Annotated in this window: 53 protein-coding genes (1 of these 53 running past the window's edge); 15 read left to right on the forward strand and 38 right to left on the reverse strand. The window is 51.1% G+C overall.

What is annotated here, in order from left to right:
- Together serC and KOO62_06545 are read left to right on the forward strand one after the other, a co-directional pair.
- Window positions 1-350 carry the end of a 3-phosphoserine/phosphohydroxythreonine transaminase gene (gene serC, locus KOO62_06540; protein MBU8933648.1) on the forward strand. It extends 736 nt beyond the left edge of the window, so the window shows 350 of its 1,086 coding nt (coding positions 737-1,086); the start codon falls outside the window, past its left edge; its stop codon occupies window positions 348-350.
- A gap of 120 nt (window positions 351-470) precedes the next feature.
- Window positions 471-1,316, forward strand: coding sequence for a DUF4846 domain-containing protein (locus KOO62_06545; GenBank protein ID MBU8933649.1), 846 nt, complete (start codon window positions 471-473; stop codon window positions 1,314-1,316).
- A gap of 51 nt (window positions 1,317-1,367) precedes the next feature.
- On the opposite strand, the gene KOO62_06550 is transcribed toward KOO62_06545, so the two are convergent.
- The 9 genes from KOO62_06550 to KOO62_06590 all read right to left on the reverse strand — a co-directional run bounded on the left by KOO62_06550 (window position 1,368) and on the right by KOO62_06590 (window position 9,341).
- Window positions 1,368-2,495, reverse strand: a complete 1,128-nt coding sequence (locus tag KOO62_06550) for an N-acetyltransferase (protein ID MBU8933650.1) — start codon at window positions 2,493-2,495, stop codon at window positions 1,368-1,370.
- 11 nt (window positions 2,496-2,506) lie between these two features.
- Entirely contained in the window at window positions 2,507-3,700 is a 1,194-nt protein-coding gene (locus KOO62_06555; protein MBU8933651.1) for a pyridoxal phosphate-dependent aminotransferase family protein, read from the reverse strand.
- A 129-nt stretch (window positions 3,701-3,829) separates the two neighbouring features.
- On the reverse strand, window positions 3,830-5,023 hold the full coding sequence (locus KOO62_06560) for a hypothetical protein (protein MBU8933652.1): 1,194 nt from the start codon (window positions 5,021-5,023) through the stop codon (window positions 3,830-3,832).
- Window positions 5,024-5,220: 197 nt separating this feature from the next.
- Entirely contained in the window at window positions 5,221-5,811 is a 591-nt protein-coding gene (locus KOO62_06565) for a DUF1442 domain-containing protein (GenBank protein MBU8933653.1), read from the reverse strand.
- 2 nt (window positions 5,812-5,813) lie between these two features.
- Window positions 5,814-6,323, reverse strand: a complete 510-nt coding sequence (locus tag KOO62_06570; protein ID MBU8933654.1) for a macro domain-containing protein — start codon at window positions 6,321-6,323, stop codon at window positions 5,814-5,816.
- A gap of 3 nt (window positions 6,324-6,326) precedes the next feature.
- Window positions 6,327-6,914 carry a phosphatase PAP2 family protein gene (locus tag KOO62_06575; GenBank protein ID MBU8933655.1) on the reverse strand — a complete coding sequence of 196 codons (588 nt, stop codon included), beginning with the start codon at window positions 6,912-6,914 and terminating at the stop codon, window positions 6,327-6,329.
- Window positions 6,907-7,833 (reverse strand): hypothetical protein, encoded by a 927-nt coding sequence (locus tag KOO62_06580; GenBank protein MBU8933656.1) that lies wholly within the window; start codon window positions 7,831-7,833, stop codon window positions 6,907-6,909. Before KOO62_06580 ends, KOO62_06575 begins: the two co-directional genes overlap by 8 nt.
- Window positions 7,814-8,428 carry a YigZ family protein gene (locus KOO62_06585; GenBank protein ID MBU8933657.1) on the reverse strand — a complete coding sequence of 205 codons (615 nt, stop codon included), beginning with the start codon at window positions 8,426-8,428 and terminating at the stop codon, window positions 7,814-7,816. The genes KOO62_06580 and KOO62_06585 overlap by 20 nt, the downstream gene beginning before the upstream one ends.
- A gap of 7 nt (window positions 8,429-8,435) precedes the next feature.
- Window positions 8,436-9,341, reverse strand: a complete 906-nt coding sequence (locus KOO62_06590; protein MBU8933658.1) for a DNA-protecting protein DprA — start codon at window positions 9,339-9,341, stop codon at window positions 8,436-8,438.
- Between the two features lie 144 nt (window positions 9,342-9,485).
- On the opposite strand from KOO62_06590, the gene KOO62_06595 reads away from it, so the two are divergent.
- Window positions 9,486-10,328, forward strand: coding sequence for a hypothetical protein (locus KOO62_06595; GenBank protein ID MBU8933659.1), 843 nt, complete (start codon window positions 9,486-9,488; stop codon window positions 10,326-10,328).
- 65 nt (window positions 10,329-10,393) lie between these two features.
- On the opposite strand, the gene rnc is transcribed toward KOO62_06595, so the two are convergent.
- From rnc to KOO62_06695, 20 genes are all read right to left on the reverse strand, one after another.
- Window positions 10,394-11,134: a ribonuclease III gene (gene rnc, locus KOO62_06600; protein ID MBU8933660.1), complete on the reverse strand. Its 741-nt coding sequence runs from the start codon at window positions 11,132-11,134 to the stop codon at window positions 10,394-10,396.
- A gap of 2 nt (window positions 11,135-11,136) precedes the next feature.
- Window positions 11,137-12,384 (reverse strand): beta-ketoacyl-ACP synthase II, encoded by a 1,248-nt coding sequence (gene fabF, locus KOO62_06605; protein MBU8933661.1) that lies wholly within the window; start codon window positions 12,382-12,384, stop codon window positions 11,137-11,139.
- Window positions 12,385-12,417: 33 nt separating this feature from the next.
- Complete coding sequence (acpP, locus tag KOO62_06610; protein MBU8933662.1) at window positions 12,418-12,657, reverse strand: acyl carrier protein; 240 nt, start codon at window positions 12,655-12,657, stop codon at window positions 12,418-12,420.
- 36 nt (window positions 12,658-12,693) lie between these two features.
- A complete protein-coding gene (fabG, locus tag KOO62_06615) occupies window positions 12,694-13,428 on the reverse strand; it encodes a 3-oxoacyl-[acyl-carrier-protein] reductase (protein ID MBU8933663.1) in 735 nt (244 codons plus the stop codon).
- A 13-nt stretch (window positions 13,429-13,441) separates the two neighbouring features.
- Window positions 13,442-14,374 carry an ACP S-malonyltransferase gene (gene fabD / locus KOO62_06620; protein MBU8933664.1) on the reverse strand — a complete coding sequence of 311 codons (933 nt, stop codon included), beginning with the start codon at window positions 14,372-14,374 and terminating at the stop codon, window positions 13,442-13,444.
- 5 nt (window positions 14,375-14,379) lie between these two features.
- On the reverse strand, window positions 14,380-15,369 hold the full coding sequence (locus KOO62_06625; protein MBU8933665.1) for a ketoacyl-ACP synthase III: 990 nt from the start codon (window positions 15,367-15,369) through the stop codon (window positions 14,380-14,382).
- Entirely contained in the window at window positions 15,296-16,396 is a 1,101-nt protein-coding gene (gene plsX, locus KOO62_06630) for a phosphate acyltransferase PlsX (GenBank protein MBU8933666.1), read from the reverse strand. The genes KOO62_06625 and plsX overlap by 74 nt, the downstream gene beginning before the upstream one ends.
- Window positions 16,397-16,436: 40 nt before the next feature.
- Window positions 16,437-16,619: a 50S ribosomal protein L32 gene (gene rpmF / locus KOO62_06635; protein MBU8933667.1), complete on the reverse strand. Its 183-nt coding sequence runs from the start codon at window positions 16,617-16,619 to the stop codon at window positions 16,437-16,439.
- A 24-nt stretch (window positions 16,620-16,643) separates the two neighbouring features.
- Window positions 16,644-17,162 (reverse strand): DUF177 domain-containing protein, encoded by a 519-nt coding sequence (locus KOO62_06640; GenBank protein MBU8933668.1) that lies wholly within the window; start codon window positions 17,160-17,162, stop codon window positions 16,644-16,646.
- Window positions 17,163-17,365: 203 nt separating this feature from the next.
- Window positions 17,366-17,782, reverse strand: a complete 417-nt coding sequence (gene atpC, locus KOO62_06645) for an ATP synthase F1 subunit epsilon (protein MBU8933669.1) — start codon at window positions 17,780-17,782, stop codon at window positions 17,366-17,368.
- A gap of 10 nt (window positions 17,783-17,792) precedes the next feature.
- A complete protein-coding gene (gene atpD, locus KOO62_06650) occupies window positions 17,793-19,199 on the reverse strand; it encodes a F0F1 ATP synthase subunit beta (protein ID MBU8933670.1) in 1,407 nt (468 codons plus the stop codon).
- A 53-nt stretch (window positions 19,200-19,252) separates the two neighbouring features.
- The gene (gene atpG, locus KOO62_06655) at window positions 19,253-20,122 is read right to left on the reverse strand and encodes an ATP synthase F1 subunit gamma (GenBank protein ID MBU8933671.1); all 870 of its coding nucleotides are present in this window, start codon (window positions 20,120-20,122) and stop codon (window positions 19,253-19,255) included.
- 51 nt (window positions 20,123-20,173) lie between these two features.
- Window positions 20,174-21,691, reverse strand: coding sequence for a F0F1 ATP synthase subunit alpha (gene atpA, locus KOO62_06660; GenBank protein MBU8933672.1), 1,518 nt, complete (start codon window positions 21,689-21,691; stop codon window positions 20,174-20,176).
- 188 nt (window positions 21,692-21,879) lie between these two features.
- Entirely contained in the window at window positions 21,880-22,428 is a 549-nt protein-coding gene (atpH, locus tag KOO62_06665; protein MBU8933673.1) for an ATP synthase F1 subunit delta, read from the reverse strand.
- Between the two features lie 9 nt (window positions 22,429-22,437).
- Window positions 22,438-22,920, reverse strand: coding sequence for a F0F1 ATP synthase subunit B (gene atpF / locus KOO62_06670; protein MBU8933674.1), 483 nt, complete (start codon window positions 22,918-22,920; stop codon window positions 22,438-22,440).
- A 66-nt stretch (window positions 22,921-22,986) separates the two neighbouring features.
- Window positions 22,987-23,220 carry an ATP synthase F0 subunit C gene (gene atpE, locus KOO62_06675; protein MBU8933675.1) on the reverse strand — a complete coding sequence of 78 codons (234 nt, stop codon included), beginning with the start codon at window positions 23,218-23,220 and terminating at the stop codon, window positions 22,987-22,989.
- 62 nt (window positions 23,221-23,282) lie between these two features.
- Entirely contained in the window at window positions 23,283-24,128 is an 846-nt protein-coding gene (gene atpB, locus KOO62_06680) for a F0F1 ATP synthase subunit A (GenBank protein ID MBU8933676.1), read from the reverse strand.
- Window positions 24,128-24,544, reverse strand: coding sequence for a hypothetical protein (locus KOO62_06685; GenBank protein ID MBU8933677.1), 417 nt, complete (start codon window positions 24,542-24,544; stop codon window positions 24,128-24,130). Before KOO62_06685 ends, atpB begins: the two co-directional genes overlap by 1 nt.
- On the reverse strand, window positions 24,522-24,797 hold the full coding sequence (locus KOO62_06690; protein ID MBU8933678.1) for an AtpZ/AtpI family protein: 276 nt from the start codon (window positions 24,795-24,797) through the stop codon (window positions 24,522-24,524). Before KOO62_06690 ends, KOO62_06685 begins: the two co-directional genes overlap by 23 nt.
- Before the next feature lie 210 nt (window positions 24,798-25,007).
- Window positions 25,008-27,239 (reverse strand): Ig domain-containing protein, encoded by a 2,232-nt coding sequence (locus KOO62_06695; protein MBU8933679.1) that lies wholly within the window; start codon window positions 27,237-27,239, stop codon window positions 25,008-25,010.
- 231 nt (window positions 27,240-27,470) lie between these two features.
- On the opposite strand from KOO62_06695, the gene KOO62_06700 reads away from it, so the two are divergent.
- From KOO62_06700 to KOO62_06715, 4 genes are all read left to right on the forward strand, one after another.
- Entirely contained in the window at window positions 27,471-28,019 is a 549-nt protein-coding gene (locus KOO62_06700) for a hypothetical protein (protein MBU8933680.1), read from the forward strand.
- Window positions 28,020-28,083: 64 nt separating this feature from the next.
- On the forward strand, window positions 28,084-28,632 hold the full coding sequence (locus tag KOO62_06705) for a transposase (GenBank protein MBU8933681.1): 549 nt from the start codon (window positions 28,084-28,086) through the stop codon (window positions 28,630-28,632).
- Between the two features lie 197 nt (window positions 28,633-28,829).
- Window positions 28,830-29,426: a penicillin-binding protein activator LpoB gene (locus tag KOO62_06710; GenBank protein MBU8933682.1), complete on the forward strand. Its 597-nt coding sequence runs from the start codon at window positions 28,830-28,832 to the stop codon at window positions 29,424-29,426.
- Window positions 29,420-30,835 (forward strand): hypothetical protein, encoded by a 1,416-nt coding sequence (locus tag KOO62_06715; protein MBU8933683.1) that lies wholly within the window; start codon window positions 29,420-29,422, stop codon window positions 30,833-30,835. The genes KOO62_06710 and KOO62_06715 overlap by 7 nt, the downstream gene beginning before the upstream one ends.
- 63 nt (window positions 30,836-30,898) lie before the next feature.
- Here the strand turns inward: KOO62_06715 and KOO62_06720 are convergent, their stop codons facing one another.
- The 7 genes from KOO62_06720 to KOO62_06750 are packed head-to-tail and all read right to left on the reverse strand — an operon-like array spanning window position 30,899 to window position 37,577.
- Window positions 30,899-31,993, reverse strand: coding sequence for an ABC transporter permease (locus KOO62_06720; protein ID MBU8933684.1), 1,095 nt, complete (start codon window positions 31,991-31,993; stop codon window positions 30,899-30,901).
- Window positions 31,993-33,099 carry an ABC transporter permease gene (locus KOO62_06725; protein ID MBU8933685.1) on the reverse strand — a complete coding sequence of 369 codons (1,107 nt, stop codon included), beginning with the start codon at window positions 33,097-33,099 and terminating at the stop codon, window positions 31,993-31,995. The genes KOO62_06720 and KOO62_06725 overlap by 1 nt, the downstream gene beginning before the upstream one ends.
- A complete protein-coding gene (locus KOO62_06730) occupies window positions 33,092-33,835 on the reverse strand; it encodes an ATP-binding cassette domain-containing protein (protein MBU8933686.1) in 744 nt (247 codons plus the stop codon). Before KOO62_06730 ends, KOO62_06725 begins: the two co-directional genes overlap by 8 nt.
- The gene (locus tag KOO62_06735; protein ID MBU8933687.1) at window positions 33,832-34,749 is read right to left on the reverse strand and encodes an ABC transporter ATP-binding protein; all 918 of its coding nucleotides are present in this window, start codon (window positions 34,747-34,749) and stop codon (window positions 33,832-33,834) included. The genes KOO62_06730 and KOO62_06735 overlap by 4 nt, the downstream gene beginning before the upstream one ends.
- Window positions 34,746-35,621 (reverse strand): efflux RND transporter periplasmic adaptor subunit, encoded by an 876-nt coding sequence (locus tag KOO62_06740; protein ID MBU8933688.1) that lies wholly within the window; start codon window positions 35,619-35,621, stop codon window positions 34,746-34,748. Before KOO62_06740 ends, KOO62_06735 begins: the two co-directional genes overlap by 4 nt.
- A gap of 1 nt (window position 35,622) precedes the next feature.
- The gene (locus KOO62_06745; protein MBU8933689.1) at window positions 35,623-36,936 is read right to left on the reverse strand and encodes a TolC family protein; all 1,314 of its coding nucleotides are present in this window, start codon (window positions 36,934-36,936) and stop codon (window positions 35,623-35,625) included.
- Window positions 36,933-37,577 carry a TetR/AcrR family transcriptional regulator gene (locus KOO62_06750; protein ID MBU8933690.1) on the reverse strand — a complete coding sequence of 215 codons (645 nt, stop codon included), beginning with the start codon at window positions 37,575-37,577 and terminating at the stop codon, window positions 36,933-36,935. The genes KOO62_06745 and KOO62_06750 overlap by 4 nt, the downstream gene beginning before the upstream one ends.
- A 171-nt stretch (window positions 37,578-37,748) precedes the next feature.
- On the opposite strand from KOO62_06750, the gene KOO62_06755 reads away from it, so the two are divergent.
- From KOO62_06755 to KOO62_06790, 8 genes are all read left to right on the forward strand, one after another.
- Complete coding sequence (locus tag KOO62_06755; GenBank protein MBU8933691.1) at window positions 37,749-38,546, forward strand: excisionase family DNA-binding protein; 798 nt, start codon at window positions 37,749-37,751, stop codon at window positions 38,544-38,546.
- Between the two features lie 8 nt (window positions 38,547-38,554).
- Window positions 38,555-39,088 (forward strand): macro domain-containing protein, encoded by a 534-nt coding sequence (locus tag KOO62_06760; GenBank protein MBU8933692.1) that lies wholly within the window; start codon window positions 38,555-38,557, stop codon window positions 39,086-39,088.
- Between the two features lie 13 nt (window positions 39,089-39,101).
- On the forward strand, window positions 39,102-39,773 hold the full coding sequence (locus KOO62_06765) for a hypothetical protein (GenBank protein MBU8933693.1): 672 nt from the start codon (window positions 39,102-39,104) through the stop codon (window positions 39,771-39,773).
- 47 nt (window positions 39,774-39,820) lie between these two features.
- Window positions 39,821-41,578: a response regulator gene (locus KOO62_06770; protein ID MBU8933694.1), complete on the forward strand. Its 1,758-nt coding sequence runs from the start codon at window positions 39,821-39,823 to the stop codon at window positions 41,576-41,578.
- A 36-nt stretch (window positions 41,579-41,614) separates the two neighbouring features.
- Complete coding sequence (locus KOO62_06775) at window positions 41,615-43,057, forward strand: PAS domain-containing sensor histidine kinase (GenBank protein MBU8933695.1); 1,443 nt, start codon at window positions 41,615-41,617, stop codon at window positions 43,055-43,057.
- A 20-nt stretch (window positions 43,058-43,077) separates the two neighbouring features.
- Window positions 43,078-43,458, forward strand: a complete 381-nt coding sequence (locus KOO62_06780; protein ID MBU8933696.1) for a response regulator — start codon at window positions 43,078-43,080, stop codon at window positions 43,456-43,458.
- A 218-nt stretch (window positions 43,459-43,676) separates the two neighbouring features.
- Window positions 43,677-45,935 (forward strand): hypothetical protein, encoded by a 2,259-nt coding sequence (locus tag KOO62_06785; protein MBU8933697.1) that lies wholly within the window; start codon window positions 43,677-43,679, stop codon window positions 45,933-45,935.
- 143 nt (window positions 45,936-46,078) lie between these two features.
- The gene (locus KOO62_06790) at window positions 46,079-46,987 is read left to right on the forward strand and encodes a YihY/virulence factor BrkB family protein (GenBank protein ID MBU8933698.1); all 909 of its coding nucleotides are present in this window, start codon (window positions 46,079-46,081) and stop codon (window positions 46,985-46,987) included.
- 34 nt (window positions 46,988-47,021) lie between these two features.
- Here KOO62_06790 and KOO62_06795 read toward each other — a convergent pair whose 3' ends face one another.
- Window positions 47,022-47,372: a response regulator gene (locus KOO62_06795; GenBank protein ID MBU8933699.1), complete on the reverse strand. Its 351-nt coding sequence runs from the start codon at window positions 47,370-47,372 to the stop codon at window positions 47,022-47,024.
- Between the two features lie 62 nt (window positions 47,373-47,434).
- Window positions 47,435-48,187, reverse strand: a 753-nt coding sequence (hflX, locus tag KOO62_06800) for a GTPase HflX (protein MBU8933700.1), incomplete at its 5' end; no start/stop codon positions are given.

Below are 48,187 nucleotides of genomic sequence, written 5' to 3' on the forward strand. Positions count from 1 at the left end.
ACGTTGTCAAATTGATCCTCGAGTGGATCAAGCGACAGGGTGGATTGCACGGTGTTGAGAAGATCAATGAGAGGAAAAAAGACTTGATCTACGGCGTAATTGATAATAACACTGACTACTTCAAAGGCGCGGTTGAGAAGGACAGTCGGTCCTGGATGAACATCACGCTGCGACTTCCTTCAGAGGACCTTGAGAAGAAATTCATTGCCGACGCTAAGGCGGCTGGTTTCATAGGTCTGAAGGGTCATCGCTCGGTAGGCGGTGTACGCGCTTCGGTATACAATGCTATGCCCCTGGAAGGAGCAGAGAAGCTGGCCCAGTTCATGGAAGACTTCAAGAAGAAGAACTAGCATAGCTAGACTCTTTCACCGCGTCTGGGTGATTGGAGATATGGTGCGGGCGGCTTCACACGGGCCGCCCGCTTTCTAACGACAGACCCTATGTCATTGTTCTGTGTATAAGAGGAACTAATGATGATTCCACGCTTTATAATTTACTCCGCCCTATTTGTCGCGATGACAGCATTAGCTCAAGATAATAACTATACCTGGAAGAATGGCGAAGTTATTGAACGCACTATTGCCTCAGAAATACTAACTCCGCCGGGATTCGTGAGAGTAACTGTCGATGACAGTTCGTTTGCTGAGTGGCTACGGTATCTCCCTTTGAAAAAAGCTGGCACTCCCGTCTTTCTGCACAATGGACAACGAAAGGGGAATCAGGAGGCGCACTTTGCGGTGATCGACATTGATCCCGGAACCAGAAACCTTCAGCAGTGCGCCGATGCAGTTATGCGGCTACGCGCTGAGTATCTGTATTCGAGAGGGGATTACGAGGTTATACATTTTAAGTTTACCAGCGGTGACGAAGCGTCCTTTCGACGATGGATTACTGGTTACCGTCCTATAGTTAACGGTAACAATGTGACGTGGGAGAAACGGGCACAGCCTGATTCATCCTATCAGTGTTTCAGAGAGTACCTGGAAATCGTCTTCACTTATGCCGGTAGCTATTCGTTAAGCCAGGAACTGAAGTCGCGTCGGCAGCCGGGAGCAATCCAAATCGGCGATCTGTTCATCAAGGGCGGCTTCCCTGGTCATGCAGTTATTGTGATCGATATGGCCTACGATTCGCTGTTGGGCGAGAAATTGTTTCTTCTGGCGCAGAGCTACATGCCGGCCCAGGATATACACATTCTTAAGAACCCAAACGATGCTAATCTGTCCTCCTGGTACAAGCTACCGTCTGGGCCGACCCTTGTGACGCCGGAGTGGGTTTTCAAGGTTGACGAATTGAAATGCTTCGATTCTGAGTGATACGAGTACAGGAGCATTGGCGCTTTGCCGTGAGCGTACGGGAACCTACAGCTACAGCGGCATTTCGACAATGCGATAGCGTTTGTAGACGGTAGCTCCCATTTGTTCGATAGCCTTGCGCATCAGATCATTGGTCTCAAGCACCCAGGATGCTTCGCCCCAACTGTAGCCTTTACCTGTGGCTGTCGTAAAACAGGCGTGGTACATAATCATCTCAAGACCACGTTTCTGGAACTGGGGAATAACGCCAAAAGTGATAATACGAGCGCAGTTGATCTTATTGCGGATTTTCGTATGCCACAGAAGTTTGAGTAACCCCGTGGGCCAAAGTTTGCCTTTGAGATGAATGAGCGCCTGGTTGATATCCGGCAACGCCAAGCAAAATGCAACCGGCGTGTCGCCACGTTCGCAGACGAATGCGATATCCGGATCAAGAATCTGCTTGAGATTCTTGGCCGTGTGGAAAAACTCATCCTTGGTCATGGGAATAAATCCCCAGTTCTTTTCCCAAGCCTGGTTATATACCCGGTGGATACGCTTAACTTCGTTGTCGAAGTCCTTCATGTTTAGACTTCGAATAGTGATCTTGGCACGGGCAGTGATTTTCTCTACGACCTTCGCGATACGGGGCGAAACCGGGACCTCTTCAGAAAACCGATATGCCACCAGATCCATAGCTTTCTTGAGACCAAACTTCTCCGTCAAGCGTGGCAGGTAGGGTTGATTGTAAGTCATCATCACTGTGGGAGGACTGTCAAATCCCTCAATGAGAAAACCACACTCATGATTGGTGGAGAAACTCATCGGGCCACGCATTTTCTCCATCCCCTCACGCTTGATAGTAATCATAGCGACCTTAAGAAGGGTTGAGGCGATCTCATAGTCGTCAGGACAATCAAAGAAACCAAAGAAACCAACCTGCTCCGCCTGAAAATCATTGTGGTTGTAGTTGATGCAGGTTGCTATACGTCCCACTACCTCATTACCGTCCATAGCCAGGAACATCTTTACCCGGGCCGAATGGAAGAACGGATTCTTCTCTTGATCGAAAAACTCAAGCCGCTCCGAGATAAGCGGTGTGACATAATTGGGATCGTTACGATACAAACGGTTGGGGTATGTAATGAACTGCTTCAATTGTGAAGCAGATTCAACTTCGATCACTTCTATCTTTGCCATAGGCTGCGTGACTAAGGAATAAGTCCCTTCTCCCTGCCGACACGAGCGACCACTTCTACTACCCGGTTGAGTTGCTCGTCGGTGTGGGTGGCCGTATATGAAGTCCGTATCATGGCCTGTCCGGGGGGTACCGCCGGTGAGACCACCGGGTTGGTGAACACGCCATTGTCAAAAAGTGCTTTCCAGAAAGTGAACGCATCAAGGTCATCGCCGACCACAATTGGCACAATCGGAGTCTCGGTGTCGCCGATATCAAAGCCGAGGTCACGGAACTCCTGTTGCATGCGACGTGCATTTTTCCACACTCGCTCTCGTCTCTCTGGTTCGGATTCAATTATATCCAGTGCCGCCAGAACCGAAGCTGCATTGGCCGGTGGAATTGAAGCCGAGAATATCAATGCCCGAGCGCGGTGTTTGATATAGTTGATTATGTGCTTATCTGCCGCTATAAACCCACCCAGCGAGGCAAACGACTTGGAGAATGTCCCCATCGTGATATCAACTTTGTCAATCAATCCGAAATGCTCGGCCGTTCCGGCACCCGTTTCACCAAGGACACCTATTGCGTGAGCATCATCGACCAGAACCCGCACGTTATAGCGTTGGGCAACATCAACCAGCCGCGGCAAATTGACAATATCGCCTTCCATTGAGAAGACACCATCAACCACTACCAGCAAGCCCCCGCGCGAGTTGTTCGAGCGCACGTTGGAAACAACCCGTTCGAAATCATCCATATCATTGTGGGCAAACTTGTAAACCTTGCCGTACGAGAGCCGGGTACCATCGACAATGCTGGCGTGATCCTGGCGGTCGATAATGACCGCATCATTCTTTCCCACCAGGGTTGCAATTGTGCCAAGATTGGTCTGGAAACCGGTAGAAAAAACCAGCGCTGCGGGACGTTTCATGAACCGGGCCAGGCGTTCTTCAAGCTCAACATGAAGGTCCAGGGTGCCGTTGAGAAGACGCGAGCCGGTACAACCGGAACCATATTTGCGGACGGCTTCAGCCGCCGCTTCTTTGACCTTGGGATGATCGACCAGCCCCAGGTAATTGTTGGAACCAACCATGATGCACTTCTGGCCGTCTATATCCACTTCGTCGCCGGGAGCAGACTGCATCGGATGAAAGTAGGGATAAATACCCATCTCCATCACCTTCTGAGGGTCGCAGTAGGTGCGGCATTTCTCGAAGAGGTCGATATATGTTGTTCCGGTCTTATTCACACTGGCTTGGGCCGCTATATCATGCTGACTTTCACTCATACTTACCTGCTGGACGAAACCCAATTTGACCCTATTTGTCAAGCTAATAGCCGAAGGAACTGGCTATCAATGCCCCAACGTGTGGCGGTAGCTGATGGTCAAACCTCTGTACTTGCGATCAGGGAAAAGCGATTTGTAGTTATACCGTGCTTCAGTATATTCGACCGCGATCCGGTCCATCAGGAACTGGAGGGTCCGACTTGGCGGGGTAGACGTGCCAGACGTTAGCGCGGCCAGAACCTTCACCAGACCGGGACTACTGATTGTGAAACCCCAGGTAGTTCTGTCGAAGTCTCCTCCCGGATTGTAGACCCAGGTTGTACTGTCATCGTCCCTACCATCGCATTCACCAATTCGGAAAGATACCGCTTCAACCAGCCCCATCTCTACCCCTCGATGTGCCAACCAATCATCCAGATGCGTTTTCTCATCATCAATCGCGGAAGTGATCGAAATCAGCCTCCAGTCCCAGAATGGGATCTTCCATTTGACACCCAACTCAATTGCATATCCCCAGCGTCGAGAGCTGTGAAGTGGATAGCTGTTGTCACCACTATCAACATCCAATCCCTCATTCCGCCAGGCCACTCCGAATACGGGTCGGACTATAGCCGAGATAGTTTCGTTTAACCTCATATTGAATAAGCTGTCCAGAGGCAACTGAAGTGTCGCACCATAGTCAAAGGCGTGTGCCTTGTCATTAAAACGACCCTCCGCCCCCTGTTCAATCAGCTTGTAGGTTCCTCCCAGGGCGATGCGAACCGAACCATTGTAGGCTAAGGCGAAGACAAAATTATCGGACTTTTCAATCCACTGAAAAAGCCGGCCGGTTGGTGCGCGATAGTAGTCGGTCTCCACCATTTCAGGAGATTCAAACTTCACGCGGTACCATCCGAGACCACAACTCAGTGGCAGGCCAAGCCCGAACTGTCTGGCGTCAAATCCCACAATTGCCAGAGCTAACTGCTTCCTAAAATCCACCGGTAGCGTGGTGGACCAGAGTGGAGGTGTAATTGATATTCTTTGCTGGGTCGCATACAGCCCCAACCCTGCTGGATTGAAATACATCGAGTGCGGATCGAAAAGGGCAACTCCGGCTTCGCCCATGCCATTGGCACGAAGAGAAAGGGACCCCTCCAGGAACGACGTACCAGCTGTCCCAACTTTTGTTTGTCCAGAGACAATGGCGGGGATGAGTATAATGAATATGAGAAATGCTACGAACCCTGACCGCATGGTGTTCCCTTCCGTATATTGCATGTGTGATTCTGCTGGTAGTATAGCACGTTCACCGTAATATCACAATCACGTTCTCGCAAGAAAGAGGTCAAGCGACACACTGCTGTCAGTATGGCAGAGCCCCATGGTGGTTCTGCCGCATTCGGCAGGAGCACAGGGCTCCTACTCAAACCCTTCCTCGAGAGGCGGGTTCGAGGACGGACCCACCCTACGACACTTCAGCTTCGTCGGCACAGGAGTTCCCCTTTGCCAATTGGCAATACTACCGCGTCAACTCGTTCGTCCGCCAACGCCCGGTCAACGAATGGCTTTAGTTCGGTCTGGTGGCTGGTAACATTGTCCGCCACCAAGATTCCTCCCTTGACCATATTAGGAATCACTTGCTCATAACAGGCTTGATAAGCCTCTTTCTCCGCATCGAGGAAGCAGAACGCGATTTTGCTGAAGTCTCCTAAGTTTTCCAAAGCATCTCCGACAACCAATTCTACAACGTCGTTTACCTTGGCCTTTCGAAACGTCTCCTCTGCCAGGCGTGCTTTCTCCTCCAGTAGCTCGAAGGTTACCAGCTTAGCCCCCACCGCTCGGCAAGCGAGAGCCAGGTAGAGGCTCGAATATCCGGCGCTTGTTCCGATCTCAACAAACTTGCCCCTGGGGGCACCAGCCGCAAGAATCGCCAGAAAGTGTCCTGTCTCCGGTGGAATCTGTCGTAATCGTTTCATGCGCATCGTACCGTCAATGCGATCCTTGGCGTCTATCATTTCGAGACAGTGCATCTGCCGCTGGATCTCCAGAGGCATGTTACTCAATATGCTCATCGGTCCCTCCCTGCCGCTTTCGTGAAGGCGTACACGCCCAATTCGTCGAACATACAAAACACTACCCGCTCAAGATGCTTCGCTACCGGCTGATACCCTCGCACTGCGGCTTCCATCAGGTTGGCGCAGGCAGTCATTGGAAAGCCACCCACACCGGTACCAAAGGCGGGAAAAGCAAGCGACTTGATTCCGAGTTTCTCGGCCAGATTGAGCGAACTGACTGTGGCCTGGCGAATGAGTTTGTCATTGGTCCTGAGATCCTGGCCCATGACGGCAGCATGGATGACATACTTGTAAGGCAACTTTCCCGCTGTCGAAAACACTGCCTCACCCGGCATCACCGGTCCTTTTATCATGGCGTCGTCTTCGATTGATTGTCCGCCTGCGTTCTTGATCGCTCCCGCAACTCCGGCTCCCATCCAGAACTCGTTGTTGGCGGCGTTAACAATCGCTTCGGTGTCAACATGAGTGATATCGCCCCTGATGATCTCAATTGAAAACGGCATGGACTACCTCTTCTTCTCTTTCGATTGACTGGAAGAGGCGATGCCTTCCTTCCTCTTCTGCTCGAAATACCCAAACCCAAAGGCTACGGCGATTCCCACCGCCGTCCCTATGAACGCACCCGCAAAAACATCAAACGGATAATGCACACCAACAAAGACGCGACTGACTGCCACTATGGATGCAAACGCCCACAAATACCACCGGGTGTTCCTGGCAGCCAGCGAAAACAAAGCCGCCTGAGCGAAAGCATTGGTCGCATGTGATGACGGCAATGCATATCCCGCGCCACAGTTCACCAGAAGATTGATGTCGGTCATTATGTGACATGGTCTCGGTCTGGCGATTAACGGCTTCAGGAACTGGCTCGACAACTGATCGGCTACCAGCAGCGCGAACGCCGAGAACAACACCAGCCATCGCAGCCGCGAATCTCCTTTCCACAACAGGAGAATCATTGCGACCCCGTACAGTACACGCAATAGATTGTCGGAAGTAACAATCGGCATCAAAATATTGGTGACCGGATTACTGATGGTCACGTTGAAAAACAAGAACATTGTTCTGTCTATATCGCCCAACAGTTCAAGCATATGTAACAGCCTTACTTTCCAGAAACCGGTTTAGCCGGCGACGGGTTGGCATCCCTTCTCTCGCTCCCGGCTTCGTACACTTCAGAGCAGCTACCGCCGACCCGAGTCTCAGGCGCTGTTGAATGTCTTCGCCTGCGAGTAGACCACACAAGTACCCTACATGAAAAGCATCCCCAGCGCCAGTAGTGTCAACGGCATTTACCCTATATGCTTTTTGTCGATAGAACTTCCCATTCTCAAACCCCGCACTTCCTTTGGTCCCTTGCGTAATTACGACCGTTCCCGGACAGATCCTCGCCAGACACTGAAGTGCTTTTCTGATATTTTGTGTCCCTGTGTACGGAAAAGCGAACGCATCGGCTACAGCGAGATGATCAATCAATGGTAGAATAGGGGACACATCATCACGAACCGAGCCGATGTCAAACGAGATGACAGCGCCGTGTTTTCTGCCCCAGCGAGCCAGCTTCATGTTGGCATCAAGGTCGCGTCCGTCGAGATGGATCAGGCGCGGGATCGGATAACGAGGAAGATCGAGATCGCGGGGGCTAATGCCAATTTTACGATGAAGTGCGATGGTTCGCTGCCCGCCGTTCTCCTCCACAAAACCAAAGGCAGTTGCCGACCGGCGTTTCTTCCTGATAACATAGTCAGTACTGACTCCGTCTCTCTTGAGTTCCTCAACTGAGATTTGTCCGGCCATGTCATCGCCGACGACAACGATCACCGCTGTTTGGAATCCGAGACGTGACAGCCCGACCATAACATTCGGAATCGGTCCGCCACCCTGAATGCAAAGATCGGTCGCATCAACCTTGCCGCCCCGCTCCGGGAACTTCGGAATCGTCACCAGGAAATCGAGCGGGACAATCCCCATTCCAAGGCAATCGAGCTGCTTATTATGCCTGGAGTTGTTCAACTGTGGCTTTGCCTCCACTGAGTTCGATTATTTCCGCCACCAACACCTCTGATCGGGAAAGACGGATTTCAATCTCAAGCGTCACGCGATCCGAGTAGTCGGCCTTCACCTGTCGTGCTTCGAATTTAGCCAGCATCCGATTAAGTTGATCAAACAGACCAAAATCGATTACTACCCGGTACTTGGCGGTCAGATACTTTTTCTGACTTCCTGCCGCGTCGAGAGCTCCTGCCGCAGCTTCGCCATAGGCACGCGCCAGTCCTCCCGTGCCCAGTTTCGTTCCACCATAATAGCGCGTTACCACCACCAAAACATTGTCAAGCCCACGCCCACACATCGCATCATAGATCGGTCGCCCGGCAGTACCGGAAGGTTCGCCGTCATCCGAGTACTTGAACTTCATGTCATCAAACAGTCCCACCCGCCAGGCATAGCAATGATGTGTGGCGGCGTGCTCGCCTTTGCGAATAGACGCCAGGGCGGTTGTCGCATCCTCGGGTGATGAAACCAGACGACACTCGGCAATGAACCGCGAACCCTTTACTTTTGTCTCGTATCTGGCTTCAGTCGCCGGAGTGTGATAGACATCGTCCATCAGATAACTATACCAGCGCTTTTATGATATTATCCACCTGGTCAAGTCCGACAATCGGCACCGCACCATACTCGTTGGCAGTTGCCAGAGCGGTTTCATCCGAAAGAGCGCCATGCTTGGGATCGACCATCAGGAAAACGAGCTTGCCAATATCATGGCAGAAGGAGAGGGTATCTTTCGTACTGTGTGAATCGTTGTAAAACTCTGTCACTACCACCGCCTGGGATAGCCCGACCAGAAGTCGATTGACTTCCTTCAGATGGTCAGGATCCTGTTCCACATCTGGCGCATACTCGGCTATCAGTCCACCTTCCTGAGCAATGTCAACAGCCAGTGGAGTTTGCTCCGTCAAGTCGAGATGATCAACACCGGAATCCAGAACAGCAAAGGATCTCCCCTTGGCCGCCTTGACTCCAAGATGGACAGCACCATCAACGCCCCCTCTCAGCGACGACACTACCTGAATATTGGCCTCAGCCAGTAATCGTGTCAGAGAAACGGTAAGCTCTATGCCTTCCTGTGATGCCTGACTAGCACCAATGACCGTAACGCTTTTGAGCGAATTGTCAGGTAACTGTCCACGGACATATAACAGTGGCGGCGGGTCATTCAGCTCCTCCAGCGGGCGGGGATAGTCCGGATCGAAACGAGTAGCTACTTTGATATCACGCTGGGTCAACTCGTCATGATATCGAGCAACCCAGTCCAGTTCTGTTCTGGTTGTTTGTATTAGTTCGATTGCCTCGGGATCAAGGCTTTCGATGGCCGACAATGAATCGGTATCAGCGGTGAGCACTGTGTCAAGATCGCCGAACTGGTGCATCAAGGCCGCAAACTGCCTCGGACCAATATTGGCATACTTCGCCAGAGCCAGTGTCTTTACCGTATTGCTGTAACTGCTCAATTCTTCCATCAGATACTTAATGTACACTCTCCAGACCGCATGTCAACTTTTCCTCTATTAGTTTACATTACTGCTATGTTATCTTTGAAACCCTTGAATTCCAAACCGAAAAGACATATCATTGATCACTTACAGATACTACGGAAGGAACTCATGAGAAGAACTTGTGTCCTGATACTCCTTGTCTTAGTCCTGATCGGCTGCTCACCGGAGCCGGAGTCATTTGAAGAACTGATGATCGCCGGCAAGAAAGCCTTCATTGATGAACAATACGCAGAGGCAAGAGGCTACCTGGGCCGAGCCGTTGCTGAGCAACCCTCCGATCATGACGCGCTGTATTACCTTGGACTGAGCTATTCTCGTGATTTCTTGCTGGATAGTGCCTATTTCTTCCTTAGTCGGGCCAACGTCCTCTATCCCCAAGAAAGAGAAATCAACCTGGAACTCCTTACTCTGGCCCGAGCCCTCAAAGATAACAAATCCGCTATTCGGGCTATCCGAGTGCTGATCGCCACTGGTGATCCTGAGAGACAGTATTATGAAACCCTGGCCAGCCTCTACTCTCGCGAACATAACCTCCCCAACGCCTACCATTATGTTAGGCTGTTACTAAAAAGTGAGCCGGAGAACATCAAATGGTCTATCGGGGTTGCGATGGCAGCTTCCAATATTGATTCAGTTCATATCTCGCTTAGGGTTCTTGACTCCGCTATTGAGAAATTCGGGCCGCTACCGGAATTACGCAGCAATCGTGCTACGTTCTTGGTCGCCGCCAACAAGTTCGCCGAGGCCGAGCAGGAAATGCGGGAGCTCCATGCAGAGGATACCACTTCGATTCCCTATCGCATCAATCTCGCCAATGTACTCGCTACCCAAGATGACCAGCAGAAGAAAGAAGAAGCCCTCGGGATATACCAAAGCTTGTTGTCATTGGACCTGAAGGACTTTAAAATCGATTCACTTATTTCCGAACTTGAAAAAGAGCTGGAACCATAATATAGAACAATTGTTATGTCATCTTCACTTGGGCGTGAATGGAAATAATTGGAAAGAAAATGTAGCTAATCGGAAAGCTTGCCGAGAGCATTCCCTGCCGCTTTTTGTTCGGCTTCCTTCTTGGTATGTCCCTGACCGGTGCCAACGACCCGGCCGTTGACGTGCACATCCACATGGAATACTTTATCATGATCCGGTCCGGACTCTGATACGACTTCGTAGTGCGGCATTCCTTCTCCCCGAGCTTGAATCCGTTCAAGCAGTTCCCCTTTGAAATTGTTACGCGAGGAATCGGCCGCAATATCGTCTTTGGCAGAGTAGATCAACTTGTTGATGATCTTCCGGGCAGCTTCCAGGCCACCATCAAGAAACACGGCTCCCAATACCGACTCAAATGCATCTGAAACAATCGAGTGCCGGGTTCTTCCTCCGGAGCGTTCCTCCTCGGGAGCCAGTAGCATGTGTTTGTTGAGGCCACAACGAATACCAAGCTCGGCCAGGGTAGTCTCGCTAACGAGGAGAGCCTTCATTTTGGTCAAGTCCCCCTCACGCACTTCAGTATGGTCACGATAGAGTTGCTCGGCAATAACCAGGCCCAGGACCGAATCGCCCAAAAACTCCAACCGTTCATTGGACTTCGAATACTGATCATGGGCATACGAATATGAACGGTGGGTAAGAGCCAGGAGTAACAGGGTCGGCTCAGAGAACTGGTACCCAATGAGCCTTTGAACGTCTTTCAGGTCAACGGATTCGGAATCAGCAGCATTGCCCAGGAGATTTGTGAACTTCTTCCAGAAGCCCATTTCTAAGATGCGCCGTCAAACTTGCCAACAACCAGCGAAACGTTATGGCCACCAAAACCGAAAGAGTTCGACAGAGCATAGCGAACATCTACCTGGCGGTTACCTTCGGCCACATAGTCCAGATCACATTCGGGATCAGGATCGTCTATATTGGTAGTTTTGTGTACAATGCTGTTTTTGATAGATAGAAGAGAAACAACCGCTTCTATTGCTCCCGCCGAACCCAACAGATGACCAATCATCGACTTGGTCGAATTACAGGGAATCTTCGCGGCATGTTCGCCGAGAACATCTTTGATTGCAGTAGTTTCGGCGATGTCACCCAACGGTGTAGCTGTACCGTGGGTATTGATGTAATCAATCTGGTTCGGTTCAAGGCCAGCATCTTTGATGGCCAGCACCATGGCTCGCTTTGCTCCGTGACCATCAGGCGCAGGAGCGGTCATGTGGTAAGCATCGGCGGTCATACCGGCACCAACGACTTCGCCATAGATTTCGGCTCCCCGAGCCTGGGCATGTTCAAGAGATTCCAATAGGAGCATGGCCGATCCTTCGCCCATCACAAAACCGTCACGACCGACATCGAATGGCCGCGAAGCTTTCTCCGGTTCATCGTTACGGGTCGAGATAGCCTTGGCCTGACAGAATCCGGCCACTGCGGTAGGTGTGATCGAAGCTTCAGCACCACCCGCCAGCATGATGTCGGCGTCGCCACGCTTGATAATGTGCATGGCGTCCAGGATAGCATGCGCTGATGAAGCACAAGCGGATACGGTAGCATAGTTGGGACCGCGGAAACCATACCTGATCGACACCAACCCGGCACACATGTCGATAATCATCATCGGAATAAAGAAGGGCGATACGCGACCTGGACCGGATTTCTCGAGTTGGCTGTGCTGTTTTTCGAAGGTCGTTATCCCCCCGATACCGGAGCCAATTATCACTCCGCATCGATCAAGGTCCACCGCTTCCAGATCAAGACCTGAGTCTTTGACCGCCTCTTCGGAGGCACCGACAGCATACTGTTCGGATGGGTCCATTCTGCGGAGTTTCTTCTTGTCGAGAATGCCGCTCAGATCAAAATTCTTGACCTCGGCTGCAATCCTGGCAGGATAGATTGTAGTATCGAAACGTGTAATAGGGCCCACTCCGGATTTTCCAGCCAGTAGTGAACTCCAGAATTCCTCAACACTATTGCCTAACGGGCTTACAACCCCGAGGCCCGTGACAACTACTCTTGTTTTCATTTTTCCCGCTTGTTTGGCGTTGGAATCAACTACTCAGGACTTCTTGCCATTGTCATTGATATAGTTGATAGCATCACCGACCGAAGCGATTTTTTCAGCGTCTTCGTCGGGAATTTCGATCTGAAATTTCTCTTCGAGGGCCATCACCAGTTCAACAGTGTCCAGAGAGTCCGCACCCAGATCCTCAACAAACTTGGCATCCGGTGTCACCTGCTTCATCTCAACGCCCAACTGCTCAACAATGATATCCTTGACGTCGTTTTCTACAGACATTCCATAACTCCTTGTATTTGTCCTTCTCTCAATTTCTCAAACAATAGACATTCCGCCATCCACCGACAGTACTTGACCGGTCGTGTACGCTGCCAGGTCCGAGGCAAGAAACAACACGGTCGAGGCAACGTCGTCTGGCGAACCGGCCCGCTTCATCAAAATATGGTCCAGAAACTGCTTCCGGGCCGCTTCCGATAGCGATTCGGTCATTTCGGTCTCTATGAATCCGGGCGCCACCGCATTTACGGTCACACCCCTGGTACCCAGTTCCTTGGCCACGCTCTTGGTCAACCCGATCAGGCCGGCTTTGGATGCCGCGTAGTTCACCTGACCAGCGTTGCCGTTTAGTCCCACGACCGAACTAATGTTTATTATCCGCCCCGAACGCTGTTTCATCATAAGCTTCGCGGCCGATTTGGTGACAAGAAAAGCGCCCTTGAGATTGATGTCAAGTACCATGTCCCAGTCTTTTTCAGCCATCCGAACCAGAAGTGTATCGCGTGTGATGCCGGCATTGTTGACTACAATATCAACTCGTCCGAATTTAGACACCGTTTGTTCAAACAGAGCCGCGACATCATCGGCGCTCGTTACATCAGCTTTGACACCAATGGCATCGGTCTCTAATCCGGCGGCGACGCGGTCGACCGCATCCTGATCCAGATCGCAAATAACTACATTGCTCCCGGCTTGTGCGAATCTGGTGGCAATGGCCAGCCCGATACCTCGCGCTGATCCTGTAATAATGGCCGTCTTCCCTGATAGGTCCATCATTTCATAATCCTTATTCTGGGCCGGCAGTAAACGTTTCAATATCGGACAAAGTGTCCAGACTGATCTGTTTTTCTGGCCGCATGTCGCGACGAGCCAATCCCGAAAGTACTTTGCCCGGGCCGATTTCGTAGACCGTGTCCACTCCCTGCTCGACGAGATACTTCATAGTCTGCGCCCACCTCACCGGTGACGTTACCTGTGACACCAGCAGAGGACGAATGGCTTCAGCTGTGGTAACAGGCTGGGCGGTTACATTGGCCACCACAGGAACTGACGGCGCCTTGTATGTCTCGTTTGCCAAATAGGTCTCCAGGCCTGCTTTGGCTGGCTCCATCAGGGGCGAGTGAAACGCTCCTCCAACCTCAAGCATCATGGCTCGTTTGGCTTTGGCTTCCTTGGCCAGCTCAATCGCTTTTTCAACGCCCACCACTTCACCGGAGACGGCTATTTGAATGGCGGAGTTATAATTAGCAGGAATCACCACCCCCGCAGCTGATGCGCGATTGCAAATATCTTCCGTTTTGTCCGCCGAAAGACCCACTATGGCCGCCATCGTACCCGGTCTTTGAAGGCAAGCTTCTTCCATCAGGGCGGCCCGTCTGACAACTGCCTTAATGGCCTGCTCGCAAGTCATAGCACCCGCAACTGCCAACGCCCCGTATTCGCCCAACGAATGTCCGGCGACAAAGTCAAAGGACGGAAGCTTGTCGCCCAAAACGGTCAAAACCGCCAGAGAATGTAGCAAGATCGCGGGTTGAGTGAAGCGGGTTCGTTTCAACTCCTCGACCGGACCCTCAAACGAGAGCCGGGCAATATCATAGTCCATCTCAGTGGACGCCAATTCGTACAGGGCACGTACATCAGCCGAATGGGCATGTAGATCCTGCCCCATGCCAACATACTGCGAAGCCTGCCCCGGAAAGAAAAGAACTGTCTTACTCATAAATCCTACCACTTCACCAGGGCTGCACCCCATATCAGCCCGCCGCCAAAGGCTACCATCAGAATGTGGTCCCCGGATTTGAGGATACCCTGACGGTTGGCTTGATCCAGTGCCAGAGGGACAGAGGCAGCGGAGGTGTTGCCATACATTTCAATATTCTGAAATACTCTGCTTTTGTCTACTTTTAGTCGTTTAGTTAGAGCATCGATAATCCTGATATTAGCCTGGTGCGGAACGACCAACGAAATATCATCAGCGGTCAGTCCAGCCTGCTCAACAACCTTCTGTGCCGCATTACACATCTCACGGACAGCCACCTTGAAAACATCAGACCCGATCATCATGATCTTGTCCTTGCCGTTTTCAAGATTATTGTGGTCATAAGGAACCCTTGTACCGCCTACTTCCATCCACAATAGCCTGGCCAGGCGGCCATCGGACTTCATGAAAGTTGAGATTACTCCGCTGCCATTGGTTTCGGCACTCAAGACAGCAGCCCCGGCCGCATCGCCAAACAGCACACATGTACTGCGATCTTCGTAGTTAGTAATTGACGACAGCCTCTCGCAGCCAACCACCATCACCTTTTTAGCCTGTCCAGATTCAATCACCGAACTAGCCAATGACAAACCGTTGATAAACCCTGTGCAGGCCGCTGCAATATCGAAAGCGACAGCATTGACCAGACCCAGCTTCTCCTGAACAACACAGGCTTCGGAGGGCAAACGATAGTCGGGAGTGACCGTTCCCACGATGAGCATTTCGATCTCTTCGGGGGTACACTCGGCCATATCGAGTGCGTTGCGACAGGCCTCTGCGGCCATGTCGGACCCCATCATGTCGGGATCAGCAATCCGACGTTCCTTGATGCCGGTCCGGGTAATTATCCACTCGTCAGAGGTATCGACCAAACGCTCGAAATCAGCGTTGGTCATCCGCCGTGGCGGAGCATACGACCCCGTGCCGATTATTTTTGCTCTTATCTTGTGAACCATTAAGGTGTCCAAATTGATTGTTTTTCAACTCGCGGCAGATTCGCTCCCGGATGCCCTTGGCCACCATGTTGTGCGCCAGGACAACGGCATTGGCAATTGCCTTTGAGCTGGATGAACCGTGGCAGATAATGACATTGCCGTTCAATCCCAACAACGGTGCACCGCCCGATTCGGAATAGTCAAACAGACTTCTCATTCTCCGCAAGAATGGTAATAACAACGTGGCCCCAATCCGCGAAAAAACATTGGTCTGTACCTGGCGTTGCATTGCGCCGACAAACATCGGCTTGATAGATTCGGCAAACTTCAACAGGATGTTGCCCGTGAACCCATCTGTCACCGCTACATCTACACTTCCGGAGAGGATATCACGCCCTTCGATATTGCCAACGAAGTTCAAGTCTGAGTCCCGAAGTAACTCGCTGGCCTTAAAAATCAGTTCGTTTCCTTTGCTGCGTTCTTCTCCAATAGATATCAGTCCAACTCGCGGAGCCTCAAGATCAAAAACGACGCTCGAATAAACCGATCCCATGACCGCAAATTGTGACAGATGTAGCGGTTTGCAATCGACATTAGCACCAACATCAAGTACGACAATCGGTCTTCCGGCGGAAGTCGGGAACAGGGTGGTAATTGCCGGGCGACTGACACCTTCGAGGCGACCCAGGGTCAAGAGAGCGGTAGCCATCACCGCCCCGGTATTGCCGGGCGACACAAATGCCTCAGCCTCCCCGACCTTAAGTTGTCGCATGCCAATGGCGATTGAACTGTCGCGCATGCGCACTCCTTCGGTGGCTGAGATAGTCATCGGCACCTCACGGTCGGCATGAACAACGGACATATTGTTCGGACGGTCAGGACAGTCATCGAGAACTTCCCGGATAACTGTCTCAAGGCCGATCAACATTACATGGAGCGACTCCGGTAATCTACGAGCCGCTTCAATGCCGCCATGGATAATCTCAGCGGGACCGCTGTCGGAGCCCATCACATCAAGAACAATTGTATGTTTGCCTTCGATTGTCATCCTGTCTCCCGACGCTTATCGCATCGGGTCGTCAGTGCCCTCAGGCGTCCTTGGCCGGAATAATCTGGCGTCCATTATAGTAGCCGCAGGTTGTGCATACATGATGCGGCAACCGGGGACTGTGACAGTGGGGACAATCCACCACGTTGGGGACAGCAAGTTTCCAATGGGTCCGCCGTTTGCGACCCCGTGTCCGCGAGTGCCTTCGCTTGGGAAGTGGCATCAGTCTATCCTATCGTTTCCAGGTTCATTTATCCTGAAGGTCTCGGAGACCTTCCCATCTTTCATCAATTACTTCCTGGCCGCAATCGCAATCATGGAGGTTGCGATTCGCGCCACATTGGGGACATAGTCCCCGACAGTCTTCCGCACACAGCGGCAACATCGGCACCGCCGTTATAATGGCCTGCCGAACCACATTGCTGATGTCGGCCTCTTGACTGTCGCCGACGCAGAAGACATACTCTTCCGCATCCTCGGCTTCTTTTCGTAACTCATTAAATACAACCTCCGAACAGACAACAAAGTTCATCGTTGTCGTCAATTCGGCATCGTAATGTCCCAGGCAACGTGCACATTCCAGTATCAGAACTGCTCGCACATCCGCCTGACAGAAAAACTCGTCGCCGGATCTTTGAATATCCAGATCGACTGTCACCTCCCGTACGCCGCAAACTCCATCAAAAACAATCTCAAAAGAGTCAGGGTCCGCCTCCAGGCAGGTTCGGACGGGAAAGGTATCATATTCCCGCAGGCGCAATTTCATAGCCTTTGAAACTAAGTAAACACCCCTTGAAAGTCAAGAGTTAAAAGAGCTTCCCGGATCCTCAAGATAGAGGATATGAGCCTATAATTGTAGTCCAGACCTATACAACAAGAAGACGACCGGCCCTAAAGGACCGGTCGTCGTGAATTTCATCTGCAGGCTGCCCTCAGCGGATACCGGTCATACCGGCAAGGTACCGTTGGTCAGGATCCGGAGCCTTCTTTGTACACCTTTATTCGGTTACGGGCTCTTTCCACGGCTGCTCTCGCCGACGGCAGGTCGATATCGGTCTCGCCTTTTCCGGCGGATATCAGCCTGTTCTTCTCCCGTTCATAGGCTGCCTGAGCGCGTTCGATATCAATCTCGTCTGCTCGTTCGACCGCTTCGGCGAGAATCGAGGCCTTGTTGTTGGAAACCTCGAGAAAACCTCCCGAGACGGCCATCAGGTTGACCTTGTCATCGGCATCCCGAAACTCCACGCGCCCTGGAATGAGACCGGTTATCAGGGGCGCATGGTTGGACAGAACCCCCAGATACCCTTCCGTACCGGGGACCACCAGTGACTTGATTTCCGCCTCGAAGAAGACCTTTTCCGGCGTAACTATCGAAAGTAGAAACATATTTCTCTACTTAGCTCTTTGTTTTCTCGTGACGTTCCAGAACTTCCTCAATACCACCGACCATGTAGAACATCTGCTCGGGGATGTGATCCAGCTCACCGCTCAGAATCATCTTGAAGCCCTTAATGGTATCTTCGATCTTGACATACCGGCCTTCGGTGCCGGTGAACGCCTCCGCTACGAAGAACGGCTGCGATAGGAAGCGCTGGATTTTGCGTGCTCTCTGTACGATCTCTCTGTCTTCCTCTGAGAGCTCGTCCATACCAAGAATAGCGATAATGTCCTGAAGATTCTTGTAGCGTTGGAGTGTCACCTGAATCTCACGAGCTACCTGGTAATGCTCTTCGCCTACAACACCCGGATCGAGAATACGCGACGTTGAATCCAGTGGATCAACAGCCGGGTATAGACCCAGTTCAGCAATCTGACGCGACAACACGGTGGTGGCGTCCAGATGTGAGAAGGTAGTCGCCGGGGCTGGATCAGTCAAATCGTCGGCCGGCACATAAATGGCCTGTACCGATGTGATAGAACCGGAGGTCGTGGAGGTAATTCGTTCCTGAAGACCACCCATCTCAGTTCCAAGCGTAGGCTGATAACCTACAGCCGAAGGCATACGTCCCAACAGAGCCGATACTTCGGAGCCAGCCTGGACAAAGCGGAAAATATTATCAATAAACAGCAGTACGTCCTGCCCCGCCTCATCGCGGAAATATTCGGCCATAGTGAGACCGGACAATGCCACCCGCAAACGCGAGCCGGGAGGTTCGTTCATCTGGCCAAAGACCATAGCAGTCCGCTCGATAACGCCCGATTCGGTCATTTCCAACCAGAGATCGTTACCTTCACGAGTACGTTCACCTACTCCGCAGAACACCGAGTAGCCGCCGTGCTGAGTGGCGATGTTGTGGATCAGCTCCTGAATGATAACCGTTTTGCCCACCCCGGCGCCACCGAACATACCAACTTTGCCGCCCTTGAGGTACGGCTCAAGCAGGTCAATGACCTTAATACCCGTTTCAAACATCTCAGCATGAATGGATTGCTCCTCAAAAGAGGGAGCTTCACGGTGAATCGGCAGACGTTGGGTTTCAGCAGGGAGATCGCCTTTGGCGTCGATCGTTTGTCCCAGAAGGTTGAAGACACGCCCCAGCACTTTTTCGCCAACCGGCACAGTGATGGTGGTGCCAACATCGACCGCCTCCATACCGCGCACCAGGCCGTCAGTAGACGCCAGCGCTACGCAACGAACGATATTGTCGCCCACGTGCATCGCAACCTCGACCGTAAGGTCGATCTCTTTTTCCTTATCGACGATCTTGACGGCATTCAGGATATTCGGCAAAGCGTCGGAGCGAAACTCGCAATCGACGGTTGGACCGATAACCTGAACAACCTTTCCAATGTTTTCAGCCATGTGGCAAACTCCGCATATATCTGAGCGTTCTTTTTTTTCGTACTCTACAGGGACTAACCCTTGAGTGCCTCCGCTCCGGAGACAACTTCGAGCAGTTCCTTAGTGATCTGTCCCTGACGTGCTTTGTTGTAGTCCAGAGTCAGATTATCTATCATTTCACCGGCGTTGGTAGTCGCCGCGTTCATGGCAATCATTCGGCTACCGTGTTCACTGGCAAACGAGTCAGCCAGGGCGGTAACCATTTTTGTCGTCGCATAGCCGGGCATAAGAGCGGCATAGATACGCTGTGCATTCGGCTCGAAAATATAGTCAGCCATACCGGCGGCATCGTCTTCATTCGCCTCAGGTGGTGCGATGGGGAGATACTCCTCCATCGTCGCCTTGAACTTCACCATCGACACAAAGCGAGTGTACAACAGCGAGATTTCATCCGTCTCACCCTGCACAAAACGAGTAGTCAGATAATTGACCAGCATCTTTGCCTTGTCATAATCAAGTGACCCACCCCAATCACCATAGAACTCGACGATAGGAAATGTGCGCCGTTTGAAATAATCATTGCCCTTCTTGCCGACCAGGACCAGTTCGGTCTCGAAATCCTTGTTATCGTTGAGCCAGGCAGTTGCACGGCGAATGATATTCGAGTTGAAACCGCCGCAGAAACCGCGGTCGGCAGAAACCACAACCAGCGTCTTCTTCTTTACATCCCGTTTCTCGAAGTAGGGATGGATTACTTCACCGGTCGAACCAGCGGCCAGATTGGACAACATCTCGTCCATCTTGACAGCGTATGGGCGAGCTTCCTCTACCCGTTGCTGGGCACGGCGCAGCTTGGCGGCTGCGACCATTTCCATAGCGCTGGTAATGCGTCGGGTCGATTTGACCGACCGGATTCTGTTTTGTACGTCGCGAAGGGTTGGCATCTATATTGCCTAATCCGTTATTTCCTGCTTCACGTTACTGTTCAACGCGGACTATTCCGCCTTAAACGTTTTCTTAAAGGCTTTGACAGCCTTGGTCAATTCGCCCTCGATCTTCTCGTCAAGTTTCTTCTTCTCAACAAGCCAATGCTCAATATCGGGATAGCTCTTGTCGCAGAAAGCCAGCAACTCGGTTTCAAACCGACTCACAGCATCTACAGGGATATCATCCAGATAACCATTAGACCCGGTCCAAATGATAATCACCTGGCGGGCTACATCGATAGGCACATACTGACCCTGCTTGAGCAACTCGACCATTCTTTCACCGCGGTTGAGTTGTTGCAGAGTCATTTCGTCCAGATCAGATCCAAACTGGGTGAAAGCTTCCAACTCTCGGTACTGAGCCAAATCGAGTTTCAGCTTACCAGCTACATTCTTGGCCTTCATCATCTTTGTCTGCGCGTTGCCGCCCACACGAGAGACCGAAATACCAACGTTGATAGCCGGACGAACACCGGAGAAGAATAGTTCCGATTCCAGGAATATCTGGCCATCGGTAATCGAAATCACGTTGGTCGGGATATAAGCCGACACGTCGCCGGCTTGTGTTTCAATAATCGGCAACGCTGTCAGGGATCCACCACCGAGAGCGTCGGACAGTTTAGCAGCCCGTTCCAGAAGACGGGAGTGGCAATAGAAAATGTCGCCCGGGTAGGCTTCACGTCCCGGCGGACGACGAAGCAACAGAGACAACTGCCGATACGATTGGGCCTGTTTTGAAAGATCGTCGTAGACAACAAGCGCGTGCTTGCCGTTGTACATGAACTCCTCAGCCATCGCACAACCCGAGTAGGGAGCAATGTACTGCAGCGGGGCCGGATCGGTCGCACAGGCAGAGACTACCGTAGTATATTCCATCGCGCCGTATTTACGCAGTGTCTCCACCACCTGAACTACGGTTGATGTTTTCTGACCGATAGCTACGTAGACGCAATGAACATCAGAGTTTTTCTGATTAATAATCGTATCCAGCACCAATGCCGTTTTACCTGTCTGGCGGTCACCAATAACCAATTCACGCTGACCGCGACCAATCGGGATCATCGAGTCAATTGCCTTGAGGCCTGTTTGCAGCGGTTCTTTCACCGGCTGACGTTCAACAACACCCGGGGCACGACCTTCGATCACCCGAAACTTATCGGTTACAATCGGTCCTTTGCCGTCCAGCGGCTGACCCAACGGATTGACAACACGACCCAGGAGTGCCTCACCTACCGGCACCGAAGCCACGCGGCCGGTGCGGCGTACGGTATCGCCTTCCTTGATCTTGGTGTCGGAACCGAAAATCGCGACACCTACATTGTCTTCTTCCAGGTTGAGCACCAGTCCCATAATGTCGCCGGGGAATTGGATGAGCTCGGACATCTGGACATCCTCGAGACCCCAAATGCGGGCAATTCCGTCACCGACCTGGAGCACCGTTCCGACGGACTCCATTTCGAGTTTGGTCTCGTACTTTTCCAGCTCTTTTCTGATTACTGATGATACTTCTTCAGGGTTGAGACCCATCACCGAACTCCTGTATTTACATCAACTATATCTTCCAAAACCACAACAGGCTAAGCCTGCTTGTTCCCGATCACGATTCAATCGTAACCCGGACGCTTCGTCATCCGCCGATTCATTGATCAGCCGGTCTATTCGTCACTAGCCGCTATCCGATCAAACCGGTGCGGCCTTATCATTCACAAATCGAGCTAAACTACCTTAACTTTGGCCAACTGCTCCTCAATCATTTCCAGTCCATAACGAACCGAACCGTCAATGATCTCGTTGTGCAGAATCACAATCATACCACCCATAATTGCCGGATCAATCTTTTCCTCAATCTGGATGGTCAAGTTTGTCTTGGCCGCCAAACGGGCGATAAGGTTCCGTCGCGGTTCCTCATCGAGCGCCTTAGCCGTAATCACTGTCGCTCGCGCAATCCCCTTCTCGGCTTCGACCAGACGGATGAAATCATCGATGATCTCCGCCAGATGGGCCACCCGGTGTTTATCCACGAGGACTACGAGAAACTCGACAAACAGTTGTTCCAGCCGTTCTCCAAAAACAGTTCGAATCAGAGCCTGTTTGTTTTCATCCAGCACCTGAGGCGCGTTGAGGAAGTTCAGCAGAGTGTCGTCCTCAGCGATGAACTTTCTCAAGTCTTCAAGCTGCTCATGAGCGGCGTCAATGAGGCCCTTACTCTGGGCGGCCATAAACAACGCCTGGGCGTACTTGCGAGCAACTTCCTGCGCTAACATAGGCGGCCCTTAGGCTTTCTCAACGTTTTCAATGAAGCGTCCGATCAACTCGCGGTTCTTCTCGTCATCGAGCTTTTCCGCAAGTATCTTCTCAGCAGCTGTCATCGTGATTGCGACCATTTCGTTCTTCAACTGAACCTTGGCTTTGGCAATATCCCGCTTGAGATCCGCCTTGCTTTTGGCGTCAATCTCGCGGGCTTTTTCACGGGCGTCGCTCTCTATCTTCGCAGCGATCTTCTTGCCCTCGTCAACAGCCTCGACCAGCTTGGTCCGACGCTCGCTGTCAATATCCTTCAGCTTGGACTCGTATTCGCCAAGCAGCATATCTGCTTTTGCTTTCTCGTCCTCAATGCTCTGGAACTCATCAGCGATCTTCTGGCGGCGTTCCTCAAGAATACTCAGCAGGGGTCCCCAAGCAAATTTCTTGAGGATAACTACCGTAATGAGAAACCCTAACGCGTGCGTCAGTAATTGTTGCCATGATACATCCATTAGTACTCCCTGAATTCTCTAGTACGTTCTCGATTTCGAGACAGGTACCTCAGACGCTTCAGGTTATTAGCCGAGCTTGCCGCTGGCCAGGATGAAGACAATAAACACGTAGATGGTCAGCGCTTCGATAAATGCAGCACCGATAATCATCGCGGTCTGAATCTTTCCGGCGGCTTCCGGCTGACGTCCCATGGCTTCCATCGCGGAACCTACGGCTTTGCCAATACCAAGACCAGAACCGATAGCGGCCAGCCCAACGGCGAGCGGAGCGGCCAGACCCAGTGTTGCCTGATAATCCATCTTGTCCTCCTAAGAACTTCCTAAACCTATCTTACTTCTTCTCTTATCCTATTTCCGGAGCCTCAATGAGCATGTTCCTCATGAGGCAGCATCATCAATATATAAATGGTCGACAACAGTGTAAACACCAGCGCCTGAATGGTCGAAAGCAACAATCCGAGAAAATAGAACGGTAGCTGCAACGGAACACCCACAGGCGAGAAGGCTACAATAGCCATACCCAAACCAACAAACACGGCGATCAATGTATCCTCACCGGTGATGTTACCAAACAAACGTAAAGCCAGACTAAACGGTTTGGCTAGTTCACCAATGATATGCAATGGCAGCATCAACGGGACCATACACCAACTGATCACATCCGCCGGACTCCCACACAGGTGATGAATATAGCCGCCCAACCCCAGCCGACTGATTCCCGTCCACTGAGCATAAAGGAATACCAATATGGCCAGCGAGGCGGTAATATTAAGGCTTGTTGACGGGGAATGACCAAAAGGTACCATGCCGATCCAGTTGTTAATCAAGATGTAAAAGAACAGAGTCCCGAGGAACGGCACGTACTTTTTGGTATCTTTGCCAAGAATTGAGTGGATGAAATTGTACATCCCCTCAACCATCATTTCTATTGCATTTTGGAATGGACCGGGGATCATCTGGCGTTTCTTGTAAACTGACATGGCCACAGTTATCATAAGAAGCATAGAGAAACCGGCGAAAATCACGTTTACCCATTCGTATGCCCAACCCTCTCCGTGGGTCAGAAAATATACGAGATTCGGCAAATGCGGTGGTCCCTCGTGACCACCCGAGTGCTCGCCCGCTTCACCTCCTGAAGCAGTTGCGATCAACCACGGACCGAATTGGGCCACCGACACGGCCAGAGCATTTACATAATAGAGAAGCATCAAACGGCCCCTTGTATATTTTCATCATTCCGGGCCTTGGCATCCAAACCGAAAAGAGCCCGACCGACAACCTTAAGAACCACCACTGCAAGTATAACCGAAAAACCAATGATCAGATGGATCGGATCGAAAACCGGCACTTTCAGAAGGAAGTATCCGGATACGTAAAGCAGGGGAAATTTCAGAAAGGCAAGACCGGCCACTCTCATTTTGTCTACTTCGTCCGGTCTGAGAGCCGCTCGCACAAGAGCCGCCAAAAACATCAAGTTGACCATCGACCAGACACCGGCTGAGAAAATTGCCAATGCAGGATAGATTCCCAGGTAATACAGGCAGAAGACCAGACCTATTAATAATAGGATACCAGTCGTACGAAGAGTACGGTCTATAAAATCAAGTCCGAGATTCTGTGTCATCGTCGTCTTCATCCTCCGACGAGGAAGCTTTCTTCACCAACTCAAAAATCTCAATACCTGCCGCGGCGATCCCAAGCAGGACACCCAGGGCGGCCAGATATGGGCTCGTATCAAACTTACCGTCAAACCACCAGCCAATTCCGTAACCGATCAACGGACCGGCCAACAACAATCCGGGCACTGCCGCATACAGGCCAATTTGCCGAATGTCCCGGCGCGAACTGTCTTTCGGGTCGGGTTTCAACACGCTCATAACAGCCTGCTCCAAAACATTGTGTTGGAATATATTGGCGGCCCCATCCAAGTCAAGAGATTTTTTTCACAAGCTCCCCCCGAATTGCCCCTATAATAAACTGCCAAAATCCGGGTCCTTGCCCGCTCAGCAGCCGGTGATCCGGCTCGGAGATCAGAGTCTATCGAAAGCGATCAGCGAGGATTCGTTTGATCGTCTCCGGCTTCCTATCTAAGACCCGCATACCGGGGCAGGGCCACCGGTAAATAGATATGCGACCAAGTAGGTCAGGTCCGAAATGTTGATAATTCCACCCGGACCAATTACCCCGTCCACATTGGCCTTTTCCATGACCGGTGGTGGCGGACCACCAGTAAACAAATAGGCCACAAGATAGGTCAGATCAGCTATATTAGGCTCCTCGCCATTAGCGTCGATATCACCGCATGCCTGGGTGATGACAACAGAGAGATGCTGAATGTCCACTGTGCCAGGGCAGTTCCCATCCACAGCTTGTACGGTGAAATTAAACGTCCCTGAAATAGTTGATACGCCGGACAGGATTCCCGATATCAGATCGACTTCCATCCCGTTGGGAAGACTTCCGGCGTTGACGCTCCAAGTGTAGGGGGGGGTACCACCGGCCGCCTCCAGCGTCGTGGAGTATGGCTGGCCAATGGTGCCGTCGGGAACCATAAGGGTAAGTATCTCCACCTGTGGATCGGGGACAGCATTGGCTTGGACTCGGATCAAGTAGTTGTAATCAGCGCCAAGCAATTCGCTATTAGTTTTCCAGACCCCTCCGGAAAACCCGCCGCTGCGATTCACACCCGACGGCACGGCGTTGTCCATATAGACCCACAATGTGTCCTCAGAACCGGGATTAAGGTGATTGATCCCGATATGAAACTCGGCTGCTTCGTAAAACATCAGATTTCGATCAGACACATCAACGGTGATGGTGCCTACAGAGGGAAGCGTGCCTGAAGGCAGATCGATGGAGTCAATGACGGTCGTCGGATAGACTCCGTCACTGTTCCAGACATAGATACGAGCCGCAGGAGAACCGGGGAAGTAGCCATCAATTGCAATCGTTGTCAGGGTACACGTTTTAGCGGCTGTAAATCTCACATTATAATAATCATCAGCATGGACCATATAGGAGGCCGAGCCATTATCGTATTGCGCCAGGAAACTGGTGCTCTTCTTCTGAATAGCCAGCGTAGGGTCGCCATTGAGGGTCATGCCATAGAACCAGGTGATCTCCCATTCCTCAAAGCCACCGGCAGAGCGATCAACAAACCATTCGAGATATGCCTGGCCTATTTCTTTCCCATCACCGAAGGGACGATAGAAATCCTCGAAAGCCAGCATCGACCCGGATTTGGCGCTGCCAATCGCCGCCAGACCGTACTGCTGACCAAAGATGTACCAACCGGACATGTAGTCTTTTTCGACGTATAGGGCATTGGAACAGGCGAAAAGATTATAGAAATGCGACACGGGTTGCAGCTCCCTGATTTCGGAGTTATACGTATACGAATATTCGCTACTCGGATTCGTAAATTGGTGCCCCTCATGCCACGAGTGAACACATACCTGAATGAAACTGTAGGTGTTGGCCAACCGGCCCTCGTAGTCCGGGGCAAACGTTGTCCATTCATCTTTCACAAATTCGCGATCTGAATACGCCTCTCCTACGTTGGTGTTCCACCAGTTCGCCCCCGATACCCAATCGTCTTCAATGTAAACCAGAGCCTTATTATTGAGCGGCAATAGTCCGCTGCGATACTGGTGATTACGGTCAAAATAGTCAATCAGAAGATCAGCTTCGCTGTCTCCACCCATTGTAAGCGGCGAGGCCGTCAAACGTCCCATATATATTTCCGGTTCGACATTGCCGGTGTGTTCGTCGTACATCCCATCCACATCCAGATCTGCGAAGCTGCCGTCAAGATCCATATAGAACAGATCGATTGGGAATTCAGCGTGCGCTGGCGGATCGCCAAAATCAGTTTCGTACCATGCCACCGGCAAGTCCCCGATGAAAACACAGCCAGCCATGCCATCAAGATACTCACTGTAGAGAAAACTGCGCAAATCAGCCGGAGTGCCGCCACTGATTGCGTGCACTTTCACATCGTAGCCTTCGCCGGTAAGATCAAGCACATACAACGCAATTGATTCCTCAACCTGACTGTACAAAACTGAGTCGATGAGAATGCCGAATCCAACCAGGTCGCGACCGGTTGTCTTGGGAGAGGCTGTCATTACCAACGCCGACCGCCAGGGTCCCCGTTCGCCGGTTTGCACTGACCACTCCTGAAAAGTGATAGGGTGTCCACCGGATGGGTCTACCCACCGTGTTCGAGCTACACCACTGGAGTACATTTTGGAAATGGAATCATCAACGGGGACGAGAAAATCATTGCCGATCGCCTGTCCACCGATCGCTGTGATCACAAGCATCACCATTAAGACGATTCGGATTGATCGTGAAAAAAACGGACGTGCCGTCGGTCGAGGAGATATTTTGGTCTGCATCGCTGTCCTTGAGCAAGTGGGTATATCTTGATCTGTTATGTACAGTATATCAATTTTACCGTTTTTGTCAACAACACCTACTGAGCCAGAAGCGGGTACTTAAGAACAGTATTTGACGAACAGGATTATATTGGCTATTGTTGTAGCACTATGAACAAACGAACACAGAAAAATCTAATGCTCGTTATTGGCCTTCTGAATCTGCTTCTCCTGGTCAGTAGTTGTACGAGTCGATACCGAATGGACTTGTATCTGACTACCGACGGCGAGAAAACCAAAGTCAAGGTGGAGCAGACGCGCTATGTCCCGGGCGTAGTACTTGCGGACCCGCTGGTGGATAAACCGGTTCAGTCCGGCAACGGCAGTGTGATCATTCTGAATCTCGGTTTCCGCGGCTCGGAACTGACTGGCTTTACTAAGTTCGGATTCGGGCTTGACGAATACGTGAAGCACCGTCTCTATGTACAGCTACCCGACCTGCCCGATACGGCAACAGTAAAACTCCAGGGACACTCATTTCTGAAATTGCAGAAACACTATGAGCTGTCACCCGAGTCGAAAGTTTTCCAACCGGTTGTTGGTACCTGCCTGATCGATTCGGTAACTACGTCCGCGTTGTTCGGCACGCTGGGCGGGGTATTTGAGAATCCCGACGGCGTATCGGTGACTATTATAGGCCAGTTTCGCGTCAAGCTGTAGACAGGCATGCTTTGTCACCCTCGCGCACGCGGGGGGATGGATTTACAGGGGTGACAGATTCTTCTTGAGTAGGTCGAAACTGTCTTCAGTTTCGACAATTAACTACGAAATGACAAACATCCGACGACACTTCAAACCAAATGACCTCTGTTTTTTCACGCACGTTACGTACAACCGAAAACCAGTTCTCATTGACCACTTTGATCTTCTGTGGGCAAGCATCGAACACTATTCCGCAGAGGAGGATTTCGATTTGATCGCCTGGGTCGTGTTGCCCGATCACATGCACATGCTGGTGGAAACAAGTTCCAGGAATGCTTCCGATGTAATGAAACGTATGAAGCAGTCTTTCGGCGCCAAGGTGCGGTCTCGATTGAAACTCAAATCCGGACGCATGTGGCAGTATCGTTTCTGGGATCATATCATCCGGGATCAAGATGATCTCAATCAGCACATTGATTACATTCATTACAATCCCGTGAAACATGGCTTGGCGCATTGCCCAGCGGATTGGTCGTATTCGTCGTTCCCGCAGTTCCAGAAGAAAGGGATATATCAACCAGATTGGGGAATCAAGCTCGTACCCGATACGGACGGGCAGTTCGGGGAGTAGGCGCAGATGTCGAAACTGAAGACAGTTTCGACCTACAAGACTCGGCTTGGCTGCTCCCTTCAGAAAAAACTTGTACCTTCAACACCTTCGTGTCAGCTTGTGGCAATTGCAGTCAGCGTGACCGACAATTGAAGGGTATAATCTGCAATTGGTGAACGGCAAAGAAGACTTTGGAACACAATAGAAAGGAAGCTTCCATGAAGTACCTAGTAGCAACACTAGTCTTGACTATTCTCGTTATCGGTTGCGGCGGTGGTCAGCAAGTAACACGCCTTGATCCCGGCGAGACGACTGATCTCAGCGGCAAATGGAACGAGACCGACGCGCGACAGACAGCTCAGACGATGATCGCCGACTGCCTCGGGAGGCCCTGGCTGGTCAACCATGTCGAGAAAGCAGGAGCCAAACCGATCGTAACAGTGGGAACGATCCGCAACAAGACCAACGAGCACATTGATAGCGAGATTTTCACCAAGGATTTCGAGCGCGAACTGATCAACAGCGGTAGCGTGCGGTTTGTCGGCAGTCGTGACCAGCGCTACGAGATTAGAGACGAACGTCAGGACCAGCAGGAGTTTGCCTCGGCTGAGACGCGCAAGAAAATGCGCGAGGAAACCGGCGCGGATTTTATTCTCCTGGGAGCCGTAAAGACCATCACCGACCAGATCGAAGGCAGCCGAACGGTTTTCTACCAGGTTGACCTCGAACTGATTCACATCGAGTCCAACGAAAAAGTCTGGCTCGGAACCGAGAAAATCAAGAAAGGTATCGCCAAGAGCGGCCACAAGTGGTAGCTGCTCGATACAGCACATTATGGCCGGCGGCGGCCTGTTGTTTTCTTTCTCTGCTGGTTCTGGGTGGTTGCGGTTCGATGGCCACCAAACAGAAATTCTACGAACCGCTCACTGCCGAACTGCGGACCGGCGAATACGAATCGGTTGCCCAGAAACTTGAGGCTGCTCGAACTGAGGGAAAATACGGGAAGAAGGATCGTTTCCTGTACTATCTTGATGCCGGCCTCACGTGGCATTACGCTCAACGCTATGATTCCAGCATTCTGCGTCTGTCTGAGGCGGAACAAACCGCTGACGATCTTTACACCAAATCGATTTCGAAAGCCATTCTGGCCAACACGCTCCTCAACGACAATGCGCTGGAATACGCCGGTGAGGATTACGAGGTGTTGTACACCAACCTGATATCTGCCTTGAATTACCTGGCACTGGGTATGTTCGATGATGCCTTCGTCGAAGTACGCCGGGCCGGGGACAAACTGGAATTGCTCGAACAGAAATACGTCGAAGCGCATGACCGACTTGCCCAGCAAACGCGCGAGGATAGTTCGGCTATCCTTGTGGATTACAAACCTGACGCTGTCAGGTTTAACAACTCGGCTTTTGTCCGTTATCTATCAATGCACATGTATGCCGCCGACGGGCTTTACGATGACGCCGAAATCGACTACAGTTATCTTCAATCCGCTTTTCGCTCTCAGCCCCACATCTATCCCTTTGATCCGCCGGATATAGACTACGCTCTGGACGATATGGCCATGTTGAGCGTTGTCGCGCTGACGGGGTTGGCTCCAGTGAAAGAAGCGCTCAATCTGCGGATACGAGCGGATAAACAGCTCAACCTGTTGACTATCATCTATGACGACGGCAACGACGCTAATACTGTTTTTGCCAACTATCCGCTACCGGACGGACTGGGAGATATGTATGCGAAGTTGTCAATTCCCCAACTAAAGACACGCCCGTCGCAAATCGCATCTGTGAAAGTCATCGTCAATGGCAGCGTTCTCGGCTATTTACAGTTGGTGGAAGATATCGAGCTGATAGCACAGGAGACATTTGCTGCCCGTCAGGGGGTTATTCTGTGGCGTACAGTCCTGCGAACGATAGGCAAATCACTGGCCGCCCATAAACTGAAAAAGAAAGTCGATGACGGTGGACTGGGCGGGTGGTTGGGTAAATTGGCCGTTGATATCGTCCATGATGCAACCGAGAATGCCGACCTTCGCTGTGCCCACATGCTGCCGCAGCGGGTTCATGTTGGCGATTTCCGGGTTAATCCCGGCGACTATGACATCAGGCTGGAGTTTCTCGATCAATATGGTGCGGTATTGGCGACACGAGATATTCCGGCTGTGCGAATACGTGCGGGCGATTTCAATCTCGTGCCCTCAGTCTGCCTGCGGTGACGACTAACACGCTGAATCAACTGTGCCCAATAATGAACTTACGCAACAGGCTTGCACGCCCCCCTACGCTGTTCGTTTGGTGAACCGGAGAGTCGAGAACGAAAATATAGCCGCGCCATAGATAGCCAAGATAATCACGTCGTTATACAAATCGACCAGCCCTGCTCCTCGCATCATTATTCCCCGCGTAATGTTTAAGAAGAATCGCATCGGATTAAGATAAGTTACGTATTGCATCCAATCGGGCATATTGGCTACCGGCGTGAACAGACCGGAAGTAAGCATGGCGAACACAAAAAAGAACCAGGCAAAAAACATCGCCTGCTGCTGTGTCGAGGTCACGGTGGAAAAGAACAACCCCATGCCCAACGTTGTCACCAGGTAGAGACCGGTCAGTGCAAAAAGTAATATCAGTGATCCTGCGAACGGAATGGAAAACCAGAGTATGCCTACCGTCAACGCCAGACACATCTCGAACAACCCCAGAATGGCAAACGGCAAAATCTTCCCCAGCAGAAGCACCGGCGTCGATATCGGGGTTACTATCAACTGCTCAAGCGTGCCATGTTCTCGCTCGCGAACAATGGCCATCGAGGTGAGCATAACGGTGACCATCGTTAGTAACGCCACAAGAATACCCGGAACCATATAATAGACGGACTCCATCTCCGGGTTATACAGGGTCCGATAACGAATATCCAACGGCGGCTCAATTCCCAGTTGTTGGTGCCCATACTGACTGATAATTCGGGAAGCATATCCGAGCCCGATCCCAGCCACGCTGGAGTTGGAACCGTCAGCCAGAAGTCCTACAGTGGTACGTTCGTCACGAGTAAATTCTCCGCAGAAATCCTCGGGAATAAGCAGTGCCATCTCGGCTGAGCCGTCGCGAAATCGGTCCTCTATGTCGAACAAGGAAGCATCGATATATTGTGGGACGAAATATCCCACAGCCGTCAGGGCACCGACCAGTTCGCGGGAATCCTGGGACCGGCTGGCATCATAGACATCCAGTTCTATTAGCCGCACTTCCGTATTGACCACATATCCAAACAGGATTAGCTGAATGATAGGCATAGCGAAAATCATCCGCAGCATGTTTCGATCACGGAAAATCTGGATAAACTCTTTGCGGATCATTCCCAGCAGAGCACGCATCACTTTGCCTCCGCAGAAAATCGCCTGGTCGCAATTGTCAGAGTGACGATCATCATTACCAGCAGGCTCAACCCCTGGACCGCCATGACTTCAAAGACGGCTCCTTTGAGCATGATACCCCGGATGATAACGATGAAATACCGCGCCGGGATAATGTAGCTGATAACCTGCAACACCGGCGGCATATTCTTGATGGCAAAGATAAACCCCGATAGCATAACTGACGGCAACATAGTGGCGGTCAGGGCAAACATCATGGCCAGCTGTTGAGTGCTGACCAGAGTGGAGATCAGTATACCGAGGGCGAGACCGGTAATAACATAGATTAAACCGAAGCCAAGCATCAGGGCAGGTGAGCCGACAAATGGCACGCCAAAAACAATCCGAGCCATGACCACAATCAGTAGACCATCAATCAGGGCGATAACGATATATGGAACCAGCTTGCCCAGCAGGATTTGTATCGGCTTGACCGGAGCAGTGTGGAGTTGTTCGAGAGTGCCGGTTTCTCTTTCTCGAGCAATCGTGATTGAAGTCAGCAAAGCCGAAATCATTACCAGAATTATCGCCACCAATCCGGGGACAAAGAAATGGGCTGACTTGAGATCAGGATTGTACAGCACCTGACGCGAAATTGTTATACCCGGCATCTCTTGTCCCGATGGCAAGCGCGAGGCCATCACCTCCCCCAGCACAGCCTGGGCGTAGTTTTGAGTGGCGGCGGCGAGATTGTTGTCGGACCCGTCGAGCAACATACCCAGTGAAAACGGAGTATTGGACTGAATGGACTTTGCATACCCGGGACGAATAATAAGCACAGCATTCGCCTCTGAGGAACGCAGACAGGCTTCCGGATCATCGAGATCAACCGGAACCGACGGTTCGTTAAAATAGGCCGAGCGATAGAAACGGTCTGACAGATCCCGCGAAAGTGAAGTCCGGTCATAATCCACTATACCCAGTACAACATTCTCAATATCCATATTGATGGCATAGCCGTACAAAAACGTCATCATGATCGGCATTATGATTACAATCATCAATGAGCGGGAATCGCGCAGGATGTGGTATCCTTCTTTGCGCGCCATAAACAGAATCTTACGCATCGACGTTCTCCCGCCCGGAGATCAAAGAGATGAAGGTATCCTCCAGGTTGGCTTCGTCATGCGCGGCGACGATTTCAAACGGCTTGCCCATTTCGACGATCCGCCCCTGGTGCATAATCGAAATCCTATCGCAGTATTCCGCCTCGTCCATGTAATGAGTCGTCACAAAAATCGTGACTTCCTCCTCAGCTAGATCATACAACAAGCTCCAGAATTTCCGTCGAAAAATCGGGTCCACGCCACCGGTCGGTTCATCGAGAAACAGAATGCGAGGCTCGTGCAACAGTGCCGCCCCTAATGCCAGTCGCTGACGCCACCCGGTCGGCAAAGATTTGGAAGGTCGATCAAGAAACTCCGCCAGCTCAAGCCGGTCCGATAAATCGTTAATCCGTTCCCTGGTGTGAGACCTACTAAGACCATAAGCTGCGCCATAGAAATTCAAATTCTCGCGTCCGGTAAGATCGGAGTATAACGAGAACTTCTGTGACATATAGCCAATGGAACGTTTGATCTGTTCCGATTGGCTAAAGACATCAAGTCCGGCGACCATCCCCTCCCCCTCAGTCGGTAATAATAATCCGCATAACATCCTGATCGTGGTTGTCTTGCCCGCCCCGTTCGCTCCCAGAAAACCAAACGTCTCGCCAGCCGATATGCTCAGCGTGACTTTGTCCACCGCTGTGAACGAACCAAACCGGCGCGTGAGCAATTGTGTCTCTACTGCGGGTTGGCTCATACCGGTCTCTCCATCAACTGCACGAAACAATCCTCAAGATCAGGGGCGACCGGACGAGCGGCCGATGGATCGATCCCTGCCGAAGTCAACTCAGCGCGGTATCGCTCAGGTGTATCTTCAGTAGCTAAATAAAGATGTAACCCGGCTCCGAAACGACTGGCCGCAAGACCTTCAATACTGTTGAGAAACGTGACTGTCTTGGCGTCCGGAATGAAATCTACAAAGAACACGCAACCATCGAAGGTTTGCACCAACTCCGCTGGAGTTCCCTCCGCCAATTTACGCCCGCCGAACATGAAACAGGCGCGATCGACCCGGGCTACTTCGTCCATGTACGGCGTGGCCACCATAATTGCCACTCCCTGTTTCTTGAGTTGCAGAAGAATATCCCAGAACTGACGCCGCGACAACGGGTCAACGCCGGTCGTGGGTTCATCAAGAATCAGCAAACCCGGCTCATGCATAAGAGCACAGGAAAGAGCCAGTTTCTGCTTCATCCCACCGGAAAGATCACTTGCGCGACGATTGGCAAAGGGTTGCAGGCGTGAAAAGCCGTACATCTCATCACGCTTTCGCCGATACTTATCCCCGACGACATCATAAATACCGGCATGAAACACCAGGTTTTCTTCAACGCTTAGATCAGGATAGAGCGAAAATATCTGCGGCATGTATCCGAGCATCGGTTTGACCTGATCAAACTGGGCAAAGAAATCGTGACCATCAATCGTGGCACCGCCGCTATCAGGGCGAACCAGGTTACACAACATACGCATGATCGTCGTTTTGCCCGCGCCGTCCGGACCAACCAGCGCATAAATCTCACCCCGGTCAAGTGAGAACGAAAAATCATTGACGGCCGACACCGAATCGTACGCCTTCTGCAAATGTTCGACTTCGAGAAACGCCATCATTCTCCCAGGGTGACATAGACCGGCATACCAATCTTAAGGCTGCCGTCGGAGTTGACTATTCGTACTTTCGCAGCATAAACAAGATCGGCCCGGGACTTGGCGGTCTGGACATTCTTGGGAGTGAACTCCGCCTCATCCGAGGTCCAGAAAATCGTTCCTTCATAGGTACGACCTGCTTCAGTATCAATCGTAGCGTGATCACCGATTTTCACGGTCGCAAAATCACCGGCCGGCAGATACACTTTGACCCACACGGAATCGAGGACCGCCAGCGTCGCAATCGAACGCCCCGGTGTCAGAAGTTCACCAGCCTCGATAAGTTTCTCGGTTACAACACCTGAAATCGGAGCCACAGGATAACAATCCTCAAGTTGCCGTTCGAGACGATCCAGGTCGGTATCAATTTTATCTAACTGAGCTTCGAGCGTGGCCACGGTAGCTTCAGCGGCTTGAAGTCCCACCTTTGCCAGAGAGTGCTCATGAGCAACACGGTCATATTGCTGGCCGGTGGCAGTGCTGGATTTGACCAGTTGCGCCATACGCATCTCTTCGGAAAGGGCGTACTGTTCGGTTTGGTGCGCTTTATCAACCCCAATCCGAGCCGTCTCAAGATTGGCCAGCGCTACTGTGCAGCCCGCTCTGGCAGACGCCAGTTCCAACTCAATGCGAGTGGGATCAATTATAGCAAGAGTATCCCCATTTGAGATATGGTCACCTTCGTCGAAAGCAATACTCAGAATGCGCCCGGTGGTTTCGGATGAGATCAACACCTCGGTGGTTTCGATGAACCCTGACCCGCCGACGCCTGAGTCATCGGAACCACAGCCAACAAGCCCGAAAAGAAGCAATAGTACTAAGGCATAATATTTCATATCAGAAACCTCTCTTGAGTTTATCCGATCCAAGGGCATAATAATGAGCCGCCTGAGCTATATGGAAATCAACCTGCGCCGCCGCTTCCGATGACTCTGCTTCGGTCAGAGATGCTTCGATCTCCAGCAAGCGATTCGATGACAATGCTCCTTCCCGATGACCGGCACGAGCCAGTCGGTAGCTGTCCGAAGCTACTCGGTTTTGTGATTTGGTTGTGACCCAGCGTTCATAAGCAAGCAATAATTTCTGACGAGCCAGCAGAACCTCCCTATCCAGTTCTTCAGCCACCCGATCATGTTCCCGCTGTGCGCTCCTGAGATGCCACTTTGCTCTCTGACTCTCATGTGTGGTTTGCCTGCCAAGATTGAACGACCAACTTAGTTGACCGCCGACTGTCCAATAGTCATTCCAGTTATCATTAAAACGATCCAGATTGGGTTTGCCATAGGAATATCCTGCGAAAACCAAAAGCGATGGCACCATCGCCGAACGCGCCAACCGTACTCTTGCTTTGCTGTGTTCAATGCCTGCCCGAGCTACCTCAATTTGTGGCTTAGCTCCCAAGATGGCCACTTGTTGGTCGATGCTCGGCTGGGGCAGTGTGTCGCTCGCGGCCAAGTGCTCCTCCGGCAGTAATCCCAGTATGATGCTCAACTCAATCTCTGCCGCGCGACGTTCATTCTTGGCTGTCGTCACACGGAGAGATGCCCCAGTCACAGCCAGCTCCGCTTCGAGCAGAGCGACCGAGTCCGCCGCCCCGGCCGCGTGCAAAGCCTGCACATCCGCCTGAACGAGTCGGATACGAGCCAGCGAAGCTTCAACTGCAGTAACTTCCTGGTCGGTACGAGCCAGCCGCAAGTACGAATATCGAGTCATAAAGCAGACCGCGTCCGAGCTTGCCTGCTCAAGAGCACGATTTCGACTGAGGCCAGCCTCGGCTGCTGCAATACCGCCAGTGATCCTGCCGCCGGTATAGATTGGCATTGTCAGGCGTAGGTCGGTCTGGTAGTTTTCGTGTGTACCCACCTCGCGACTCATGGAAAAGGCACCGACGTTGATGTCTAATGAAGGCACCTCAGAAATATAAGTCCCCATTGCGTTTATCGAAACCGTCGGGAGCCGACCTGATCGGGCAGCTTTGGCTCCATACAGAGCCGCCATCCGATCAGCCTGAGCTTTCTTCAACGAATGAGAATGCTCTCCTGCCAGAACAAGAGCATCGCTCAAACTGAGATCCCGAGCATAGGCTGTGGTAACGATCATCAGGATAACTAACAGAAGAATAGCTGTCAGCATGAATGGACGTATTTTCATCGCGCTTTCACTCCGTTTAGAAAAAGATCCATTATTGCCGGGCGGCGCTCTTGGGCGAACTGCTCGCTGTCAGTGATTTCGAGTACCCGGTCCAGCAGGGGGGATAATAGAAAATAGCCAATATTCATCGTAACAAACGAAACCCAGGCCTGGCGAATATCTATTGGCCTTAGAGTCTTATCCTCGATTCCCTGTTCGAACTGATGTCTAATGATCTGAGGTATTTCAGAACGTGAGATGATTGAGGCCAATACCGGGATCACATTGCTCTCAGGATTAGCAAGCTCACGCAACAGCAGCTTGGACACGTCCGGCTGCCTCAAAAACACCAATCTCCAACCGTCCTGAATGGTTTCCAGGACGTTCTCCAAATCGGAAAACTCCGCTGTCTTCGTTTTGAGAGAGGCTATTATCTTGCCAAAACTGACTTTGAGAACCTCGGAGTAGAGATTTTCCTTGGATGAAAAGTAGTAGTAGATCATGGCCTTGTTGACACCTGCTTTTTGGGCGATACGATCAACACGGGCACCTTCCACACCATAGCGGGAGAACTCCTTCAAAGCTGCTTCGAGAATTCTCCGGCTGGGCTCCTTTTCAGGTACAGGGGAAGCGTTCGACATTTCGTTCTTCTTGGTATCCATTTCGACCAACCGTTTAGTTTAACCAACCGTTTAGTTATCAATATCGACAAGTCGTACCGATTTGTCAAGCGGAATCCAGTCAAAAAGACAGCTTCACCCAAAAAATCCTGTTGACAAACGCAGAATGGCCAATATTATACAGAAAACACAGAAAAGTCAGAAAGCTCAGAAATGCCTGACGACAACAGAGAGAAAGACTACCTGACAACCACTCAGGCAGCTAAACTGCTAAGTGTCTCGCCTGACACAGTTTTGAAGTGGGTAAAAGCCGGTAAAGTGAAATCTTATCGGACTCTTGGGGGGCATTTCCGTATCCCGATTTCGGAGCTGAGAATGCCAGAGTCTGGCCTTCACGATCAGGCCCCACCAGTTACTCTAGCCTCGGATACTCAGGCTCACCAGTACTGTTGGGAGTTTCTCGCCGCCGGTGGTAAAATCAAGGCTGAGTGCATGGATTGCATCACCTATCGTTCCCGTGCTCGCCGCTGCTACGAGTTGAAAGACCTGCCGGGCGAATTTGGGTGTCTCAATCTCTTGTGTGACACTGACTGCAACGACTGCGATTATTTCAAAGTTGTTAGCGGTCAGGGCATCAACGTGTTGATTCTCACCGGAAACCGTAGGTTAGTCAAGGGAATTAATCGGATAGAGCAATCGGGGCTACAAATACGCTTTGCCTCCGGCGAGTACGAAACCGCAGTAGCTATTCAATCTTATCGCCCGGACTATATTGTAATAGACTGTGCCTTTGGCAAAAAGAGAACGGCCAATCTGTGCAGCAGTCTTTTCTCAGACATACGCATCCCCGTAGCCCGTATAATTCTCTCATCCAAAACCAGGACAACAGAGGACTACTGTGACCATGAGGTCTTCGGCTGGATACGAAAACCGTTTAGTGTCGAAGAACTTAACTCATGTATTCGGGGTGTTCCCAAACTTGCAGACAAACAAATAACAATAGATGAATGAGGTTTCACATGGCAGATGAGCTAACAGTCAACGATCGTTCCCTTCGGCTGGTCAAAGGAGACATCATCGATCTCGATATTGAGGCGGTTGTCTACTATGCTCAGCACGACCTTAATTTAGGGTCTGGTTTTGGCACGGCGATCTCGATTCGTGGTGGGCCGGAAGTGCAAAAAGAACTCAAGGAGCTCGGTTCACTCAAAACCACCGAGGCAGTTGTGACCGGGGCAGGGGAAATGAAGGCCAAGCATATTATTCATGCCGTCGGGCCAAGATTTCAGGAAGAAGGTTTGGAGAACAAACTCAAGGCAACGATTGACAACGCATTGAAGCAAGCCGAAGGCAAGGGAATCAAGGCGATTGTTTTTCCTCCTATGGGCACCGGTTTCTATGGCGTTCCTCTCGATATGTGCGCCCGTGTTCTGCTCGGTAGTATCTCGGATCACCTGGCTGGTAAAACGAGTCTCCGCGAAGTGACCGTTTGCCTGCTGGACAATCGCGAATACAAGCCTTTCCAGGCGCAAATAGCTTCTATGAAGAAGTAGCGAAGGAGACGTGATGTTTGACTTGGAATTTGCACGAGGTCCACTTCATGATATCGCCCTGGGGTTCATGACAGTGGTTTATATTATTCGACTCTACTGGCTGACCCGATTCGTGGCCGGTAAAGAACGACAGGCTGCCACTGGTCGTGGGGATACCAACCCGCGCAAAGGCTTTCTATATTCATGGGGCAACGTGGCCATGCCGTGGGCGATGGAATCCACCCGTAGCCATGTGCTCATGTACGCCGGTTTTGTTATTTTTCATCTGGGCGTAACAGCTGCTATTCTGCTGCTGTTTTCTGTGTCGTTCTATTTCAAAGCTGATCCAATTCCGCCTGCTCTGGCGCTCGGCTTTCAGGTGATTATTGGCGCGGCCTTTCTTGTCGGTGTGATTCGGATTATCCGGCGCATTGCCAGTAAGTACATTCGCGCCATCAGTTCACCCGATGATCATTTCTCTCTCTGGTTGTTGACCGCCTGGTTCGCGCTCGGCGTCCTCGCTGCGCCCAACGACACATCTCAGAGTGAGTGGCAGGTACTGGCTTACTTCTATCTGGGTTCGTTCTTTTTGGTCTATGTGCCCTTCTCGAAGATTTCGCATTACCTCTATTATCCCTTCACCCGGTACTACCTGGGCAAATCTCTCGGACGTCGCGGCGTCTTCCCGATCAGAAGGGTTCAGTAGTAATATGGTTAGCGCACCCGGCACGGAGAAACTCATTGGAGAATATCATGGCTAAAGAAAGATCATACAAAGCACAGAAGGTTATTGACAGGATGGGCATGAAGCTCAACCGACAGATTGTCGGATCACTGACTGCCTGTGTCCATTGTGGTATGTGTACCGATTCATGCCATTATGTCCTGGCAAATCCCGACGATCCGACCTACGCTCCGGCGTATAAAGCGGACAAGATTCGCACCCTTTTCAAACGGCATTATGACTGGACTGGCCGGGTGTTTCCCTGGTGGGTCAAGGCCAAGAGCCTCTATACTGATGCTGAGCTTGAGGAATTGAAAGACACCGTATTTGGCAAATGCACCAATTGCCGACGGTGTACGATTAACTGCCCTATGGGCGTAGATCTGGCGACGTTTAACCGTATGGCTCGCGGCCTGTTGGTTTCAGTGGGGGTTATGCCTGAAGGTGTCGCTGTGGTCAGTAAAGACCAATGGGAAATCGGCAACCAGATGGGTGTGCTCAAGGAAGACTATGTTGATACCCTTGAGTGGCTCTCTGATGAAATGAAGATGGAATACGGCGACTCCTGTCCCGGTATCCCGATTGACAAGCATAATGCCGACATCGTTTACTCTATCAATCCGCGTGAAGTCAAGTACGATCCGCGCACGATTAGTGATGCCGCTTTAATTTTCAACGAAGCTGGCGCAAACTGGACGATGCCCTCAGACGGTTGGGACATGACCAATTTCGGTCTATTCTCTGGCGATGATGATCTGGGTGGGGCGGTTGCCCGGCGTCTGTACGAAAAAGTCGAGGAGATCAAAGGCAAGCGACTGGTGATCTCAGAGTGCGGACACGGCTATCGTTCGACTCGTTGCGAAGGACCGAACTGGGCCAAGATGGATGTTAACTACGTCATGGAAAGCTCGGTCCAGACCATGATAAAGTATATCACTACTAATCGCATCAAAGTCGACAAGACGAAAAACGACATTCCGGTTACTTTCCACGACTCCTGCAATTACGGCCGTAGTTGCGGCATGACCGAAGAGCCGCGCGAATTGCTGGAGATGGTTTGTACTGATTTCCGCGAGATGTATCCCAATCGCACCGAAAACTTCTGTTGCACAGGCGGCGGCGGAGCTATGTCGATGTCTGAGTATACACCGCAACGACTCAAATCGGCCAAGGTCAAGGCGGACCAGCTCAGGGAAACCGGAGCGAAAATCGTCGTTACCACCTGTCACAACTGCGTCGATGGTCTCAGTGATCTTATCAAACATTACAAGCTCGACATGAAGGTGACACAACTGGTGAACCTGGTCGCCAACGCCATGGTACTCGAAAGGCTCAAGGTGCCGGTTGCGGTCGAAGCTGTACCGGCTGAAATCAAAGCCGTAGCCACTGCTGCTGATTTGGCAGGCTTCAAGATATTGGTGGTTGACGATGAACCTGATTTTGTTACCTTTGTCAGTACCGTCCTGGAAGACAACGGTGCTACGGTTGTGACCGCTTCAAGTGGTGACGAGGCGCTCAAAGTAGCCAAGGCGGAGAAGCCGGACCTGATTACGCTCGATATTAGTATGCCTGGAAAATCCGGGGTCGAAGTGTTTGAAGAATTACGCAACACACCGGAGATCGCACAAATTGCCGTATGTGTTATCACTGGCAAGCCGGAAATGCGTAAGTTGATTTATGACCGACCGGTGCCGCCACCAGAGGGATACCTTGACAAGCCGGCCAGTGAGGAAGGCATACTGGTGAACGTGCGCAAGATTCTCCAGGTTGCTTCCGGGAAGTTGTAAAAACTTCGACGGTCAAATTGGTCGAGGAGGAATGTGATGGAACATCCGCGAAGGCGGTTTTCGGACAGAATATTCGACGCCATTCCTGGCTACCTTTCAGTCCAGGATCGCGAATTCCGGATTGTGGAATGTAACGATTCCTTTCGAAATAATTTCGGGGAACCTGGTGGTAGATATTGCTACCAGGTTTACAAGCAACGACCGGAGCGGTGTGAAGATTGTCCGGTAGCTCGGACATTTGCTGATGGGCAGAAACACACGAGCGAGGAAGTGGTAACCACTCTGGGCGGGAAAGATGTCTCGGTCCTGGTCAATACTACCCCAATTCTCGATGAAGAGGGAAATGTTTCGGAAGTCATCGAGATGTCAACCGATGTAACCCAGCTTATAGACCTTCAGATGGACCTTCGAACCAGTCGCCGGAAGTATCGTCAATTGTTCGAAGAAGTACCCTGTTTCATTTCGATTCAGGATAAGGACCTGAATATTACCGATGCCAACCGCTTGCACCGTGAAACCTTCGGTACTGGCTATGGGCGAAAGTGTTTCGAGATTTACAAACATCGAGACAAAGAGTGTCTCCCTTGCACAGTTCGTCAGACCTTCGCCAATGGTGAGCCGCGGAACCACGAAGAAGTTGTGACCTCGCAATCAGGGGAGTCAATCAACGTTCTCGTGCATACTGCAGCGATACGCAATAGCGAAGGCGAAGTCGACAGTGTGATTGAGATGAGCACCGACATCACCGCCATTCGGATGTTGCAAGACAAGCTCTCGTCGGTCGGACTACTTATCGGCACTATTTCACACGGCATCAAAGGACTCCTCAACAGTCTTGATGGTGGTATTTATCTCATCAACTCCGGACAGGAAAAAAATGACAATGCCCGTGTGGAAAAAGGTTGGGATATTGCCCTGAGGAACATCAATCGTATCCGTTCGATGGTGTTGGACATTTTATACTATGCCAAAGACCGCGAACCAAACTGGGAGCAGATCTCAGCTGGCGAAATCCTCCAGGACGTGTGCAAAATAATGGAAGAACGCGCCAGAACACTCGGTATCACCCTCGAAAAATCGGTTAGCGGAACCGGTGAATATGAAGGGGACCGACAAATGGTACGATCTCTGTTGGTCAATTTGGTGGAGAACTCCCTTGATGCCTGTCGTATTGATACCAAGAAGACCGAGCACATGGTCAAAGTCGAAATGAACGATAAAGCAGACGGCATTCAATTCATTGTTTCGGACTCTGGTATCGGCATGGATCGAGAGACCCGAGAGAAGGCCTTCAGTTTGTTCTTCTCGTCCAAAGGAGCTGGCGGCACCGGCCTTGGGCTGTTCATCGCTCACAAGATTGTTCATGCCCATGGCGGGACGATCCGTATTGAATCCGAAGAGGGACAGGGAAGTCGGTTTTTTGTTGAACTGCCGCGTAAACGACCTGAGGTTGAATTGTCCGAGGAACAGTCCAGTTGATACTAAGGAGATAATAAGATATGGCTGACCAGAAGAAAATACTCGTCGTTGACGACGAGCCGGATATGGTCGAGTGGTTGACTACATTCCTGGAAGATAACGGTTTCACAGCTATTTCAGCCTTCAGCGGTGCCGAAGGCTTCGCAAAAGCCAAATCCGAACATCCTGATCTGATTACTCTTGATGTTTCGATGGCCGACGAATCCGGCCTGAAGGCTCTAAGGAACTTTCAGGAGACCAAAGAGACATCGGGTATCCCTATTATTATGGTAACCGGCGTTTCGACCGATGTGAAGGTCTTCATCAAGCGAAACAAACATATTATGATGCCTGCCGGTTTCATGGAAAAGCCGGTTGATAGAGACGAACTGCTCAAGAAAGTCCAGGAGTTAGTTAAATAGCTACCTGCTGACCAACCGTCATCCGACCAAGACCCTGCCGCTGGAAAACTGGCTTCTCCGTTGAAAGCGGCTCGGATTGCAATACAGTCACAAATATCCCCGATACCAACCGTCAGGTCGGTAGGGTGTGCACAGGAATCATTTGACATTAGGGGCAGTTATGCGTCATATATCCCATACATAGTGAAGGAAACTAAATTCTCAGAGTCGAGGGAAGAATGAACCGAAAGCTACTGCTCAACTTGACCTTGTCCGCCGCATTGCTCGTTGCGATTCCCTGTGTGGCATCGGATTTCTTCGATAAGTTCGAGGACAACTACGGTGTACTTGATCAGGACCTACTCAATAACATGGGCGAGATTGCCACTATCAGTAATTTCGTTTACCAGAAGGACGTGGCCACTTTCACCCTGAAAGAGGGTACTATCCACTTTCTGCGCTATGTTCATGGCCGCCCTACTACTGCGATATTCGTTGGCCAGGGACATGCCGCCATCACCGTTCCATCCCACACCGAGCGGCAGGGGCTGTTCAAGATTTCGGGCGATAGTGTTGTCAATGAAGACTTTGAGCTTCTGTTCATTCGTATGGCTGATGATCTTGATTTGAAACTCAAGGAACGGTTCACATTTAAGGAACAACAACTGGATTGGAAAATGTTCCAGCCAGCCAAAGAAGCCCAGGGTGAAATGTTTTTCAAAGCCAGTATCTTTCACCCGCGTGATAATTACTTCCAATTGTTACGCTCACTGTATGAACGCAGTTCCGACGGCTACTTCTGGGCCGATTTTAATCGCTGGGTATTCTCGTATGATCCCAACCGACCAGAACAGGTCGAGCTGGCCTACGAATACCAGGGCGGCGACATGTTGGCCACAGTTGGAGCCAGATTTCAGCGTGAAGAAAACGGCGTCTATGACGATACGGCTATGTCGGATATCCCCTATGCGACCACTATAGTTTCAAGAGAAGGTGACCTTCATCTGAGTGGCACCGATGGACGTCGGATTGATAAGGCCGAAGCTACCATCAAGATGGCGATCAATTCTGATAGCCTCCGCTATTTGACGATGTATCTCCAGTTCAACCTGAATCTGGACTCGATTCTGCACGAGGGTGTTCGTGTCGATTTTATTCGACGCAAGTCGTTTGAGTTTTCCGGTCTGGTCCTCCCCGAATATGTGTTTCAGGGAGACACGATAGAATTGAAATGCTACTATCATGGAAAGCATTTCGACCATTTCGCTCCCTACGTCGACAACCCGGCTCCCTGCCCGTACGAGTTGACCTTCACCGTTCCGAAAGGGTACAATTATTACCTGCCGAACAAAAGTGAACCGGAGAAAGTCGATGGCAAGACGGTCCGGTTTACTTCAACTTCGCCGGCGCCGTTCAGAAAATTCTTCTTCCATGTCTATCCCGGTGGCATTCAGGACACAATTCCCATTGTGTCAGAGACCGGCCTGACTCTGAATTTTCTACGAGCCAAACACATCAAGAAAAAGCTCAATTGCTTCATCACCGATGATAAGTATCAGCAGGCGATCATCGACGCCTTCAACTATATGTCAGGTCTGCTCGGATCACCCCCCCATACGTTTGTCGAGTACGTTATCCCCGAAGGTTTCCAGAGTATGCCAGGTATGCTCAAAGCTCCGCAGTTGGCTTGTGTGACGGAGGGTGGTTGGATTTCTCTGGGCGCCTATGATTTCGTGGCTGGTAATGCCACCGCGTTGCAGTGGTTCGGGTCTACTATGCGACCTGCCACCGACCGGGAACAATGGACTACCGAAGCTCTGCCGGCGTACTTTGCCTTGATGTATCTACAGACCCATCTCAAGGGTGGCACATATTACACCAACATGTATTCTCGCCGGGATTCCCTGTACACCGCGTTGGGTCTGGGCCGTGATTTACCTCTTGCAGCAGGTGTTCGCCCCAACACTTTCACCGATGAAGAAAAACAGAGTGACTTCTGCGAGACCATCCGCACTAACAAGGGTGTCTGGATGATACATATGTTGCGGTTCTTGATGTACGACCTCGATACTGGCTCAGAAGCCAAGTTCACAAAGTTCCTTCAGAGACTATTCCTCCTGGTGAACAATAAGGTTTACACTAACGCCGATATTATTACCCTGGCTGAAAAACACTATGGCCAACCACTCGATTCGTTCTTCGAGCACTGGCTTTATGGCGTGGACTTACCAACTTTCAACGTTAACTACTCCATCGAATCACGCGATGGCAAGTTCTACGTGCTAATCAATATAGTGACCACGAATGTTTCACCGAGCTTCGCCATGCCGGTTATCATGCAAATTAAGCATGGCGATGGTAGCTCAACGTTTGAACGTGAGACCGTAACCGGCACTACAACACAACTGGAATTCGGACCGTATGATATTAAACCAACGGAGTTGGTGTTCAACGAATTCTTTGGTGTTCTTTCACGCGACAACGTGAAGAAGCAGTAGTGATGATTCAATGACTGGTTTCCAGGGCCGGGTTTTGCACCCGGCCTTTTTTCTTGGTCTGTAACCAGCCTGGTTCCCTCACCTTGACAACCATCTGCAGAACGCTGTTATTGCAGTAAGTAGAACTAACATCGAAAGCTACGATGGCATCTGACCACGAAAACAATAAGCCCGTATGGTTTTTCCATCCCCCGGTGTATTACTCCGTCCGGCAATGGCTACGGCACTATTTTGGCGGATTGTATTATCGCATTGACGAGCACCACATCTTCCTGCTGTCGAGCGGGCTGTCGTTCTCGCTGTTTGTTTGTGTGGTACCGATTGTGTTGGTGATGTTCGCTGTCCTGGGAATAATTCTGGAACAGAGTGCCCTGGAAAGCGAAATCACAATTATCATTGATCGCTTCATTCCGTCTGAAACCTACAGTAACACGGTCCAGCAGTTTGTTTTTGATCGCATCGAAGAATTCCGTGTCTATCGCAAGGTGGCCGGGATTATCGGTGCGTTTGGCCTGCTGTTCGCCGCCAGTGGTTTGTTCTCGACCATGCGCACTATCCTCAACCGCGCCTTCAACAGCAAAGTGCAAAAACACCCACTGGTCGGAAAACTTCGCGATCTCGGAATGATCCTGTTGGTAATGATTTACGTTCTGTTCTCGATTACCATTTTGCCGGTACTGGAGATTCTCAAAGACTCCGCCTCTAAAATTGAACTGCTACAATCTCTGGAGCTAAGTACTTTGGAACGGTTCTCGTTTTTGGTCTTGTCGTTTACGATTGTTTTCTCAGTGTTTTTTGTGTTGTACTATCTAATACCGTATGAGAAGCTTCAGAAAAGGGTCGTGGCTCTTAGCGCGTTGTGGGCAGCGGTTTTGTGGGAGATCGCTAAACAGGCTTTTGGGTATTACATCACACATGCGGCAACCCTAACCGCCATCTACGGCACTTATGTCTTTCTGGTAGTCGTGGCCTTCTGGTTCTACTATTCTTCGGTGGTATTCATAGTCGGAGCTGAGATCGGCCAATTATTCCGAGAACGCCAACGGGGATAGCGAAGAAGGTTCATTTGTTAATAATGAAACAGTATTACAGCAGCGAATTGAGCAGCTGTTCGATGTCCGACATCATAAACGGTTTGGCCAGGAAGCCATCCGGTTTGTTGGTTTCGGATTCGAAATCTTTGATCGAATAGCCGGAGATAAGAACTACCGGCAGGCTGGGATTCCTCTCCTTGATCTTCTCCAGCAATTCCATGCCGCTCATGTTGGGCATACGCATATCGGTGATAACCAACGAGAAATTCTGCTTGTCCATCGCCTCAAGTGCCTTCATGCCGTCATCGGCACGAACCGTCTGGTAATCAAATACATCCAGCATGTCCGAAAGCAGACTGGCCATATTGGGATTGTCGTCAACGATGAGTATCTGTCTTGCCATAGATAATAACCTCTCTTGAGTTTATCGGCACAAGAGAGCAGATTCTTTCCTATCGACTTTGGTTATTTTTTGAAATGCCTTGATGAACGGACTACCAATTCGGCCTGAAGGGTTGAGATACCGGTCGAGTACCGAGCCGACAGCACAAAGGAGGTCTCGTCGGTATCTTCAGGGGGTTGAAAATCCGGGACCAAGTCGATCTTGTTGAAGATCATCAAATATGGCACTTGCTCAGCACCAATTCCAGATAGTACCCGTTTGGTCTGGTCAATATGTTCCTCAAGTCCGGGATCAGAACAATCAGCTACATGCAAAATAAGGTCAGCCAGTGCAACTTCCTCAAGCGTCGATTTGAACGATTCTACCAACTGGTGCGGGAGTTTTTTGATAAAACCCACTGTATCCGAGAATATGACCCGACAGGGATACCCGGACGACATCACCCGGGTCGTTGAATCAAGAGTGGTGAAAAGCATATCAGCGGTACGGACATTGGCTTTGGTCAACAAGTTGAAGAGGGTAGATTTGCCGGCGTTGGTGTATCCAACCAGGGCAACCTTGAATAACTCCTGTCGTTGTTTTCTCTGGGTGGCTCTTTGCCGGTCGAGTTTCTTTAGTTTGCCCTTGAGATGCACGATCCGCTTGCGAACCCGGCGGCGATCGATTTCAAGCTGGGTTTCCCCCGGACCTTTGGCACCAATTCCGCCGTATTGCCGGGAAAAATGAACCCAGGCACCCGTCAATCGAGGGAGCGTATATTCAAGCTGAGCCAGTTCGACCTGGAGTTTGGCCTGGCGTGTCTTTGCCCGGGTGGC

The organism is Candidatus Zixiibacteriota bacterium, from assembly GCA_019038695.1.
GTDB lineage: Bacteria > Zixibacteria > MSB-5A5 > GN15 > FEB-12 > B120-G9.

Bases quoted from the DNA above. Each gene is read 5' to 3' on its own strand.
- rnc (MBU8933660.1), bottom strand. From the start codon at position 11,134: ATGGGCTTCTGGAAGAAGTTCACAAATCTCCTGGGCAATGCTGCTGAT.
- KOO62_06755 (MBU8933691.1), top strand. From the start codon at position 37,749: ATGCCTGACGACAACAGAGAGAAAGACTACCTGACAACCACTCAGGCA.
- atpG (MBU8933671.1), bottom strand. From the start codon at position 20,122: ATGCCAACCCTTCGCGACGTACAAAACAGAATCCGGTCGGTCAAATCG.
- KOO62_06550 (MBU8933650.1), bottom strand. From the start codon at position 2,495: ATGGCAAAGATAGAAGTGATCGAAGTTGAATCTGCTTCACAATTGAAG.
- KOO62_06745 (MBU8933689.1), bottom strand. From the start codon at position 36,936: ATGAAAATACGTCCATTCATGCTGACAGCTATTCTTCTGTTAGTTATC.
- plsX (MBU8933666.1), bottom strand. From the start codon at position 16,396: ATGACAATCGAAGGCAAACATACAATTGTTCTTGATGTGATGGGCTCC.
- fabF (MBU8933661.1), bottom strand. From the start codon at position 12,384: ATGAAAACAAGAGTAGTTGTCACGGGCCTCGGGGTTGTAAGCCCGTTA.
- KOO62_06595 (MBU8933659.1), top strand. From the start codon at position 9,486: ATGAGAAGAACTTGTGTCCTGATACTCCTTGTCTTAGTCCTGATCGGC.
- fabG (MBU8933663.1), bottom strand. From the start codon at position 13,428: ATGGACCTATCAGGGAAGACGGCCATTATTACAGGATCAGCGCGAGGT.
- KOO62_06770 (MBU8933694.1), top strand. From the start codon at position 39,821: ATGGCTAAAGAAAGATCATACAAAGCACAGAAGGTTATTGACAGGATG.
- KOO62_06780 (MBU8933696.1), top strand. From the start codon at position 43,078: ATGGCTGACCAGAAGAAAATACTCGTCGTTGACGACGAGCCGGATATG.
- KOO62_06765 (MBU8933693.1), top strand. From the start codon at position 39,102: ATGTTTGACTTGGAATTTGCACGAGGTCCACTTCATGATATCGCCCTG.
- KOO62_06775 (MBU8933695.1), top strand. From the start codon at position 41,615: ATGGAACATCCGCGAAGGCGGTTTTCGGACAGAATATTCGACGCCATT.
- KOO62_06725 (MBU8933685.1), bottom strand. From the start codon at position 33,099: ATGCGTAAGATTCTGTTTATGGCGCGCAAAGAAGGATACCACATCCTG.
- KOO62_06720 (MBU8933684.1), bottom strand. From the start codon at position 31,993: ATGCGTGCTCTGCTGGGAATGATCCGCAAAGAGTTTATCCAGATTTTC.
- atpE (MBU8933675.1), bottom strand. From the start codon at position 23,220: ATGGATTATCAGGCAACACTGGGTCTGGCCGCTCCGCTCGCCGTTGGG.
- atpF (MBU8933674.1), bottom strand. From the start codon at position 22,920: ATGGATGTATCATGGCAACAATTACTGACGCACGCGTTAGGGTTTCTC.
- fabD (MBU8933664.1), bottom strand. From the start codon at position 14,374: ATGAGTAAGACAGTTCTTTTCTTTCCGGGGCAGGCTTCGCAGTATGTT.
- KOO62_06625 (MBU8933665.1), bottom strand. From the start codon at position 15,369: ATGGTTCACAAGATAAGAGCAAAAATAATCGGCACGGGGTCGTATGCT.
- KOO62_06760 (MBU8933692.1), top strand. From the start codon at position 38,555: ATGGCAGATGAGCTAACAGTCAACGATCGTTCCCTTCGGCTGGTCAAA.
- acpP (MBU8933662.1), bottom strand. From the start codon at position 12,657: ATGTCTGTAGAAAACGACGTCAAGGATATCATTGTTGAGCAGTTGGGC.
- KOO62_06700 (MBU8933680.1), top strand. From the start codon at position 27,471: ATGAACAAACGAACACAGAAAAATCTAATGCTCGTTATTGGCCTTCTG.
- KOO62_06585 (MBU8933657.1), bottom strand. From the start codon at position 8,428: ATGGACGATGTCTATCACACTCCGGCGACTGAAGCCAGATACGAGACA.
- KOO62_06740 (MBU8933688.1), bottom strand. From the start codon at position 35,621: ATGAAATATTATGCCTTAGTACTATTGCTTCTTTTCGGGCTTGTTGGC.
- KOO62_06690 (MBU8933678.1), bottom strand. From the start codon at position 24,797: ATGAGCGTGTTGAAACCCGACCCGAAAGACAGTTCGCGCCGGGACATT.
- atpA (MBU8933672.1), bottom strand. From the start codon at position 21,691: ATGGGTCTCAACCCTGAAGAAGTATCATCAGTAATCAGAAAAGAGCTG.
- atpH (MBU8933673.1), bottom strand. From the start codon at position 22,428: ATGTTAGCGCAGGAAGTTGCTCGCAAGTACGCCCAGGCGTTGTTTATG.
- KOO62_06590 (MBU8933658.1), bottom strand. From the start codon at position 9,341: ATGGAAGAATTGAGCAGTTACAGCAATACGGTAAAGACACTGGCTCTG.
- KOO62_06685 (MBU8933677.1), bottom strand. From the start codon at position 24,544: ATGACACAGAATCTCGGACTTGATTTTATAGACCGTACTCTTCGTACG.
- KOO62_06795 (MBU8933699.1), bottom strand. From the start codon at position 47,372: ATGGCAAGACAGATACTCATCGTTGACGACAATCCCAATATGGCCAGT.
- KOO62_06640 (MBU8933668.1), bottom strand. From the start codon at position 17,162: ATGAAATTGCGCCTGCGGGAATATGATACCTTTCCCGTCCGAACCTGC.
- atpC (MBU8933669.1), bottom strand. From the start codon at position 17,782: ATGTTTCTACTTTCGATAGTTACGCCGGAAAAGGTCTTCTTCGAGGCG.
- KOO62_06545 (MBU8933649.1), top strand. From the start codon at position 471: ATGATGATTCCACGCTTTATAATTTACTCCGCCCTATTTGTCGCGATG.
- atpD (MBU8933670.1), bottom strand. From the start codon at position 19,199: ATGGCTGAAAACATTGGAAAGGTTGTTCAGGTTATCGGTCCAACCGTC.
- KOO62_06560 (MBU8933652.1), bottom strand. From the start codon at position 5,023: ATGCAATATACGGAAGGGAACACCATGCGGTCAGGGTTCGTAGCATTT.
- KOO62_06575 (MBU8933655.1), bottom strand. From the start codon at position 6,914: ATGCTTGAACTGTTGGGCGATATAGACAGAACAATGTTCTTGTTTTTC.
- rpmF (MBU8933667.1), bottom strand. From the start codon at position 16,619: ATGCCACTTCCCAAGCGAAGGCACTCGCGGACACGGGGTCGCAAACGG.
- KOO62_06790 (MBU8933698.1), top strand. From the start codon at position 46,079: ATGGCATCTGACCACGAAAACAATAAGCCCGTATGGTTTTTCCATCCC.
- KOO62_06785 (MBU8933697.1), top strand. From the start codon at position 43,677: ATGAACCGAAAGCTACTGCTCAACTTGACCTTGTCCGCCGCATTGCTC.
- KOO62_06750 (MBU8933690.1), bottom strand. From the start codon at position 37,577: ATGGATACCAAGAAGAACGAAATGTCGAACGCTTCCCCTGTACCTGAA.
- atpB (MBU8933676.1), bottom strand. From the start codon at position 24,128: ATGCTTCTCTATTATGTAAATGCTCTGGCCGTGTCGGTGGCCCAATTC.
- KOO62_06570 (MBU8933654.1), bottom strand. From the start codon at position 6,323: ATGCCGTTTTCAATTGAGATCATCAGGGGCGATATCACTCATGTTGAC.
- KOO62_06735 (MBU8933687.1), bottom strand. From the start codon at position 34,749: ATGATGGCGTTTCTCGAAGTCGAACATTTGCAGAAGGCGTACGATTCG.
- KOO62_06730 (MBU8933686.1), bottom strand. From the start codon at position 33,835: ATGAGCCAACCCGCAGTAGAGACACAATTGCTCACGCGCCGGTTTGGT.
- KOO62_06710 (MBU8933682.1), top strand. From the start codon at position 28,830: ATGAAGTACCTAGTAGCAACACTAGTCTTGACTATTCTCGTTATCGGT.